Source organism: Bradyrhizobium sp. BRP56, from assembly GCF_020194035.1.
Taxonomy (GTDB): domain Bacteria; phylum Pseudomonadota; class Alphaproteobacteria; order Rhizobiales; family Xanthobacteraceae; genus Bradyrhizobium; species Bradyrhizobium australafricanum.
The window spans coordinates 1-53,539 of the sequence record NZ_JADYVV010000067.1; the positions used below are offsets into that span (position 1 = coordinate 1).

A 53,539-nucleotide genomic window follows, 5' to 3' on the forward strand; every position below is an offset into this window, starting at 1 on the left:
GCCCCCGCCCGGCCAGCATCCATTGCAACCCCATCTTCGCGAGCTCGACAGGATGACGGACCTGGTCATTGAGCGAGATCCGCTCCTTCAGGCGCACGATCAGCCGTGCCTGGTAATGGTCCTGCAGATTGGAGCCGACCTCGGGCGAGTCGGTGACGACGGCAATACCGTGCTTGCGAAGCAGGTCGGCCGGACCGATCCCGGAAAGCTGGAGGATTTGCGGCGATTGCAGCGCGCCGCCCGACAGGATGACCTCGCGATCGGCTGTCGCGCGATGGACCTGCCCCTTGCTGATCCACTCGACGCCGGTCGCGACGCGGCCGTTGAAAGTGACTTTGCTCACCTGTGCGTGCGTGATGATGGTCAGGTTGCGCCGGTCGGCAATCGGTCGAAGAAAGGCGGATGCCGAGCTGGTCCGCCAATGCCGCCCGATGCCAAGCTGATAGGAACCGACTCCGAGCGTCGTCGCGCCGTTGAAGTCGGGATTGCGCGGCAGCCCGAACTGCACGCCCGCCTCCACCCAGGCCCTCGACGCCGGATTGTCGTTCCGGAGGTCGGAGACCTCGAACTCACCGAGGCCGCCGTGAAACTGGCTCTCGCCGCCGCGATAGCGCTCGTAGCGCCGGAAATTGGGCAGGACGTCGCGATAGCTCCAGCCGTCGGCGCCGAGACGTTCCCAGTCGTCAAAATCCTCGTGCTGGCCGCGGATGAAGATCAGGCCGTTGATCGACGACGATCCGCCGAGCACGCGGCCACGCGGCCAGACGATGGCGCGGCCGCCGCTTCCTTCCGACGGTTCGGTCTTGAACAGGCGCGAGAAGCGCTCGTTGTAGATGGTCCGGTAATAGCCGACCGGCAGCTTGAGCCAGAAATTCCGGTCCGATCCGCCGGCTTCGAGCAGCAGCACGCGGCAGGCGGGATCGGCGGACAGTCGGTTTGCGACCACACAGCCCGCCGACCCCGCACCGACGATGATGTAATCGTAGCCAAGCCCCGACATCACGCGGTCCGGTATTGTTCGATCGAGGCAAGATCGGGCGCGATGCCGAGACCCGCCTCGTCGCCGAGCTCGATCATTCCATCGCTGACTTGAAGCACGGGGCCGCAGAATTGATCCCGCAGCGGGTTCTCATTGCTGTCGACCTCCAGCAGTCCCTCGCCGCCGACGCCCGCCAGCAGATGCGCCGACGCCAACAGGCCGATGCCGGCGCCGAGATAGTGCGGACAGAACATCTTGCCTGACGTCAGGATGTCGCGGGCGATGCCGGCGCAAGCCGAAAGCCCGCCCCACTTGGCGATGTCAGGCTGGACGACACCCAGAACCGGCTCGCTCAGCACCTCGGCAAAGCCGGCGTGGCTCGCGATGTTCTCACCGGCCGCGAGCGGAAAACGGATCGTCTCGTGCAGTTGCTTCCATTCCTGCCGCGGACAATCCGCGCGGATGGGCTCCTCGAGCCAGGCAAGGCCGAACGGCTCGAGCTGCGGCGCACGCTCGAGCGCCTGCGCGATGGTCCAACCCTGGTTGACGTCGGCTGCAAGCATGCCATCGCCGACGAGGCGGCGCAGCGCGGCGAGATTGGCCCGGTCGCCTGCGGGATCGAAGCCGATCTTCAGCTTCAAGGCGCGGTAGCCGCGGCCGAGCGCTGCTTCCGCCGCGCGCTCAGATCCGACTGGATTGATGCCGCTGGCATAGACCTTGATCCGGCTCCGCGATCCGCCAAGCAATTTCCACAACGCAACGTTCCGGCGGCGCGCATGGAGATCCCAGACGGCGAGATCGATGCCGGCGATCGACTGCGCGAATGGCCCCGCTTCGCCGGATTGCAACGCGAGCACCGAAGTTCCCTGCGTCAGCCGCTCGAATGCGGCACCAGGTTCGCTTGCCCTGAATCCGACAAGCGCCGGTGCCAGGACCTCGTTGACCAGCCGAACACGATGCTCGGCGCCCGGCGCGGGAAAGTTGCACCAGACCTCGCCCCAGCCCACGTAACCGTCCGTGTCCTCGACCCGAACGAACACGGCAGGCCGGTCCCCCATCCGCCCGAACGAGGTGATGACCGGTGTCGTCAGAGGATAGCGAAAGCCAAAGGCCTGGACGCTCCGGATGGTGAAAGGCGGCGATGTCATGCGCGGAAACCTGCGGCGCCTACGACCAAAGCGGCGCTTGTATGGTCATCCTATTTATAATATGACTTGGGCAAACATCAACTGCAATCTGGGTGGACGCGTCGAATGAACGGAGCTGGCGTGAGACGCTTTGGTCTCGGGTTGATACCGTGGGTCGGTGCGATCCTGCTCTGGTATGCCGTGCGCTGGAGCGGCTTCGTCAACGCATCGCTGATCCCCGCCCCGCACCAGGTCGCCGCGAAGTTCGTCGAGCTTCTCACCAAGGAAGGCCTTTTGATCGACATCTTCGCCTCGACCAGGCGCGTCTTTTTCGGCGTCTCGCTTGGAATTCTGGTCGCGGTGCCAGTCGGCTTTCTGCTCGGATGGTATCGCCCGGCCCGCACCTTCGCCGACCCCATGATCAATTTCTTCCGCGCGCTGCCGCCGATCGCGCTGATCCCGCTCGTCATCGTCTATTTCGGCGTGGACGAGCTCGCAAAGCTCGTCATCCTGTTCTACGCCTCGTTCTTCTCCGGCGTGATCGTCATGTATGAGGGGGTCTCGCAGATCACGCCGCTCTATATCCGCGTGGCGCAGACGCTCGGCGCCAATCAGGCGGAAATCTTCCGCAAGGTCATCATTCCCCTCACCGTTCCGCACATCCTCACCGCGCTGCGGGTCGCGCTTGGGGTAGCCTGGGCGACGCTGGTGGCATCCGAACTGATCGCAGCCCAGCGTGGGCTTGGCGCCATGATCCAGAATGCATCGACCTACTTCCTGCTCGACGTCATCTATGTCGGCATCATCTGCATCGGCCTGATCGCGCTGATTATGGACATGATCCTGCGCAAGATCACGGCCCGGTTGCTGGTCTGGCAGGATCGGGCCATCGCATGACCACGCGTGCACAGTTCGACAAGGTTTCGCTTGCCTTCGAGACCCCGAAGGGACGCCTCAACGTCGTCGAGGATGTCAGCTACGATATCAACGATGGCGATTTCATCGCAGTGATCGGCCCTTCAGGCTGCGGCAAGACCACGATGATGAGCATGCTCGCCGGCTTCCAGAAGCCGACGACCGGAAGCGTGCTGTTCGACGGACAGCCCGTCACGGGTCCCGGTCCCGAGCGCGGCGTCATCTTCCAGGAATATGGCGTCTTCCCGTGGCTGACGGTGAAACAGAACATCGCTTTCGGCCTGACGCTCCGAGCCAATCACGTCGCGGGCGGCGAGCGCGATTCGATCTGCGATCACTATCTCGGCCTGATGGGCCTGTCCGACTTCGCCAACTCCCATCCGAAGCACTTGTCCGGCGGCATGCGTCAGCGGCTCGCAATCGCGCGGGCTTACGCGGTCAAGCCGCAGTTCCTGCTGATGGACGAGCCGTTCGGTGCGCTCGACGCCCAGACCCGCTCCAACATGCAGAACCTGCTGCTGAAGGTGCTCCAGACCGAAGGCAAGACGGTCATGCTGATCACCCACTCCGTGGAGGAGGCGATCTATCTCGCGTCCCGTATCGTGGTGGTGACCGCGCGGCCGGCGCGGATCAGGCAGATCATCGACGTGCCGTTCGCCTATCCGCGCGATGAATCGATCCAGGAGCGGCCGGAATTCGGCGAACTGCGAAGCTATATCAAGCATCTCGTGATGGACGAGTATCGCGCCCAGCAGGCGCAGATGCGTCCGGTCTCATTCTCGGAATAACAACACAGCGGAGGACGACCTATGGATCGGCGACAATTTCTGACCACGACGGCCGGGCTTGCCCTGGGGTCCTTCACCGCCTCAGCGCCTGCGATTGCGCAGGCAAAGACAAAAGTTCGGGTCGGCTATCTGCACACCGTTGCCGTCGACGGCCAGATCTGGACCGGCATGGACCGCGGCTCCTTCGAAAAGCAGGGACTGGATCTCGAGCTGCGGCAGTTCAATACCGGCCTCGAAATCTTCCAGGCGCTGATCGGCGGCAGCCTCGACGTGCTGGCGACGGGCGCCGTGCTCTCGAACTTCCCCGCCCGCGGCCAGGGCAAGGTCTTCCTGATCAACGACATCGAGGTCGCGACCGCACAGCTCTGGGTGCGCGGCGATCAGGGCATCAAGTCATTCGAGGACCTGAAGGGCAAGCGGATCGCAACTGCGACCGGCACCACCGCGCATGTGTTCCTGGACACCGCGCTGCGCGCGAACAAGGTCGATCCCAAACAGGTCGAACTCGTCAACCAGACCATGCCGGCCGCCGTAACCGCCTTCATTTCAGGCGCAGTGCCTGCCGTCGCGCTCTGGGTGCCTTTCAACGTGACGGTTCGCGACAAGGTGCCGGGCGCGGTCAAGCTCGCTGACGCCTCAGCCTATTATCCGAAGGCCGCGATCATCGGCGGCTGGGCCGCGGCCAACGACTATTACGAGCCCAACAAGGAAACGCTGGCGAAGCTGATCCGTGGCTGGGCCGATGCCAATGACTACATCATCGCGAACAGCACCGAAGCGATGGAAAAGCTGCAGAAGGGCCATTACAGCCAGACGCCGATGGCCGACATCGACGAATCGTTCAAGGCGCAGAAGATGTTCTCGTCACGGGACTGGAAGCGGATGTATTCCGACGGCACGGTCACCAACTGGCTGCAGCAATCGACCGACTTCTTCATGGCCAATGCCGGCATCAAGGACTTTACGCCAGCAAGCAAATATTTCGATACGAGCCTGTATTTGAAAACGATTGCGTGACGCACTTGGAGCAAATGGCGTCCTAGAGGTAGCTCTAGCGTCCTAGAGGTAGCTCTCGAACGCGACCCGCTGCGCGGGCGTCAAGTGCAAGCCGTGCTTGGTGCGCCGGTCCAGGAAGTCGGCAGGCCGCCTCGCCCACTCATTCTTGCGGAGATACGCCGCTTCGCATTCATAGAACTCGCCGCCGAAATGACGGCCCAGGTCGGCGGCGCTGCGGACCGGACCCAGCAGTTGGCGCGCGCGCGTCCCATAGAGACGGGCATAGTGATGGACGAGCGTTCGCGGCAAATCGGGATAGTCGCGCGCCAGCCGATTTGCGAATTCATCGAAGCTGCCGCCGATGTCGCCGCCCGGCAGCGGCCGATCCGCGGTCCAGGCCGACGACAGCTTCGGAAACCACGGCGCGAGGCGCTGCAGCGCCTGCTCCGCCAGCCGGCGGTAGGTCGTGATCTTGCCGCCGAAGATCGAGAGCAGCGGCGGCATATCCCGCGCGCCGTGAACCTCGAACACATAGTCGCGCGTCACGGCCGACGGATTGTCGGCGTTGTCGTCGTAGAGCGGCCGGACCCCGGAGAACGCGTGCACGATCTCGCCAGCCTGCGGCGGCGTTCGGAAATAGCGGCGCAAGACCTGCAACAGGTAATCGGTCTCGTTCTCGCCGATCGCGACGTCCTCGGCGCGGCCGTGATAGGGAATGTCCGTGGTGCCGATCAACGCGAGATCGCCCTCATAGGGATTAACGAAGATCACCCGGCGATCGCTGTTCTGCAACAGATAGGCCTGCGGCCCGCTCCAGAATTTCGGCACCACGATATGGCTGCCCTTGACCAGCCGTACGCTCTGGGCCGAGTTCAGGCCCGCCACGCCCTGGATGACATCCTGAACCCACGGCCCGGCGGCGTTGACCAACGCGCGCGACCGCACGACCTGCGTTGTGCCGTCGTCGCCGTGCATGTCGAGCAGCCAGGTCTCGCCGTCGCGGCGCGCGCGCACCGCCCGCGTGCGCGGCAGGATGCAGGCGCCGTTCTGCGCGGCATCGATCAGATTGAGGATCACCAGCCTGCTGTCATCGACCCAGCAGTCCGAATATTCGAAGCCTCGCCGGAACTCCTGACGCAGCGGCGCGCCCTCCGGAGCGCGCGACAGATCCAGGCTACGGCTCGCCGGCAGCTGCTTGCGGCCACCGAGATGGTCGTAGAGCAACAGCCCGGTGCGGACCAGCCACGCCGGCCGCTGCTCCGGCGAATGCGGCAGCACGAAGCGCATCGGCCAGATGATGTGCGGCGCCGACGCGAGCAGCACCTCGCGCTCGATCAGCGCCTCGCGCACCAGGCGGAACTCGTAATATTCGAGATAGCGCAGCCCGCCATGGATCAGCTTGCCCGAGCGCGACGAGGTGCCCTCGGCGAAATCATCCTTCTCGCAGAGCAGCACCTTCAGGCCGCGGCCGGCGGCGTCGCGGGCGATGCCGGCACCGTTGATGCCGCCACCGATCACCGCGATATCGACCAGCCCGTGATCCGTACCTGCGACCGGCGCAGTGCCCGTCATCGCTTGCTGCTGCGCCGTTTCTCGGCGCGGCGCGGCGCCGCCTTTGCGGTCGCGCGGGCCTTGTTCGGCTTCGGCGCCTGCAGACCGTAAGTGGAGAACCCCTTCGCGGTGTCGGCAATCTCCTCGTCGGTCAGGATGACGCGCGAATCGAGCGCCAGCGAGAGGTAGTACTGACGCGCGATGGTCTCGAGCTCGACCGCGAGCCACATCGCCTTGTCGAGATTGGCGCCGAGCGCGATCATGCCGTGATTGGCGAGCAGGCAGCCATTGCGGCCTTCGAGCGCCGCAATCGCATGATCGGACAATTCCTTGGTGCCGTAGCGCGCATAGCCGGCGCAGCGGATTTCGGTGCCGCCGAACGCCGCCATCATGTAATGGCAGGCCGGGATCGGCTTGCGCGCGATCGCGAGCACGGTCGCGTAAGTCGAGTGAGTATGGACGATGGCGCCGACATCGGGCCGGGCGCGCGTGATGTCGAGATGGAAGCGCCATTCGGTGGACGGCTGCAGCGGCCCCTCCCACGCACCATAGTCGCCTTCGAGCGGCATCGAGGCGATCATCTCCGGCTTCATCGAATCGTAGGGCGTCGCCGACGGCGTGATCAGCATCCGGTCCTTGTAGCGGGCGGAGATGTTGCCCGATGTCCCCTGGTTGAGACCCGACGCATTCATCCACCGGCACTTGGCGATGATCGCCTCGCGCAATTGTCGTTCCTCTCGGGTCATACGAACTGCCTTTCTCTTCAGCACGGATTGCGTGGCGGCTCGCCGGCCAGGAAGCGGCGAACCTCTTCGGCCGCCTGCACGGCGGCCACGGTGACGGTACGCACGGAGGCGCCGGCGATGTGCGGCGTCAGCGTGACGTTGGGGAGTTGCAAGAGCGGCCAGTCCGCCGGAACCGGCTCGACCGCGAAGGTGTCGAGCATGGCGCCGCCGAGATGCCCCGATGCCAGCGCATCATGCAGCGCTTCGTAGTCGACCAGCGGACCGCGCGCGGTGTTGATCAGGAACGCGCCCGGCTTGATCCGCGCCAGAGCCTCGCGCCCGATGAAACGGGTGGTCTCCGGCGTCACCCGCGCGTGCAGCGTGACGACGTCGGCGCGGCCGAGCAATTCGCCGAGCGCGACGTGCTCGACGCCGTCATTGCGGTCCTGGGCGCTGAGCTGGACATAGGGGTCGGCGACCAGGATCTTGCAGCCGAAGGCCTTCAGCAGCTTGACTACGCGACTGCCGATCGCGCCATAGCCGACAATGCCGACCGTCATCTCGCCGAGCTCGCGCCCGGTACGGTCGGCGCGATAGAGATCGCCGCGCCATTCCCCGCCTCGCAGCGCCTCGTGACCGCTGCGGATCAGGCGCGTCTCGGCGAGGATCGCGCCGATGGTGAACTCCGCGACCGCACCCGCATTGCGGCCGGGCGTATTGACCACCAGCACGTTGTGGTCGCGCGCCGCCTGCATGTCGATGTTGACCGGGCCGCCGCGCGACACCGCGATGAACTTCAGCTTCGGCAGCCGCTCCAGCATCGACCGCGAGATCGGCGCCAGATGCGTGACGAGCAGCTCGGCATCACCGATGAAGCCGATGATCTCGTCGGGCTGCCCCATGAATTCCTTCAGGCCGTCGAGCTTCGAGCCGGCGTAACCGTGCTCCATCGGCTCGTCCGGCCAGGGCTGCTCCAGGGTGCGGATATCGACGCCATCGCCGCAGGCCGATCGGATGTGCTCGGCGAACACCGAGGGCAGCATGAAGCGGTCGCCGACGATGGCGATGGACTTAGACATGATCGCCTCCGGCGCGCAGCGCGGCGAGTTGCTTCCAGACCGGCCGCGACGCCAGCCTTGCCTCGAGATAGGTCGGGAAGATGCTGGCATAGCGCTTCGCCAGCGCGGCGTCCGGCGATTGCGGCGCACTTAGATGCGGCGCGACCCACTGCTCGGCACAGGCGCGCATGTCGGGATAGGCATCGATCGCGACCGCCGCAATCATCGCAGCGCCTGCGGCGCCGGCCTCGGCGCGGCTGCAGATGCGGACGTCGCAATCCAGTGCGGCCCCGAGGATGGCGCCGAGCGCACGGCTCTTCGCCGCGCCGCCTGTGATCCTGACATCGCGCGGCAGCGACCCCATCGCCGCGTAACAATCCCGTGCGGCGAAGGCCAGGCCCTCCATCACGCCGCGCATCAAGTCGCCATAGCGGTGGCGCGAGCGCAGGCCGAAAAATTGCGCGCTGGCCTCATGCGCGACGAACGGACCGCGCTCGCCGGCATCGGAGATGAACGGATGGAACAGCACCTCGCCGGGCCTCGCCCGCAGCACCTGATCGTCGAGCCGGCGGATCAGCTCGGCGCGCGTGCGCGTCACGCCTTCCGCCGCCAGCATGTCGCAGGCGAGATCGAGCATCCAGTCAATGTTCAGCGTCGCCGCCATGTTGGACTGCATTTGGGCATAATGACCGGGCACGGGGAACGGCATGGTATAGCCGGTTGCCTCCCGGTTCAGCGTCACAGCGTCGGCGCTCGGCACCAGCCGCATATGCATGCCGGTCGAGCCGATGATCGTGCAGCCGACATCGGGTGACGGATCGTAGAGCCCGGCGCCGAGCGCGTTGCAGATCACGTCCACATAGCCGAGGCAGACCGGCACACCTTCCGGCAGGCCGATCTCGATGGCGGCGGCCGCTGTCAGCGGATGCGTCATGACCGCGCCGTCAACAACCGGCGGGAACAGGCGCGTCAGGTCGGCGATACCGATCAACCGCGCGGTCTCCGCATCGAAGGCTCGCTTGCGGAAATCACCGCAGGAGAACGTGGCTTCCGACGGATCGGTTGCGCGTTCACCGGTGAGCAGGAAATAAAGCCAGTCCTTGCAGTGGAAGGCCGTTGCCGCGCTGGCGATCGTGTCGGGCATATGGGCCTGCAGCCACGCCAGTTGCGGCCCCTGCTGGCAGGCATTGAGCCCGGAGCCGGTGCGGCGATAGAGCGATGCGTTGCGCTCGCCGGCCCGAATCTCCTCGACCAGCCGCCCGGCGCGCGAGTCGAGCCACAGCAGCGCCGGCGCAACCGGCCGGCCGTCGTCATCGATCAGCCAGGTGCCGTCGCCCTGCCCGGTCACCGCGATCGCCGCGATCCGCGCCGACAGGTCAGGCACTGACTTCGCCAGCGCACGAATGACCGCGACCGTATCGCTCCAGGTCTGCGCCATGTCCTGCTCGACATGGCCGCTCGCCGGGCTAACGTACGCGTTCGGCCGCGAGACATCGGCAAGCTGCTCGCCGGTCAGCGTGAACGCCACTGCCTTGATCAGGGAGGTGCCGGCGTCAATGCCGATGATGACGTCGCGGCTGGCCGAAGCGGTCATCGTCACGCTCCCTCCGCATGGCGAATGCAGGTCCCGTCGCCGCCGAAGATGTGCAGGTGACGCGGCTCCAGCGCGAACGAGATGATCTCTCCCGGCCGCGCGGCGACGCGGCCCGGCGTGACCGCGATCAGCATGCGGCCGCCGCAATCGCCGGCGACATGCGATTGATCGCCGAGCCACTGGTTGGAGACGACCTTGACCCTGACGTCACCGGTCCCGACCACGATCTTCTGCGGACGAATGCCGATCCGCACCTGCGGCGTGGCCGCGAGCGTCTTCGCCGCCTCAACGTCAAGTCCGGCGCCGGCGATATCGAAACGCATGTCGGTTCCGACCGACAGGCGGAAGCCGCCATCCGACCGCGTCACGCCAGCCTCGAGCAGGTTCATCGGCGGCTCGCCGATGAAGCTTGCAACGAACAGATTGGCTGGCCGGCCCTTCAGCTCCTTCTCGCTTGCGAACTGCTGCAGCACGCCGCCTTCCATGACAGCGATGCGGTCGGCCAGCGCACTCGCTTCGGTCTGGTCGTGGGTGACGAAGATCGCGGTCATGCCGCGCTCGGCAAGCAGGCTCTTGATCCGGCCGCGCAGCACCGCGCGCAGCTGCGGTTCGAGCTGTCCCATCGGCTCATCGAGCAGATAAAGATCGGCGTCGCGTACCAGCGCCCGCGCCAGCGACACGCGCTGCTGCTGGCCGCCTGAGATCGCGCGCGGATAGCTGTCGAGGATGTCCTCGATCTCGACCAGGCGGACGATCTCGTCGACGCGACGCGTTACTTCCGCGCGCGGCAGCTGGGCGGATTTCAGCGCGAAAGCGATGTTCTCGCGGACCGTGAGCGGCGGATAGAGCGAGTAGCCCTCGAACGCCATCGCGACCTTGCGCCGCGCCGGCGGCAGCTCGTGGATCCGCCGCCCGCCGAGCGCGATCGATCCGGCAGAGACGTCCTCGAAGCCTGCGATCATGCGCAATGTCGAGGTCTTGCCGCAGCCCGACGATCCCAACAGTGCGACGATCTCGCCCTTCTCGACCGCCATGTCGAGCGCGCGCACCGCATGCACCGGCTCCTTGCCGCGGCTGCGATAGACCTTGTCGATGCCTCGAAGCTCGAGCATGTCCATGACCATCCGCTCCTATGCCGCTTTGAGCCGGTGCGACGCCCCGATCCGCAGCCCGGTCGCGCGATCGAACAGCATCGCGGCGTCGGGCGCGAAGCGGACGAACACGGCATCGTCAGCCGCGCCTTGCGGTGCATCCGGCGGCAGCGCCGCCAGCCATTCCGTTCCGTCGGCAAGACGAAGCAGCAGCACCGCCTTCTCGTGCATCGGCGTGATCGCAAGAATGCGCGCCGGGATGGCGTCGTCGGTGGATGCCGACGAGACCGCGATATCCTCGGGCCGGACGCCGAGCCAACATGCACCGGCAGGCGCTGCGCCATCGGCCGCACCGAGCCGCATCCGGGCGCCGGCGATGTCAGCCGACAGCATGCCGTGCTCCGCCGCCGGCGAGACCTCGGCGAGGTTGATGGTCGGATCGCCGAACAGGCGCGCGACCGCGACCGATGCGGGCTGGGCGTAGATATCGGCAGGCGTTGCGACCTGCGCGAGCCGGCCGTCGATCAAGACCGCGATGCGGTCGGCGATCGCCATCGCCTCGCGATAGTCCTGGGTGACGTAGAGCACGGCGGCAGTGCCGCGCCGCAGCAGGTTCGGCAGCTCGAGCCGCATCTCGTAGCGCAGCTTGGCGTCGACATTGCGCAGCGGATCATCCAGCAGCAGAACATCCGGATTGCCGATCAGCGCCCGCGCCAGCGCCGTGCGCTGCTTCTGTCCGTTCGACAATTCGCGCGGTGCGTGGCCGAGCACATGCTCGATCTTGAGCAGCCTGCTGATCGCGGCAACGCGGCCGGCGACATCGCCGCCGCCGGCCCTGGCGCGCAGGCCGCTTGCGATATTGTCGCGGGCGGTCATGTGCGGGAACAAGGCAAAGTTCTGGAATGCCATGCCGATCCCACGCCGTTCGGGCGGAGCGCCGACGACCGAGCGGCCGCCGACCAGGATGTCGCCGTCGTCGGGCTCGAACATGCCCGCGATCATGCGCAGCAGCACGGTCTTGCCGCTGCCGGACGGTCCGAACACCGCCACGATCTCGCCGGGCTCGACAGCCAGCGACAATCCGTCGGCGGGCCGTGCCGCACCGAACGCCTTGCTCACCGAATTGATTTCGAGACGCGCCATCGGATCAGCCTTTCACCGCGCCGAGCGAGAGACCCTCGACCAGATAGCGCTGCGCATAGAGCGCAAGCAACAGCGTCGGCGTCACAGACAGCACGATCGCCGCCGCGATCTGGCCGTACTGGATACCGGACGCGGTGACGAAGGCGAGCGCGCCGACCGTCACCGGCTGCTTGTCGGCGGAGGCCAGGATCAGCGCGAAGACGAAATTGTTCCAGCAGAAGATGAACGACAGCAGTCCCGCCGCGGCGATCCCCGGTCCTGCCAGCGGCACCGCGATTCTCGTGAAGGCCTCGCGCCAGGAATGCCCGGCCAGTCGGTAGGCATGCTCGATATCAGGGCTGATATCCTCGAAATAGCCGCGCACGATCCACAGGATCAGCGGCAGCGCGATCAGCTGGTAGACCCAGACGATCCCGAAGTAGGTGTCGTTCAGTCCGAGCTCCTGATAGTACAGCGACAGCGGCAGCAGCACGAGCAGCGGCGGCGCAAAGCGGAATGACAGCAGCGTGAAGGCGATGCTCTCGCCGAGGCGGAATTTGAAGCGCGCAAAGGCATAGGCCGCCGGCACGCCGAGCAGCAGCGCCAGCAGCACCGCCGCGCTCGACAGTACGACGCTGTTGAAGAGGTTGCGCATGAAGGAGATCTGCAGATTGCCGGCCGCGGTGCGCAGCTGGCCGGAGATCAGGGCCTCGTAATTGGCAAGCGTCGGCTCGAACAGGATCCGCGGCGGGATCCGCAGGATCTGCTCGTTGGTCTGGAACGACATCAGGAAGATCCAGACGATCGGAAACATGAAGAAAATCAGGATCAGCGTGAGCGCCACACCGCGGAAGATGCGACCGGCAAGGCTGGAATGTTCCATTGCGCCCCTCCCCGTCACGCGTGACCGTGCGCACGCGCGCGCAACCGCAGCCAGTTCTTGATGAAGATGTTCGACAGGATGTTGGTGATCAGCCAGAGGATCATCAACAGCGCCGCCGATCTGCCGACATTGGTGTACTGGAAGAATTCCAGATAGGCCTGCACCTGGAATACCATCAGCCGGTCACCCGGCCCGCCCTGCGTCATCGCATAGATGATGTCGAACTGCTGGATCGAATCGAGCAGCCGGAACAGCGACGCCGTGATGATGTAGGGCGCCAGCATCGGCAGCGTGATGCGGAAGAACACAAAGCTCGCCGGCACGCCGTCGAGTGCCGCGGCTTCGAACGGCTGCCGCGGCAGCGAGCGCAGCCCCGCCAGCAGCAGGATCATGATGAACGGCGTGTAGACCCAGACATCGACCAGCACGACCGTGAACAGCGCACTCGATGGATCGGAGGCCCATTTGAAATCGGTGACGCCGAACAGGCCGACCAGATAGGACAGGATGCCGAAGCTCGGATTGGTCATCAGCTTCCACATCAGCGCGGCGATCGCCGGCGCCGTCATCAGCGGCAGCAGCAGCATGATCGACACCGCGTTGTGGAAGCGGGTCGGCCGGCGCAGCAGCAGCGCGATGCCAAGACCGAGCAGCAGCTCGAGCACGACCGTGACCACAGTATAGGTGATCGAGACGCGGAACGTATTCCAGAACGCCGGGTCGGACAGGAAGTCGATGTAGTTTCCGGCGCCGATGAAGCCGCGCAGATGAGGCAGGTTCAGCCGGTAGCGCTGCAGCGAGTAGACCGCCGCGGTCACGAACGGAACCAGGATCGCCACGCAGACGAGCAGCGCCGGCAGGCTGAGCAGATAGGGCAAGAGGCGCACACGCGGCCTTGGTTTGGCCGGCGCTGCCTGCGCGTTCGTCTGGAGAAGTTGGACCATGCTCATGATGATAAGAGATCGCGTTCGGCTGGCAAACGCCGCCGGCTCGGATGGGACAAGGGTCCGAGCCGGCGGATGGGTGCGGTGCGGGGGATCAGGCACCGCACAGTTGATCCGTCAGCCGAGACCGGCCTGCTTGAGCTGGCGGTTGATGCTGTCGGCGAGCTTGTCGAGCCCCTCGTCGACGCTGACCTCCTTGGCCACCATCTTCTGCAGCGAGGCGGCCCATTCCGTCGTCAGGTCGAAGAACAGCGGCTGCGCCGTGAAGTAGATCTTGGCGCCGGGCGACGACATGTCGTGCTGCTCGAGATAGCCGGGATAGGATTTCGCGATGCGGTCGCGGAATTCGCTGTCCTTCCACACCGATGCGCGCACCGGATTGACGAAGTCCATCTTGCGCGCCCCGAACAGGTCGTGCTCGACGGATGCCGCCCACTGCATGAACAGCCAGGCCGCCTCCTTCTGCTTGGAGAAGCTCGACATCGCGAGCGACCAGATCCAGACGTTCGGGGTCGGCGCCTTGGCGGCCGGATTGGCCGCGAATGGCGCGTAGCCGAGATGCCCCTTCTCCTTGTTGTCGCCGCCGTTCATGAAGTAGCCGAGGATGTCGGCGTCGAAGATCATGCCCGAGGCGCCGGCGCCGAGATCGGTGCCGACCTGGTACCAGGTGTAGGTCGACCAGTTCTTCGGGCCCGAGGTCTGGATCATCTTGACCCATTTGTCGTGGAAATCCTTCGAGGCCTTGGTGTTCATCGCGGCCTTCAGCTTGCCGCCCTCCATCACGAAATCCTTCTGGCCGAAGTTCGAATAGGCCGACAGGAAACCGGGATGGATGGTCGCCCAGGAGCGCGAGCCGCGCACGCCGACGCCGTAGGGACCGCCGGCGTCCTTGGTGATCTTGGCCGCGACCTCCAGCATCTCGTCGAGGTTCTTCGGCGGTTTGACGCCCACCTTGTCGAAGACGTTGCGGTTGTAGGTGATGTTGTTCAGCTCATAGCCCCAGGGGATGCACCACTGCTTGGCCTTGCCCGAGCCGAGCTCCGAGCCGGCGACGCCGTCCCACGCGGTCGAGGCGCGCAGGCCCGGCAGCACGTCGTCCCAGGCGAAGGCCGGATTGGTCTTGGCGGGATCCTTGATGTAGGTGTTGAGGTCTTCGATCCAGCCCGCCGGACCATAGGTCCAGGTCATGTAGGCGCCGGTCATGAAGGCATCGTACTGGTCCGACTTCGACGACAGCGCCGCCGTCACCTTGTCGAAATAGACGTCCTCCGGGAAGATGTCGTAGGTGACGTTCATGCCGGTGAGCGTCTTGAACGCCTCGATGTCGCCGATCATCGCGTCGACATAGGGGTGCTTGTTGAGCAGCAGCTTGACGCTCTTGCCGCTCTGGGCCTTCCAGTTGAAGTCGGCGGCCATCGCCTTCGACATCGAGGAGGCGAAAGCGGCGTTGGCGGCGATCCCCGCGATGCCGAGCTTGGCGGCGCCGTCCAGGAGATCGCGGCGGCTGATGCGTTTGGCAGCGTAGGAGTCGAACAGATTCTTCTCGCGATCGAACATGTATTTCCTCTCCTTGTTGACGCTTTGTTTTATGTGTCCTTCCGGGTCTTGCTTCTTGTCTTGCCGGATGTGGTCTCCGGCTTGTCGGTGGCGAGCGCCTTTGCGGTCGCTTCGTCGATGATGAGGCCGTGCAGAACGCCGCTGCGCAGCACGCCGCGCAGCGCGGTCACCTTGGCCGGCCCGCCGGCGATGGCGACGATCCGGTGCTTCCTGAGGTCGGGCATGCTCATGGAGGTAGCGCGGGCCGACAGATCGGTGTCCAGCACCGTTCCGTCGGCGCTGAAGAAATGCCCGAGCAGGTCGGCGCAGGCACCGACGCGCTTCAGCTCGACGACCTCGTCGGGCTTGATCATGCCGCTCGACACCAGGAAGCCGTCACGGCTGACCTGGCCGATGCCGACGAACAGCAGCGAGGCCTTGCGCGCCAGCGCGAACACGTCGGCGATTCCGAATTGCTGCATCAGCACGGCGCGGTCGGCGACCGAATTGGCGAACACCGGTACCGGCAGCAGATAGGCTTCCGCGCCGGTGCGCTCGGCGAGCTTGTGAATCACGTCGAACGGATTGGCGGCAAATTTCCGCGTCAGTCCGCCGAGCAGTGATACGAACTGCGCATCGCGCGCCGGCGTCTGCGGCATCTGCTCCACGACCGCCGCGAGCGTGCGGCCATGGCCGAAGCCGATCACCTTGTCCTGGCCGCGCTCGAGGGTCTGGCGCAGGAAGCTCGCGCCTTCCAGCGCCAGCGCCTTCAGCGGCAGATCGCCCTCGCCGAGATCAGGCGCGACGCGGCAGAACGAGAGGCCGAAGCGCTGCGCGATATCGTTCTCCAGCGCGACGCATTCGGCGACCGGTCCCTCGACGAACACGCGGATCATGCCCTCGCGGCTGGCGCGCGCGATCAGGCGATGCGCCTTGGTGCTCTGGATGTTGAGGCGATCGGCGACCTCGGACTGGGTCAGCCCCGCCGCGAAATACAGCCACGCCGCGCGCGTCGCGAGCGACGCCTCGCCGTCGATCACCGGCAGCCTGTCGGGCGGGGGTGCCATATCAGGAAAAGTCCGCTTGCAAATTTCTTCACGTCCTGCAAAAAATTGCAGAGGCCGAACGGGGCGTCAATCCCCCAAACGTGCTGCAGCGCAACCAATGTCGACGCGCGCGCACCAGAGAGCGATGAGGTCGCATGGGAGGTTTGTATCTCGGCATCGATGTCGGAACCGGCGGCGTGCGCGCCTGTGCCATCGATCCGCACGGCGGCATCCGCGGCTTCGCGTCCGTCGCGCTGCCCGCGCCGCGCGTCGACGGCGACGCCATCGACCAGACACCGGAGCTGTGGTGGCAGGCCGCGACGGCGGCCATCCGCAAGCTCGGCGAGACCGTCGCTCTCGGCGACGTCACGCGCATCGTCGTCGACGGCACGTCGGGCACGCTGCTGCTGGTCGACGCCGCCGGCCGCCCCTGCTCGCCGGGGCTGATGTACAATGATGCCCGCGCCACGCGTGAGGCGGCGCGCGTCGCGGCGGTCGCCCCGCGCGAGAGCGGCGCGCATGGGGCGAGCAGCGCGCTGGCCAAGCTGCTCTATCTGCTGAGCCATGACTATATCGGCGATGCGCGCCACGCCGTTCACCAGGCGGACTGGATCGCCGGCCGGCTCGCGAGCCATCATGGCATTAGCGACGAGAACAACGCGCTGAAGCTCGGCTACGACCCGGTCGCGCGTGCCTGGCCATCCTGGCTCGAACAGCTCGGCGTGCGCGACGATCTGCTCCCCGAAGTGCTGGTGCCGGGCACGCCATTTTCCGAGATGGATCCGCAGGTCGCGCTGTCGCTGGGACTGCCGCCCACGGCGCAGGTCGCCGCCGGCACCACCGATGGCGTTGCGGCCTTCATCGCAACGCGCGCCGACCAGCCGGGCGATGCCGTTACCTCGCTCGGTACCACGCTGGTGGTGAAGCAGCTTGCGACCCAGCCGATCTTCGCGGCCGATCAGGGCGTCTATTCGCACCGGCTCGGCGAACGCTGGCTCGCCGGCGGCGCCTCGAACTCCGGCGGCGCCGCGCTGCTGGTGCATTTCACCGCCGCCGAGATGCAGCGGCTGACACCGCAGCTGACGCCGGACCAGCCGACGGGACTCGACTATTATCCACTTCCAAAACCCGGCGAACGCTTTCCGATCGCCGATCCGGCGCTGGCCGCGCGGGTCACGCCGCGTCCGGCGGAAGATTGCCGCTTCTTCCAAGGGCTGCTCGAGGGCATCGCCGCGGTGGAAGCCCTCGCCTACCGCCAGCTGGTGCGGCTCGGTGCGCCGCGCCTGCGCCGCGTCATCGGCATCGGCGGCGGCGCGAAGAACGACGCATGGACCAGGATCCGGCACCGCATTCTCGGCGTTCCCGTCTCGGTCGCCGAGCAGACCGAAGCAAGCTACGGCGCCGCACTGCTCGCGCTGAACGGAGGCCCGCCATGAGGGCCGACGCGACCGCGATCGCCGGCCTTCACGCCATCGCCGACCGCTTCGATCATGTGCTGCTCGACCAGTGGGGCACGCTGCATGAGGGGCTGGCGGTGTTCCCCGCGGCGCTGGAGTGCGTGGCGCGGCTGCGCGAAGCCGGCAAACGGATTCTGATCCTGTCCAATTCCGGCAAGCGCGCCGGCAGCAACCAGCGGCGGCTCGCGACGCTCGGCCTGCCGTCCGACGCCTATGACGGCGTGCTGTCCTCGGGCGAGGTCACCTGGCGCGGCCTGCATGCGCGCGAGCAGGCTCCCTTTGCCGAGCTCGGACGCGCCTGCTTCCTGATCTCGCGCGACGGTGACCGCTCGATCGTCGACGGCACCGACCTAGTGGTGGTCTCCAACATGCGCGAGGCCGATTTCATCCTGCTCGGCGGTCTCGACGATGACGCGGCCAAGCCCGAGCAATGGCGTGGGCTGCTGGCAATCGCTGCCGCGCGCCAACTGCCGATGCTGTGCGCCAATCCCGATCTCGTGATGTTCGGCGTCGCGGGCCTGATCCCCGCGCCGGGCGCGCTCGCCGCATTCTATCATTCGCTCGGCGGCACCGTGCTGTTCGTCGGCAAGCCGCATCCGCCGATGTTTGCCGCCGCGCTCGATCAATTAGGGCATCCGCCGCCGGAACGGATCCTCGTCATCGGCGACTCCCTCGATCACGATATCGCCGGCGGACGCACCGCCGGCATGCTGACCCTGCTGATCGGCTCCGGCGCTCACCGCGCGACGCTTGCCCAAGCGAGCGATCTGCCGCGGGCGATCAAGACCGTGGCCGGCACAGCGGCGCGGATGCCGCACTGGACGATGGACCATCTGACCTGGTGAGAACAGCCCCGATGCGACCGCCTCAAATGCTGGATGAACTGCGCCGCATGTCGGCACGGGTCGGCAGGAATATCCTGCTGGTGCAAGGCGCCGGCGGCAATTCGTCGGTCAAGGATGGCGACGTGCTGTGGGTGAAGGCGTCGGGGACCTGGCTCGCCGATGCCGAGGACAAGGAGATTTTCGTGCCGGTCGCCTTGTCGGCCGCGCGCGCGGCGCTGATGCATGGCGACGAACGCGTGCCGCTGGCGCCGAACGCCGGGACGACGCTGCGCGCCTCGATCGAGACCTCGCTGCATGCGCTGATGCCGCAGCGGATCGTGCTGCACGTCCATTCCGTCAACACCATCGCATGGGCGGTGCGCATCGACGCCCGCGACGAATTTGCCCGGCGCCTGGACGGACTGGCGTGGCGTTACCTCGACTATCACCACCCGGGGCTGCCGCTCGCGCGCGCCGTCAGCGACGCGATCGCCGATGATGCGGTCGACGTCCTGATCCTCGGCAATCACGGCCTGGTGGTCGGTGCGGCCAGCTGCGACGCCGCCGAGGCTTTGGTCGCCGAGGTCGAGCAACGTCTCGCCCTCGCGCAGCGCAGCGCGCCGTCGGCAGATCATGACGCGCTCCGCACGATCTGCGCCGGCAGCAACTATCGCCTGCCGCGGGATCCTCGCGGCCACGACATTGCCACCGACCGCTACAGCCGCGCGATCGCGACCAGCGGCTCGCTGTATCCTGATCACGTCGTCTTCCTCGGCCCGGGCCTGCCGGTCCTGGAGCATCGCGAGAAGCTGAGCGCCATGATCGCGCAGACCACCGCGAACGGACTGCCGCCGCCGGTTGCGCTTCTCGTCCCCGACCTCGGCAGCCTCATCCGCGAGGACGCGAGCGACGGCGCGGAAGCCATGCTGAGCTGTCTCGCATTGGTCACCTGCCGCCTGCCCCTGACCGCACGGGTCAATTATCTGACGGCAGAGAACGAGCGTGCGCTGCTCAATTGGGACGCCGAGCGTTATCGCCAGCAATTGACGGCCGATCGCTGACCGTCGGTCGACGGAAGCGCCCGGTGCTTCATCCCTTCTCGGCGGAAAGAAACAGCCGATAGGCCGGATTTTCGCTCTCGTTCCAGTAGGGATAGCCGAGCGCATCCAGCGCCTGAACGAACCGAGCGCGCTCGTGAGGCTTGACCTCGATCCCCGCCAGGATGCGCCCATAGTCGGCGCCGTGATTGCGATAGTGGAACAGCGAAATATTCCAGTCGGGCGCCAGGCTCTCGAGGAATTTCAGCAGCGCGCCCGGACGCTCCGGAAACTCGAAGCGGTAGATGACCTCGTCCTTGAGCAGCGGAGCGCGACCGCCCACCATGTAGCGCACATGGTCCTTGGCCATCTCGTTCTCGCTCAAATCGAGGATCGGATAGCCTTCGCGCCGAAGCAGCTCCATGACCTCCCGCTTCTCGGCCTCGCCGCGGCTCAGCGCGATGCCGACGAACAGTTGCGCCGGCGCGGTGGTCTCGGCAAAGCGGTAGTTGAATTCCGTGATCGCGCGCGAGCCGAGGATGCGGATGAAGTGCCGATAGCTGCCCGGCTTCTCCGGCACGGTCACCGCAAGCAGCGCCTCGCGATGTTCGCCGACCTCGGCGCGGTCGGCAATGGTGCGCAGCCGGTCGAAATTCAGATTGGCGCCGCTGTTGACGGCAATCAGGCTGCCGTCGCTGAGCGCGCCGCGCTCGGCGTAGGCCTTGAGGCCGGCGAGCGCCAATGCCCCGGAGGGTTCGGCGACCGATCGCACGTCGTCGAAGATGTCTTTGATGGCGGCGCACATGGCATCGGTGTCCACCGTGACGACCTCGTCGAGCAGGTCGCGGCAGAGCCGGAAGGTCTCGGTTCCCACCTTGCGGACGGCGACGCCGTCGGCGAACAGTCCGACCTGATCCAGCGCGACGACATTGCCCTTGGCGAGCGCGGCCGCCATCGACGCGGCATCCGCCGGCTCGACGCCGACGACCTTGATCGACGGGTTGAGGAATTTCACGAAAGCGGCCACGCCGGCCGCCAGCCCGCCGCCGCCGATCGGCACGAAGATCGCTTCGATCGGATCGGGATGCTGGCGCAGGATCTCCATCCCGACCGTTCCCTGGCCGGCGATCACATCGGGATCGTCGAACGGATGCACAAAGGTCAAGCCACGTGCGGCCTCGATCTCCCTGGCCTTGGTTTGCGCGTCGTCGAACGTATCGCCATGCAGGACAACGTCGGCGCCCAAACGCCGGACGGCCTCGACCTTGATGGCGGGCGTCGTCCTCGGCATCACGATCGTCGCCGGAATGCCGAGCTTGCGCGCCGACAGCGCGACGCCCTGGGCATGATTGCCCGCCGAGGCGCAGATGACGCCCAGCCTGCGCTGCGCGTCCGGCAGCCTGACGATCTTGTTGTAGGCGCCGCGCAGCTTGAACGAGAAGATCGGCTGGAAGTCTTCCCGCTTCAGCAACACGTTACGCGACAATCGCTCCGAAAGCCGCGGCATGGGATCGAGCGGCGTCTCGACCGCCACGTCGTAGACACGGGCGGTCAGGATGCTTTGGGCGTAGTCACGGAGTGCGTCGGCGGCAGCGGTCATCGGGTCGCTTCTGTCGATGGGGAGGCAATCGATATCGGTTGCACCTTACCATCGTCGGCGCCGACCCGGCGAGCGGACGGCATGAAGCCGCCGCTGCATCCAGTTCGAAGCATCGCATGAGGGGAGGCTGACGTGAAGCAAAGACCGCCGCTGCCAAAATATCGAAAACAACCCCATGCACAGTAGCCGGCGGCGGCCAGAGTCGACCGAGCCACTTGACACGTCGGGCAACTCAGGGGTACATTTCTAGTATTCCGAATATTGCCAAACGCCTCCTGCGCTGCAGCTGAATCGGTGGCTTAGCCAAAATGCCGCCCTGCACTAACCGCTTCAGGCCATGGGACGGGCCGAATTCCATCCCCTGCCATGGTCACCGGGCGCCTCCCAGCCCACCTCGGAGACGATCAGTGTGTCCTCGAGCTTGATGTAGCCGCGCGTTGGATGCAGCAGCGCGGTCTCGATCGAGATCACCATCCCGCGTTCGACCGGCCGGTCGGCGTCATACGGCGAATAAGGCACCGGACCTGTTGCAGTCAGGCGCGGCGCTTCGTGGCTGACGAGCCCAATGCCGTGTGCGGTGAAGTCGAGCACGGCGCGATGCGGCGAAGCTTTGACGGCCGCCTCGCCCGCCGCGATGATGTCGCCACCCATGGCGCCCGGCCGGATCGCGCGCCGGGCGGCCTGCTGGATGTCCTCGACCTGTTGCAGCAACTCGCGCAGCTCGCTGTCGGGCTCACCCAGGATGCCCATGCGGCTGAGGTCACCGATATAACCCCGGTAGTTTCCGCCGGAATCGATCGAGATCACGTCGCCTTGCTCGAGACGCTGGCTGGAAGGCGCGCGGTTATGGCTCTTGCCCGCGGCAATCAGGCAATATTCGAAGACCAGATCGCGCTCCTGCTCCTCGCGGCGCAGACGCGCGACGATGTCATTCTTTGTCATGCCCGGTGCGCAGCCACTGAAGGTGGCGATCATCGCATCAACGACCTGTTCGGAAGCCTCTCTGATGCGGTCCAGTTCGGTCGGAGACTTTACGGCACGCAGACGTTCCAGCGTGAAATGGGCCTCGCGGAACTCGACGTCGCCAAGGCCGGCATGCAGATGATCCCTGGCGTCGGCCGGCAGGAAGCCAGCCTCGATGCCGACGCGCCTGGCCGAGCCCGCGAGCTTCCTCACATGATCGATCGCGAGGCCGATCGCGTCGATCGTTCCCCACGCCTCCGCCTTGACAACCGGCGTCCATATCCGTCCGAGCGCGTGCACGAATTTTTCCATGCGGTTGCCGATGTAGGCGGAATTTTCCGGGTGCCCCTTCTGATAGACGAACACCGGCAGATAACGGCTCGTGCCAATCGCCTCCATGACGTCGAAGAAGAAGAAACGATATCCACCGAGCAGATACTGCACATTGTGACGCGAGGTGACGATCAGGACATCGAGCCCCGCTTCATCCATCAGCCGATCGAGCTTTGCAGTATCGAACGGCGCCGCCGTTGCGATCGTGTCGAAAGCATTGTCCATGGTATGACCTTTCGTCTTTCACTGTCCCGCGGCCGGTTTTGCGGCCAGCGATTTCGGTACGGCGCTCGCGCCCACATTCTCGCCAAACAGAACCACCGGGCGCCCGTGCGGCTCGACGCCGAGGAACGTAAAGGCAAGGCCGATCAGGAGGCCCGCGCCGGCAAGAAAGCAGAACGCCGGCATCACCGCCGCGGCGGTCGCACTTGGATGCACGAGGTTATCCGCACCGGCGATCAATGCGAGACACAGGGGACCGACGATCTTGCCGATCCCGTTCGAGAGCTGGGCAAGGCCGACCGCGCGCCCCGAGAGCTGAACCGGGAAGATTTCCGCGGGATAGGGCCCGATGTTCGAAAATCCGCCATCGAAGAACACGGCGCCGACGATCAGGAAGACCAGGAACAGCGGCACCGGGCCGGCAAAGTCGTTGTGAAAATAGGCGGCGAGAGCCAGCGACACCGCGGTGCCATAGCCCATCAACTGGCCGCAGGGCTTGCGCCCGATCCGATGGGCGAGGAAGGCGAAGCCGGTCCGGCCGAACACGCCGGCGAGGCTGACATAGATGAACATCTTGGCTGCATCCTGGGGAGAGACGCCAAGCAGCAGTGCCACGATCGTCGGCCCCCACAGGAACACACCGTAATTCGCCGTGCTGGCGCCGAACCAGATCAGGACGGTCAGCCAGAAGCGCCGCTGCTCGGCAAAGAGATCGGCAAATGTCGCCGGGCTCGCCGGCGGCAGCGTGGGCAGAACAAACTCATCGCCGCCGACCCGATAGAGTTTTCGGATGCTCGCCTGCGCCTCGCGGACGCGGCCCTTGCTGATGAGCCAGCGCGGCGATTCCGGCATGATGATCATGGTCAGAATTCCGAGGAGGATCGGCAGGAAGCCGACCGCCGCCAATCCGCGCCAGCCGACCAGCGGCAGCAGGAAGCTCGCCGTCACCGACGCCGACAGCACGCCAAAAGCGACCGGGACGACCACGAGACTCGTGACCAGCGTGCGATGGCGGGTCGGTGCGAATTCGACGATGGCAGGAACCGCCGCCGCCGCGCCGGCGGCAAGGCCGAAGCCGACGAAGAAGCGCAGGATCGCAAACGCAACCCAGCCGTCTTCCGGAATGAACGCGATCGCCCCCGAAGTCAGGCCGCAAAGCAGAACGCCTGATATCGCCAGCGGCTTGCGCCCGAAACGATCCGCGAGGATGCCCGCGACGAACGCCCCCAGCATCGCCCCGATGCCGGCGCTCATCAGCATGATCGAGGTCTGCCCAAACGTCAGGTGCCATTTCGGCGCCAGCACCGAGACCAGGAATCCGACCACAAAGAAATCGAAGAAATCGACCACGCCGGTGACGGCGAAGATGATGATCGATAGCCAATAGCGCGTCGTTACCGGCGCTTCGTCGAACGGCACTGCGCTCGTTTGCTCCGCCATGGTCTCCCCCTGTTGTTGTCAAGCCGCCTTCTTGTTTGAATTCAGAAATGCCGTCACCGCCTCCGCCACCCGTTTGGGGGCCTGGATCGACGCGACATGACCGACGCCTGCGATGATCTTCGTCTCGACGCGCGCAAGATCGCGGGCGAGCGCAAATGTTTCCGCGTTCGGGATCAGCCGGTCATCACCGCCCGCCAGCAAGAGCGTCGGGCGATCAAAGCCGGTCAGATCGGCGGCGACAGGCTGCGCAAGCAAGGCGCCGCGGCGCGCCTTCTGTCCCTCGTCGCGGCTGGAGCCGCGGAAGATCTCGATCAGTTCGGGTCGCGCCCGCAGGTATGCTGGCGGGAAGAAGAACTCGGCAATCTTCGACGCATTGGCGATGGTATCCGCGCGCCAGGAAGCGAGCTTGCGGAACACATCCGCATTGACGTCGAGCGGACTTCTGTTGACCTTCCAGGTGCTGCTCAGGATCAGGCGGTCGATGCGATCGGGATGACGAGCCGCCAGCACCTGCGCGATCTGCCCACCCAGCGAGGTTCCGAAGACATGGGCACGATCGTAACCGAGCCCCGTGATCAGGGCTGCGGCATCGTCAGCTAGGTCGGCCAGCGAATAGGCCGCCGGAGGATTCCTGGTGGCGCCGGAGTCGCGCTGGTCATAAGCGATCACCGTGAAGTTTGCCGCCAGGACAGGCGCGAGGCCGTCAAACATCGCATGATCGGCCTCGCCGCCATGCAGCAGCACGATCGGCTCGCCGCGCCCGGTTTTCTCAAACGCCGTGACGACGCCGTTGGATTTGAACGATTGCATCGGGTCCCCGTCAATGCAGCAGCGTTGAAAGCGCGCCGGCCAGTTCCTTCGCCGGATCCGACGGCAGCCACGGCATCCGCCACGCCACATGTCCATCGGGGCGCACCAGCGCGGCGCCGCGCATGCCGAGCTGGAATCCGTCCGCCGGATCGGCCGACGGCAACTGCTTCAGCGACAGCGGCAAAGCTGTCTTCTCCGACACCTGCTTCCCCGCCTCCAGCCACTCGCTGCCGAGCGGCCCCGTGACGACGGTGAACTCCTTGTCGAACCAGTCGAGCGTCGATTTCTTGCGCGAAGGTTCGAGCCACATGTGCGGAAATCGCGCGCCGGGACGATCCGTCGGCGTGTAGTAGCGGGAGTTCAACGCCTTCGCGACGGTGCCATCGGGGATCACCGCGCCCTCCTCGTAATTGTGGCCGAGGTTCTGCCCGATGCTGTGCAAATGATTGTCCATGTCGTTGATCCAGAACCTGATCCGGTCCGGATTGCGCGATCGCACGGCATCATCGGTCACCCCAAATCGCAATCTGTTGCCGTAGCTGAAATTGGCATTGGATTGCGCGATCGGACGTCGCTCGCTGGAATAGCTGTCGAGCAGCTTTTCGTCCGCAAGGCCCTTCAGCACGAAGGCCAGCTTCCAGGCGAGGTTATGCGCGTCCTGAACGCCGGAGTTCAGGCCGAAGCCGCCGGTGGGCGGAAAGCGATGCGCGCAGTCGCCGACCAGAAACACCCGGCCCTTTCGAAAGGTCTCGGCCACCTGCATGCTGACCCGCCAGATCGAGCGGTTCAAAAGCGTGACATCGAGATCGGGAATGCCGACATGGCCGCGCGCGATCTCGATGAACTCCTGGTCGGTCCAAGGCCGCTCGCGATCGTCCTTGCTCAGGCCGATTTGCGTCACGGTCAGCCAGCGATCCCGACCATTGGTGTTCAGGATGCCGGCGCGCGGCAGGTCGGGCTTGTCCGGGACGATGATGAAGCCTGCGGCCTCGCGCGCGATCGGCAGCCGCGACAGATCGGCACGCCAATACTCGTTCGACATCACCGCCAGCGTCGAGGGCCCGACCATCTCGATCCCGGCGCTGCGCCGCGTCTGGCTGCCTGCACCATCGGCGGCGATCAGGTAAGTCGCCGTCCAATGGGTCACCTCGCCGGTCTTTTCGCAACGTGTCGTGACGTTGACCCCGCTGTTGGTCTCCTCGAATGATTCACAGGCCGTGTTGAACAGAACCATGGCGTGCTTGGACTTTTCGACCACCCGCAGGATTTCCTCCTCGACGGCGTCCTGGGCGACCAGGCTCTTCCAGGCGGGGGTATGCCCGACATTCGGCTCGGGACGGGTGCGGCCGAACTCGTGGCCCGCGATGCTGTCGAGGAACACGAACATGTCGGAATTGTCCTGCAGGCCGCGGTCGCGGATCGCGTGCTCGATCCCCCACTGCCGGAAGATCTCCATGGTGCGGACCCAGCAGCCGCGCGACTTGGGATGATCCGTCGTCGTCGGGCTCTTCTCGACCACCACGCAGTCGATGCCGAAGCGATCGAGCAGCAGCGACATCGCAAGGCCGACCGGCCCGCCGCCGGCAATGAATACGGACGTCTGGCGTGCCTCATCGGTGGCGATGCCCATCCTCGTCTCTCCTCCGTTTGATCGTTGCGAGGAGACTGCGCCTTTTTTGGTATCTCACAAGAATATGTTTGATATGGTATCCATCTCGATTTGAGATGGAGTGCCCGTCATGGACCTGCGGCAGATCCGCTATTTCGTCGCCGTCGCCGAGCGTGGCGGCTTTGCCGCCGCAGCGAGCACGCTGAACGTCGCCCAGTCGGCACTCAGCCGCCACGTCAAGGAACTCGAGGAGGAATTGGGCGGCGCCTTGCTCGAACGCGGCGCGCGCGGTGTCTCGGTCACGGAATCCGGCAAGGTGCTGCTCGCGCGCGGGCGCTGGCTGCTCGGCACAATCGACGACATCAAGGCCGAGGTGCGCACGGAAAATCGAGAGCCGAGCGGTACGGTGCGGATCGGCGCGCCGCCGAGCCTCGGCGATATCCTCTACCCGCCGCTGGCCCAGACCTTCGTCAAGCAATTTCCACGCGTGCGACTCGAACTGAGCGAGGGCCTGACTGAGAACGCGTCCGAACGCCTGCTGCGCGGTGAACTCGATCTGGCGATCGTGACGACGCCATCCCCCAACGACCATCTCGACTATGAGACGCTGGTCGTCGAGCAGGTGTTCCTGATCGGACCGTCGCGCGATCCGCTGCTGAAGCGCGGCCGGCTGACCCGCAATGAATTCGACGCCCTGCCGTCCGCGGTGGCCCCGCTCAGCCGCAACCCATTCCCGTCGACCATGATCTGCGCGGTGCGGGTCGACAACAGCACGCCGATGAAGCGCATGGTGGCATCGGGCCTTGGCTATGCGCTGCTGCCTTTCTCCGGCATTCACCAGGAGGTGGCCGCCGGCGTGCTGTCGGCAGCGCTGTTGCCATGGATGCGCGCCGACCGTGTGCTGGCGCTGCCGCGCGGGCGGCCGGTGAGCCGGGCAACCCGCGAAGCGATTGCCGCCTTGAAGAAGATCTGCCGCGCTTTGATCGATGCGGGAATTATCCTGACCGCGCCGGCGCGCAAGAGCTGAACCCGCCGCTCCACGCCACGCGATCTGCTCATTCCTCGCTGTAGCCCGACGCGCGGGCCGTATCCGTTGCGTCCGGCTCCAGCTTCCGATCGACCAATCCGTCTTGACCATAGTTGTCATGACAACTATAGAGTCATTCCAAGATTGGCGATCAAGCCGGCTGTTCCCGCCGTGAAAGGACGCGAGCCGTGACGCGGCTCTGCGGGCGACTTTTCGCGGCCGGCGGTTAGTCGAAGGGAGGACGTCATGAACGCTGCTTCGCAGACCCATGCGGCAAGGCTGAGCGAGATTTCCCGGCTCATCGACGACCGCCCCGGCGAGCGCATCTTTGAAGTCGATCGCCGGATCTTCACCGATCCGGCGGTGTTCGACGCCGAGCTGCGATATATCTTCGAGGCCACGTGGAATTTCATCGGCTTGGAATCCCAGGTCGCCCGTCCCAACGACTTCGTCACCACCCATATCGGCCGTCATCCCATTCTGGTGATGCGGAGCACTGAGGGCAAAGTCGGCGCCTTCCTCAACACCTGCCGGCATCGCGGAACGATCGTCTGCCCGTTCAAGCAGGGCCGGCAGAAATTCCATGTCTGCCGCTATCACGGCTGGGCCTACGACTCGGGCGGACGCAACATCTCCGTGACGGAGGAAGCGAGCGGCCAGTATCCGCCGTCCTTCTCGAACAGCAATCACGACCTTCTTCCGGTCGCGCGGCTGGGTTCGTATCGCGGATTCCTGTTCGCGAGCCTCTCGGCCGACGTTCCGCCGCTGGAGGAATTTCTCGGCGACACCCGCGCGTTCCTCGACCTCATCATCGATCAGAGCGACAGCGGTGAGGTCGAGTTCGTGCCGGGCGCCAGCACCTACACGTTTGATGGAAACTGGAAGCTGCAGTTCGAGAACGGTCTCGACTACTATCACTTCGCGACCACGCACAGCTCCTACGTCGACATCCTGAAGAAGCGCAATGCAAGCGCCGGACCGGATGCCGGCTTCACTGCGGAGCCGGAAGGCGAGCAGGAAGGGCAAGGCAGCTTCAGCTTCGATTACGGCCACGCCGTCAACTGGTCGATCAAGCGCACGCAGCTCTATGGCCGGCCGCTCGGCATGGATCCGGCGCGTCTCGACGCGGTGCGACAGCGCGTCGGCAGCACCCGCGCCAAATGGATGCTGCGCCAGCGCAACCTCACGATTTTTCCGAACCTGCAGGTCATCGACATCCTGTCGGCGCAGGTGCGAACCTGGCGGCCGCTGGCGCCCGACAAGACCGAGATGGTGTCGCATTGCCTTGCTCCGGTCGGCGAAAGCGCCGCGGCGCGCACGCTTCGCATTCGCAACTACGAAGACTTCTTCAATGCCTCCGGGCTGGCAAGCTCGGACGACAACGTCATGTACGAGTTCTGCCAGACCGGCTACGACGCGACGACCGCCGCGCCGACGCAAGGTTATCTGCGCGGCGTCGCGGAGGTCGGCCATGGCGAGAGCGCGCACACGCGCGAGCTCGGCATCACCCCTTCCGAATGGTCGTTCGGCCCTACCAGCTTCGGCGGCGAGACGAATTTCCATCCCGGATATCGCGAGTGGCGCAGGCTGTTGCAGCATGCCGCCGGGGAGACGGCGTGATGGCTGCCAGCACAATCAAGCAAACCGATGCCCGCGCGGTCGCAGCCGCGGTCATCTTTCGCGAGGCCCGCCTGCTCGACACCGGCGAGTGGGCCGACTGGGTCGCGATGTACAGCGAGGATGCCGTCTATTGGGTGCCGACCTGGCTCGACGAGTACACCACCACCAACGATCCCGACACGCAGGTCTCGTTGCTCTACCACGATGCGCGGCGCGGGCTGGAAGAGCGGATCGCGCGCATCGAGTCGCGCAAATCGATCACCGCGCTGCCGCTGCCGCGCACCGTGCACCAGATCTCGAATCTGGAAGCGTCGGAAACCGGCGCTGATCAGATCACCTGCCACTCGGTGTTCTCGGTCCACGTCTACGACCCGCGCATGGCCAAGGAGCATCTGCGGCACGGGCGCTACGAGCACACACTGCGGCGTGACGGCGAGACCTGGAAGATCGCGCGCAAGGTCATCACGCTGATCAACGACCGCGTCCCGACCGTGCTCGATTTCTACAGCATTTGAGAGGGCACATGACGGACGATCAGGGAACATGGCACGAAGCTGCCGCACTCGGCGCGCTGCACGAGGGCGAGCCGTACGGCATCGAAATCGGCCGTCACCACGTCGCGCTCTATCGCGTCGGCAATGAGTACTACGCCACGAGCAACATCTGCACGCACGCGGAGGCGCTGCTGTCCGACGGCATTCTGGAGGGCTGCGAGATCGAATGCCCGCTGCACATGGGCCGCTTCGATATCCGGACCGGCGAGGCGCTGACCAGCCCGGTCGAGATCGACATCCGGACCTATCCGGTCCGCGTGGCGGGCGACAGGCTCGAAGTCTGCCTGCCCGCATAAGACGACCATCAAAAATCAAGAATCGGGGGAAACAGGGATGACCGAAGTCGTGATGGACAAGGCGGCGATGACGACCGCCGATCCGCAGATCGAACGCACCACAATCCGCAAAGTCGCGCTGCGCCTGATGTGGTTCGTCATGGCGATGTACTTCCTCGCCATTCTCGACCGCGGAAACATCTCCTTTGCCGCGCTGCAGATGAACAAGGAGCTCGGGCTCAATGCCGAGAAGTTCGGCATCGCGGTCGGCATCATGTACTTCACCTATTCGATCTTCGAGATCCCGAGCAATCTGATCCTCAGCAAATACGGCGCGCGCATTACGCTGACGCGGATCGCGATCCTGTGGGGCATCGCCACCGTGCTGATGGCCTTCACCCAGGGCCCGCTCAGCCTCTATGCATTCCGCGGCTTCCTCGGTTTTGCCGAGTCCGGCCTGTTTCCCGGCGTGATGCTGCTGCTGAGCCTCTGGTTTCCGTTCAGCTACCGCGCCCGCTACAATGCGATGTTCAACTATGCGGTGCCGATCTCCTATATCTTCGCCTCGTTGATCTCCGGCGTCATCCTCGAGCTGAACGGGGTGTTCGGCATTTCGGGCTGGAAATGGCTGTTCATCCTCGAGGGCCTGCCGCCGATCATCCTCGGCATCGTCGGCATCTTCTATCTGACCGACCGCCCGCAGCAGGCGAGCTGGCTGTCGACGGCGCAGCGCAACTGGCTGATCGGCGCGCTGGAGCGCGATGCCAAGGCAACCGGCGTGGTGCATGCCGAAGGCGTGCTCAGGACCATCACCAAGCCGATGGTGCTGCTGTTCGGCCTGTGCAATTTCGGCCTGTTCTGTGGCCTGGCTTCGCTGTTTCCCTGGCTGCCACAAATCATCAAGTCGTTCGGGCTGCCGAATTCACAGGTCGGTTTCGTGACCGCGATCCCGCCCGTCGCCGGCCTGATCGGCATGATCGCGTTGTCGCGGCACTCCGACCATATCGGTGAGCGCTTCTATTATGCTGCCATGACCTTCGTGATCGCGGCGGCCGGCTTCGCGATAGCAGCCTTTTCAACATCGCCGGTCTGGATCATCATCGGATTCATGGTTGCCAATGTCGGTGTCTATGGTACGCAGGCCGTGTTCTGGACTATTCCCCAGTCCTACATGTCGCGGCAGAGCGCGCCGGGCGCGATCGGCCTGGTCAGCACCATCGGCAGCATCGGAGGCGCCACCATCCCGATCGTGATCGGACGCGCCAAGGATGCCTCGGGCAGTTTCACCACCGGATTCCTCGTGGTAACAGGCGTTCTCCTCGTCGCGGCGGCCCTGGTCCTGATCGCGCGCACTCAACTCGTGAAAGAATGAAGAGCCGGACTGGCACAAACCGCAACAGAGCCCCTGACCCGCGCCGCGCCGCGCAAGGGAACACGGGCTCGGAGCTGGTGATCGACTTCGAACGTTACGTGCCGACCGTGCTCTCGAGCCTGGTCGCGAAGTTGCGCGCCAACGCCAATGCCTTCTTCCCGCAGGCCTACGGCGTATCGCTCGCGGAATGGCGGGTGCTGTCCTTTCTCAGGGAGCATGAGCCGGCAAGCGCCTACGACATCTGGACCAATGCGCAACTGGACAAGGCCGTCGTCAGCCGCGAGACGACCTCGCTGAAGAAAAAGGGCCTGATCGAGCTGACGCCGGTGCGAGGCAGCGCCCGGAACCGGACCGAGATCCGGCTGACTTCGCAGGGCGTGGCGCTGCTCGACCGCAGTCTGGATGAAATCCTGCGCCGGCACAGCAACCTCACGGCCGGTCTCGACGCCAAGGCGCTGGAGAGTTTCTTCCGGGTCGTGGCGCATATCGAGCACCGCATTCCCCACATGGCCGACCAGACCTCGAATGCCGTGCCGGCCCATGCGCCGGTCAAACGCATTGCGAAGCGGAGGCCGCCGACCGGCGCCTAGCGACACTTGTCCGGTGAGGAACCCCGCGTAATTTATGTTTCAGTAAGCAAGTTGTAGCTAGGATCGATCAGTGAGTTGCGTATGGGAGACTTCCAGTGATCGACTTTGACGAACTTCGTAGTATCGCCGCGGATGTTCGTATCTTTATCGACGCGTCGGAAGACAAGGGTGGCGCCTTGAAGGCCATCATCGAGGCCTACGACGTCGTTCTGGGGATTTTCCCGGCCGGCCAGGGAATGGATCTTCACGTGGTCAAGGGCAACGAGGTCCTCAACCACATCGCGCAGACCCAGGCCTCGTCGGGCTTTACCCACACCGCCATCGCATTCCAGACCCGTGAGCAGGCTGTTGCGCTTCAGCAACTGATGGCCGCCTAGCCACCGGCGTTACGCGCCCCTATTGCGGGGCGTGAGGCGATCGCATCGGCGATCGCGCGATCCCGATCGATGACCGAAGCGGCCCTGGACGATCGAGGGTCGGATCAAAATTCCTCACCCTGCATCTCAGGGCACCGGTAGATCAAGCAACGGTTGCTGAACCGCGTTGCGCAGCCGTTCTGCATGGTATTGCGCGACGCCATCCCAAGGGTATTCGACCAGGAAATCGGCAATGCGCAGCGCCGCCGCGGCGGGCCCAGCGCGCGCAGAACGTCAGCTCCGAATCGCCGCGTTCGCCGCACAGCTCGTAGACCGTGATCGCGTCGGCAAAGCCCTTCGGCCGGATCTGGTCGACGCTGCGGAACGCGAATCTGTGTTCGGCACGCGCCTTCACGGCTGCACTCACCAGGACCTGCGTGCCGTAGTTCTTGTTGAGGCCTTCGAGACGCGAGGCCAGATTGATGGTGGCGCCGAGCGCGGTGTAGCTCATGCGGGCGGCGGAGCCGACATTGCCGACCACGGCATCGCCGAGATGCAGGCCGAACCGCGTGCCATAGGCCGGCCAGCCTTCGCTCCGGAACGCCCGGTTGAGCTCGGCATTGCGCTGAATGCAGTCCAGCACGGCCTCGCAGGCATGAACGACGTGATCGGGATCCTCGTCCGGCGCGTTCCATAGCGCCATCACGGCATCGCCGATGAACTTGTCGATGGTGCCATGGTGTTTCATGATCGCCTCCGACATCGCGGCGAAATAACGCGAGGTGAAGATCATGACCTGCGAGGGGTCCGCCTTCTCCGTCTTCGCGGTGAAGTCGGCGACGTCGGTGAAGAGAACCGTGACCTCGCGCCTGATGCCGCCGAGCTGCAGCGAGGCTCCGGACTGCATCAGCTGACGGACGATCGGCTGCGGAATGAAGCTCGAGAAGTTGCGTACGACGGTGCGCATCGTAAACACCGAGCGGCCCAGTTCATCGATCTCGTCGATGGCCGATTGCATCCGCGGCCGGTCGGCGAGCTGAAAGCGCTGGATCTCGTCGGTCTGCCGCGCCAGCTCGCGCAGCGATCGGGCGAGCAGCGAGCCGAGCCAGAACGCGAAGGGGAGCATCGCGATCACAAAGCCGAGCGCGATGGCGAACAGCGCGCGCCGCTCCGAGATGATCTTGGCGAAGAACTCATCGAGCGGGGCGACCACCGCGAGGTGGATGTTGGCCGCACCGGCCGTCTCGATGCGGTGAAAGGCCGCGACAAGGGTCCGCCCGTCGGCGTCGGTGAAGAATTGCTGGGCGAGCCCGTCGCTGCGCCAGGCCTGGATCGCCGCGGACAGGCCGGGAAGCTTGATGGCGTCGATCCGGGGCAACGCATCGCTGCGTTCCGTCATCAGCTCGCGCATCTCGGGATGGCCGACGATACGGTCGGCGTCGTTGAACAGGAAGGCCAGCCCGGATTTTCCGAGCTTTTGCCGGCTCAGCATCTCCTCGAGGCGATTGAGCAGCAGATCGGCGGCCACCACCCCGCGGCGGCCCTCCCTCAGCGGCGTGCGCAGCGTGTAGCCCGGCTCCCCGGTCGCGTAGAACACATAAGGCCCGGTGAGCAGCGTCTTGTGATCCTTTAAGGCGTCGACATACCAGGGACGCCGCCGCGGGTCGTAGCTGTGCGGCCCCGCCACCTCGGCGACCTTGGTCAGGTTTTCCGACAGGAACAGCGTCACGGGCGACGCGGCGGCCGCCCCGGAGCGGGCAATGACGACGACGCGGTAGACAGCGTCGGGGACGACATTCAGCGCCGTGCGGAATTGCGGCTTGGCGCGATCGATGACGTCCATCTCCAGGAAGGAGCCGTCTTCGTACCCGACATAGAGATTGAAGATCTGCGGATTGTTGCGCAGCATCGAGGCCAGCAGCGCGTAGAGCCTGACATTGTCGGCGAGGTCGGCCTCCTGGATGGCCGGAATGCCCGCCAGGATCTCGAGGTTGTCGCGCACATTCTTGAACTGCGCGTCGATGCGATCGGCGCCGATCTGGCCTACCTTGTCGATGAAGGTGCTCGCAGCCATCTGCGTGATCGACGAGACCCGCCTGAAGCTGAGATAGACCAGCGTCAGTCCGACCACCAGCACCGCGGCGATGACCACCGTGATGATCGAGGTGCGGAAGCCGATACGAACCGGCCCCCGGCCGGTCTCGCGCGCATCACTCATCGAGCTTGTCGTTCGCCTCCGCTAATATTTACGCACGATCGGCTTGGTCGGTGTAGCAGCCGGCGCGGCAGGCGAGAGCTGGAACGTCACCCAGGCCGTCCACCCCTCGGGCCGGTTCTCGGCGGCGAAATCCTTGTAGCCACGAAGGTTCAGATAGCCCTGGTAGCCGTCGGCCACCGGAAAGATGAATCCGACCTGCGGGCCGATGCCGGCGACGCGTCCCTTGAAGTCGCCGAGCTTCGCGCCGGCACCGCTGTCGCCGGTGAGCTGCTGGAAATAGTAGCCGGCGACACCGACATGCACAGTCTTGGCGACGAACTTCGAAAGTCCCCAGTCGACGTGGAAGTCGATGCCGTTCTGGTACTGCAGATCCTTGTTCATTCCATTGTAGGTGACGCCCGCCAGCACCGAGAACTCCTGGCCGGTTTCCGGATTGAGATAGGTATAGGCGCCGCCGACATCGATCGCAGTGAATCCGAAGCTGAGATTGGCGAGGCGGCTGCTGTCATAGGTCCCGCTCGGGATGTTGCCGAAGATGTAGACCATCTCGTTGTTGACACCCTGATTCCATTTCAGCGTGCCCTGGTAGAAGACATCGGAGACCGTGTTGCGGTTGTCGGTTGCGACGCCCGAGACCGTATTGCCCCGCGGCCCCGTCAACGTCGCGTCGACGCCGACGCCGATATTTCCCGGCGCCGTAAGGAAGGTCACGGCGGCCTGGCCCCCGAGGACCGACTGAGCCCAGGTGTAGGTGAACCCTTCGATGAGAACGTCCGCATGCGCGTTGAGACCAGCCACAACCGATCCGGGCACGCGGTTGCCGATCACGAAATTCTTGCCCGCGTTGGCGCTTGTATCGAGATGAATGTAGATCGTCTCGTAGGCCCAACCGGGCATGGCCGGCGCCGCGGTCAGGCTCGCGAACGCGCCGGGGAGCCAGAAGCTCAATCCACCGGCGTCGGCCAACGCCGTGCGCGGCATTGCCGACAGCGCGAGCGCGCCAACAATGCCGAGCACGGCGCGCTGGTGATGTTTGACCTTTGTCATCTGAACCTCCCCACTTCGTTCAGGATATCATAGCGGATTCGCGAGCGTCTCAATTCACCGCCTGCGCCTCCGGGAATTTCCACTTCCCATTCAGGATCTCAGGCCGCGGCCGATAGAGCCGGACAGTGTAATTCCAGCCCTTCATGACCGGCAGGCAGTTTTGGATCTTGCCGTCGCAGCCGCCGAACTGGATCGCGATCGAGCCGTCAGCGGATTTCTTCGCGGTGATATTGTTCAGCGTATACGCATCATAGGGGTTCTTCTCGAAGAATCCCTTGGCATTGTAGATGCTGATCGACCAGAACCCGTCGATAGGCACGTCCCGGACGGTCAGCTTGTAAACTGTCGTGCCATCGTTCCTGGCAGGCGTGACGCTAAGGTAGGTTGCGTCCTTGTCGGGATTGCCGCCCCAACCGGCAGCAGTGCCGATCAGGTGCCGGACGGGATCGACCTGCTCCCTGGAGCCGAACGCGTGCGCGAAGCCGCCGGTATAATCGTTCAGCACCAGCAGCGCGTCACGGATCCGCTTCTGGCTGGCCTGATCCCAGTTCGGCACCTCGAACTTGCCGGAGTTCTTCTGACTGATCTTGATCGCGTCCTGCAACGCGTGCACCGACTCGACATCCTTGGGATCGTTGGGATCAACCAGCGTCCGCAACGCGATCAACGCATATCGCGTGCCGATCTTTTTCCGGTCGTAGGTGTAAGTGCCAGGGCGGTATTCGACCTTGCCGACGACATAGTGATCCTCGTTGATCACCTGCATTGACCTGAAACGCTTGCCGGCGTCGGGCAGTGTCATGGTCACTGGCCCGGCGTCGAAATCGAACACCCCCGCTGAATACAGCGTGTCGCGATTGGACCGGATGACGGTCTGCTTGTCGATCTGTATCGGCTCGCGATGGTGAAGCAGCTTGCCGATGCCACCCGCATCCTTGGCGCCGGCACCGAGATAGAGATCGGACTCGGCACGGGCAAAATTATCCACGGTCACCGGGACCTCAGCAGTCGTAGCTGATGCTCCAACGGTCGGCGACGCACGCCCGCCCCCTTCCGCGACACGCTCAATGTCCGGCAGCACCCAGCTCTTGTCGAACAGCGGCTTCTGCGGGCCGTAGAGGCGGAACAGGACCTCGAACTCTCCACCAGCGCGCGTCGGAATCCAGTTCGCCTCCCTACCCGCGGGAGCCGCGGGACCGAAATAGACATCGACCGAGCCATCGGCATTTTTCTGCAGTTCGGGACTCTGCGACGACCGGCTGAAACGCGGCATATCCCGGATGAAGGCATGCGTGGCACGGTCATAGGCGGTCGCGGACCAATACTGCGCGACCGGTGCATTTGCCGGCACGGTCAAGCGATACTGGCTCGCGCCGGAAAGGGCATTGCCCGTCTTGTCGGCGATCGTCATCAGATAGAATTGTCCTGCGCCCAACCGCTTGATGCCGACAAAGCCGAAGGAATAAGTCAGCCCTCGCGCATCGACCGGGTAGCTGTCGCGCTTGGCGTAGGAATCCGACTGGCCTTCGATGACATCGGGCGCTGCCGGAACGCCCCAACGATGGCCTTCATTGTAAGGCGCGAACGCGGTCTTGTAGTTTTGCTCGAGCCAAGCATGAGCATCACGCGCCCCGGCCTCGAGGCGGTTGCGCGTCGCGGCATCCGGATTGAACGGCTTGCCCTTTTCGAGGCCGATCGAACGCAGTTGATCGATCATGACCCTGTCGCGCTCGAGCCACGGCTCGGACTGAACGATACGGTCGAGAGCCTCGAAGAAACGGATATCGTAGGGGATCGTGGAATCGAACACGATGTCGACCGCATCCACGAACACCGTCTCCGGAGGATTGTCGGCGCGCGAGAGCGGGTACAGCTTGATTTGGCGGCCGTAAGCCACGGCCTTGGCGACGTCGGCGTCGCTGCCGCTTTTCGGCGTGGAGCGCAGCAGCGCGTAGCCGGAGGACATGTCGGATCGCAGGGGAATATAGCTGTCGGGAGGCGTCTGCGAATAGCCGGGCGGCAGAATCAGGTATTTGCCGCCCTTCCCCTTGTCGGCGCCCGAAGGTCCCGCATCTTCGAGCGCGACCTGCCAGACCGTGTCGATGTTGCCGGTGATCGACTCCTCCCCGGCCGGCGGAACCTCCAGCACCATGGGACCGGCCTCGGCGGTGTTGAAGAACGCCATCAGATAGACCGCGTCGGGATTCGGCGTCAGCGTCTGGTTCTTCCAGCTTGGCAGCCGCGACCAGTAGACGATCTGGTTGTCCTTCAGGCCAGCCTTGGCCTTCGCCTGCTGCAGCATCAGATCCGTGTTGACGGCCGGCATGCCCCAGACGACAGCTTCGAAGGCGCGCCGCTGAACGACGTCGCCCGCGAGCGCCGCAGCGGATGCGGCGGGCTCCGCCGCCCTGACGGTGCCGGATGCGAACGCGCCGGACAGCAGGGCGATCGAGAACAGGATCATGGTCCGGTGTGCGATCATCATTTCCCCCTCAAAATGGATTGACGTAATTCAGAATCGCAACCTGCCGCAGGATCACGCGGCGAACAACGTGCGTCGGCTTCATCCGGTCGGTGTAGATCGCCGCCGTCCCGGTCGAGCCGGCCGGCAACCGGCTGGCGAAGGCGACATCGTCGAGCCTGACGCGCACGACGAAGGGCACGGCCTCGATCGCCTTCGGCGCAACGGCCGTGCCCGAGGTCGTGACCTGGCCGGTCGCCACCGCCTGCAGCACGCTTTCGACCTTGCCGGAATAGATCTGCCCCGGCGCGAACTTGAAGGTCACTTCGACCTCCTGACCGGGCGCGACGTAGCGCGCATCGATCTGGTTGATCTCGACACCGATGATCGTATTCGAAGTGTCGATGAACGCCATCACCGGCGACAGCGGCAGGTTCGACACCCGCGCGCCCTTGCGAAGTGCAACGTTGGTGACGTAGCCGTCGGCCGGTGCCCGCACCACCGTCTTATCGCTGTTCCACTGCGCGGCCTCGAGCTGGCCGCTGAGCTGGTCGACCTCGGACTGCCGCTGCTCGACGTCGAAACCACGCCCCGCATCGCGTTCGTAAAGCGTCGTCATCTGCGTCAGCCGCGTCTTCGACAGCTTGAGCTGCGCCGTGATCGCCTTGACCTGCGCATCGTAGGGGGTCGGATCGATCTTGAAGAGAACGTCGCCGGCCTTCAGCGGCGCGTTGGCGACGACGGGCACCTCGGTCACCTCGCCTGCGACGTCCGGCACGATCGACACCGCATTGCGCGCCACCAGCGCCGAACCCTGCGGCGCACCCCATCCCATCGGCACCAGCAGGCCGAACATCACCAGCACCAGCACGATGAACGGCGACAGCTTCCAGAACAAATTGAAGCGCACGATCTTGAAATGCACCAGCAGGAACAGCAGCACCAGATAGGTGTTGATGATCGCGACGCCCATCACACCGCTCCACTCTTGCGTTGGGGCACGTCGACATAGGCCCAGATCAGCGCGATCGGCCACAGCGCGAAGCCGAATAGCAGCGTGATCCAGCCGGCCACCGTCACGGCCTGCGCGTAGGGATGGTTACGCGACTTTGCGATATGCCCGGGCAGCCAGCCCGCGATGCAGAACACACCGATCGCGCTGGCCAGCAGGATGACCAGCACGACCCAGGCAAAGATGTCGTATCCGCTCATGGCTTCGCCTCCTTCGCACCGCCGGTTGCTGCTAAGGGTGGAAAGATCTCCTTCCAGTCCTGCTTCATGTCGACCACGGTCCAGCCGGACGCGGCGGCCGCGTCGAGCGCCTTGTCGAGCTTGCCGACCTTCGATTGACGATCATAGGCGTATTCGCGAACCTCGTCGGTGTGGTGCACGATGCCGGCGAAGCGCGCGCCCGGTCCCGCCACGGTCCATTGCAGCATCTGCAGGTCGCCGTCCGAGTTGCCGAACGCGAAGATCGGGCGGCGGCCGATGAAGCCGTTGATGCCGACCGGCTTGCCCGGGCCGTCATCGATGAACTCAACCTTGGCCTGCTTCATCAGGACCGGCTTGCCGTCGGGGCCGATCTGGAATTTGACCACGCCCGATGAGCCGACCACCTGCTCCGGCGGGATGCCGTAGACCCTCTCCATCCACGGCCGCATGAACTCGACCCCGCCGCCGGAGACGACGAAGGTCTTGAAGCCATTGGCTCTGAGATAGGCCAGCAGCTCCAGCATCGGCTGGTAGACCAGGCTGTCATACGGCCGGTTGAAGCGCGGATGCCTGGCGGTCGCGAGCCAGTCGCGAACGGACTGCGCGAACGCGTCCGTGGTGATGCCGGCATGCGTCGCTGCCACGATCTGCAAAAGGCCCTTCTCGCCGCTCGCGGCCAGCGCCCTGGTGTCCTTCTCGAGAAGCGCCTTGAAGGGTTGCCGCGTCTTCCAGTCCGGGTGCTCCGGCGCCATCGCCTTGACGCGGTCGAACGCGAAGGCGAGCTGGAAATAGAACGGCTGCTCGGTCCACAGCGTGCCGTCATTGTCGAACGTCGCGATCCGCTCGGCCGGCGGCACGAAGTCCCGCCCGCCTTGCGTCGTGACGCGCGCGACGAAATCGACAATCGCCGATTTCGCCGCGCCGTCTTTCCAGGATGGCAAGGGATCCGCCGGCTGCGCCACCGCAACGGAGACGGCCACAAGATACGCAAGCAGCACAGCGGCAAGTCGAACCATCATCGCACTTTCCCTCTTTCCGTCCGTTGCTCTTGCCGCATCACTGCGGCTTCATGCGTTCGAGCTCGTTGAGCCGCTTCAAGGCCGCCTGCTGTCGAAGCAGCCCGTAATTGATGCCGCTTGCGTTCAGCGAACTGCCCCCCTGGTAGGGGAACTGATCGAAGTCGGAGAAGAAGTCCTTGATCTTCCCCTGCACAGGCACGATCAGCCACATGTTCTGGGCGAGGAACTGGATCCGCCGCCTTCCTCCATGCCGCGCTCGTAGGGGTCCATGCGCAGATTGGCGATCAGCGCCCATGAGGGCACTTCGCGGGTGGCGGTCGCAATGTTGCCCTTCGATGCGACGGCAAAGCTCAGCTTCCAGTCGTTCCACCGGAGCGCGTTGAGGTTGCCGCCCTGGTCGAAATAGTAGATCGCATCGCGGGGTGGCTCCTTGGCCTCTCCCTTGAAGAACGGCATGAAGTTGTAGCCGTCGAGATGAACCCTGAAGCTCTTGCCGCTTGCGCCGGCGAATCCGGTCTTCATCTTGTCCTTGATGTCCGGAATCCCTGCCGCGGCGCACAGCGTCGGGAACCAGTCGATCAACGAGATGATCTCGTTGTATTGCGTTCCCGGCTTTACCACGCCCGGCCATCGCACCATCATCGGGATGCGGAAGCCGCCCTCCCACGTCGTGCCCTTCTCGCCGTGGAACGGCGTCATCGCGCCGTCGGGCCAGAGCGCGAGCTCCGCACCATTGTCCGTGGTGTAGAGCACGATCGTGTTCTCGGCGATGCCGAGATCGTCAAGCTGCTTGAGCAATTCGCCGACCATCCCGTCATGCTCCACCATGCCGTCGGCGTGAATGCCCTTGCCGGTCTTGCCGAGGGATGACGGCTTCAGGTGCGTGAAGACGTGCATGCGCGTCGAGTTGAACCAGACGAAGAACGGCCGATCCGCTCTGGCCTGGCGGCCGATGAAATCCTTGGCAGCGCCCAGGAATTCCTCGTCCACTGTCGGCATGCGCGCGGTGTTCAGCGGACCGGTATCCTCGATCTTTCCATCCGCGGACGATTTGATCACGCCGCGAGGACCGAACTGCTTACGGAAGTTCGGGTCCTTCGGATAGAAATAGCCTTCCGGCTCCTCCTCGGCGTTGAGATGATAGAGATTGCCGAAGAACTCGTCGAAGCCGTGCTTGGTCGGCAGATGTTCGTCACGGTCGCCAAGATGGTTCTTGCCGAACTGGCCGGTGGCATAGCCCTGGGTCTTGAGGGCGTCGGCGATGGTCGGCATCCAGTCCTGGATGCCATGGGGATCTCCGGGCATGCCGATGGTGAGCAGGCCGGTACGGAACGGCTCCTGCCCGAGGATGAAGGAGGCGCGGCCGGCGGTGCAGCTTTGCTGACCGTAGGCGTCGGTGAAGATGGCGCCCTCGCGCGCGATCCGGTCGATGTTGGGCGTGCGATACCCCATCATGCCCATGGTGTAGGCACTGATCTGCGGGATGCCGATGTCGTCGCCGAAGATGACGAGGATGTTCGGCTTGCGGCCACCGGCCGGCGCCGCGGCGGGCGCGGCCTTCTGGGCCTGCGCGAGAGCCTGCGACGTCAGCGCCGCCGTGGCAGCAAGCGATGACGTGCCGAGCAGCACGGCCCGGCGATCGATGGTCGAGGCACCGCAAGTGGAATCGGTGCCGGCGTCATGTTTCTTCGTCTCACTCTTCATTCGATACTCCTGAGTTACTCTAGGGTTGCTCGCTCCGGTGATTACGAATCATGCGTTCTGCTCGATCGGTCTCAATGTGCTTCGTTCATCTGGCGGGCTTTGGTCGACCAAACGACGTGGTGGAGGAAGGCCCGACCGGATTCAGGTTCTGAAGTAAGCGCGTGTCCTCGCGGCGTCTCGCGCGCCGACGCAGATTGCGCCGGGCTCCGCCGACCTGGCGTAGCAGCCTGCGCGGTGACCAGCGCGCCGCGCCGGCAGACGGCGCGAACAGCTCGCGCTCGACCGCGCCGATCTCGTCATCGAGCGCGGCATCATGGGCAACGGCCCTGAACGCCTCGACCGTATGCTGCGGCGCGACCGGCTCGAACCGCTGCAGCCAGTCGAGCAGCGCGAAGTAGACCGCCTTGGCGTCGCCACGGCGCGCGGCGCGCCGCAGCTCGCTGAAGGCGAACGCTTCCGAGCGCAGGTAGGCTTCGCGACGCCGGCGAAGACGCTCCACGATCGCCCGCACCATCCGCGGCATCAACCAGCCGAGCCCGGCAAGCGCCAGCAGCGCGGCTGCGGCCGACTTCCAGCGATCGGCGACGACATCGCGCAGCGCGCCCCATGACATGCGTGGGCCGGACGTGCCGACTGAGGACACGCCGCCGGCTGCGGGGTTCGCCTCCACGTGCAGCGTCACCGGGTCGAGATGGGCCACATCGATGCTTTGTGCGCCGGTGTTCCACCAGCGCAGGTCGATCGGCGGCAGCACATAGTCGCCGGCCTTCTCGAGCATGTAGACGCCGCTGTCGGTGCGCGCCGAGGACAGCACATCGGTGCGCCCGTCGGTCTTGTCCTGGAGCGACGGCTGCGCAGGGTAGAGCTTGAGTCCCTCGAACGCGGCGAATTTCACCGGCGGCAGCAGCATCGCCGGAATGCCTTCGGCCTTGATGGTGACGGTCCGCGTCACGGCGTCCCCGGTCTTGAGCTGATCCGACGAACGGTTGACGGTCTGCTCGATCGACAGATTGCGCGCGGCCAGGAACGGCTGCAGGGCGGAGGCCGCGTCCGGGATGAAGGCCTCAAATGCGATCGGCGGCAGCGCGAGCGTGGCCTCGCGCGTCGCCGGCGGCCCGGCGGCGTATCTGATGGTGATCGCCTGACCGGCGATCGCGTAGCTGCCCGGCTCCTGCGGATGGATGGCAAATTCGAACCGAACGCCGGCATAGGTGACGCCGTCCCGCTGCTCGTTCTCGTTGATGCTTCGCAACTGACGGGTCACGGCGTTGCGAACCTGGAAGTCGGGCAGCTCGGGCGGCGCCGTCATGTAGTTCGGTGCCAGCACGTCGATCCGCAGCGCGGCCGCCTGCCCCACCACGACGCGCGGCGGATCGATCGTCACCCGCAGGATCGGCTCCGGCGCGGTTTGCTGGGCCGGCGCCGCGCAGGGTATGAGCAGTCCGAGCATCAGGGCTACGGCGGCGAGCGGGTGCCTCATGGCTTCGCCCCCATCGGCCGCGCCGCGTCCTGGATCGCAAATTTCAGCTTGAGGAAGTCAGCCGGCGTGGTCTGGACCTGACGCATCCAGGCTTCGGCGGCACCGGCCGTGGTGAGATCCGTCGGCTTCACCTCGATCCGCTTGCCGCCCTTCTGTGTCGGGTCGACCCGCATCTCGTCGGCCTTCTCGTCCGGCGGCGCGCTGTCGTCCTGCTCCTGCTTCTTCCGCTTCTCCTCTTTCGCCTTCAGCGCCGCCACCACGATGGCACGGTTGGTCTTCGCGGCGACATGGCCGGGCGCGATCGTCAGAACCTCATCATAGGCGGCGATCGCCTTCTCATAGGCGTGGTTCTGCGCCTGGGCATTAGCCAGCGCGAAGCGTCCCTCGAGCGTATCGACATGCGCGAATTCCTGCGCGGCCGTCAGGAAGTCGAACGCCCGATAGGCGGCGATGCCGCGCCACATCGGATCGGAGAAGCGCTTGGCCGCGGTCGCATAGTCGCCGCGATCGAAGGCGATGCGTCCTTGCTGATCCGGCGTCAGCCACAGGTCGGCAAAACGGCGCGGTTCTTCGGCCCTCGCGGACGACACGTGCGACAGACAGACGAAGGCGACAACCCAGGCCACCGTGGTGCCGCGCCGGAACCAGAGCAGGCTGAGCAATGCAATCGGTAGCAGCAGCCAAAAGCCCTCATCGCGCCATTGCGTACCGAACGCGTCGCCCTGCGCGGCCTGATAGCGGGTTTCGATCCGGCGCTCGAGCGCCGCGACGTCGGCGTCGTCGATGCTGACCTGGACGACGTCCGAACCGAGCGCGAACCTTTCGCCCCTGTTCGGCGTGACGCTCAGCTTGACCAGGCCGTTCCGTCCGGCGGACTGACGAACCGCTCCCTCCTCGTCACCGCCGTCGTCGGCGACAAGCAGGATCGTGCCGGGCACCGTTTCGGTCGCGAGCGCCTCCGCGGCGAGCGCCGCCGCCGCGACCGCGTTCTTCCCGGGCGACGGCATCAGGCCCGGGGCAAGCGCGGCGAGGAAGGGTTCGATGACGGCGCGATCGTCGGTCAGCGGCATCACCAGATGCGCGGTGCCCGCATAGGCGATCAGCCCCGTGCGCGCGCCGGCGCGCGCCGCAAGCAGATCCCTGATCTTCTGCTTGGCGCGTTCGAGCCGCGTCGGCGCGACGTCGCTCTGCCCCATCGTTGCGTCGAGCGACAGCGCGATCATCAGCGGCGCCTTGTCCTCGACGAAGGGCGGCAGCTCACGCCGCCAGGTCGGGCCCGACAACGCGACGATGCCGAGCGACAGCGCGGCGGCGACCAGATAAAGCGGGCTGACGCCGCGTCCCGTCCCCGGCTGCACGATGAGATGGTTGAGCAGATGCGGCGCGATCACCCCGCCCCATTGCGCCTGCGGGCTCTGCCGCCACCGCACCCATGCGAATACGGCAGCGACGGGAATCAGCGCGAGCAGCCACAGCGGCCGCAGCAAATGGAAGGGAATCGCGACGGCGTCATGCATGGCCGATCGCTCCTCTTCGTCCCAGCCCGCTTTCCAGCGAAAGGCCGAGCCACAGCAGCAGCGACAGCATCACGGCGGCGCCGAGCGGCCACTGGAACAGCGGCTGCTTCGGCCGCCATGACAGCGTATCGAGCTTGGCCGGCGCGAGACGGTCGATGTCCGCGTAGATCGCCTGCAACTGCGCACCGTCCTCGGCACGGTAGAAATGGCCGCCCGTCGTGGCGGCGACCGACCGCAGGACGCCGAGATCGACGCGGTTCTCGCCGGTCGCGGCCGGATCGCCGACGCCGATCGTGTCGATCACGACGCCGTTCTGGTGCGCGATGTCGGCGGCATGCTCCGGAGGGACGCGGCTCGCCGTATCGTTGCCATCGGTGAGCAGGACGAGAAGCTTCTCGCGCGCCTTGCTTGTCTCGAAGGTCTTGATCGCAAGCCCGATGGTGTCGCCGATCGCAGTCTGCTGTCCGGCCATGCCGACCTCGGTCTGCGCCAGCAGCGCGGTCGCGGTCTGCAGATCCTGCGTGAACGGCACTTGCACATAGGGCCTGGTGCCGAACAGCACCAGCGCGACGCGGTCGCCGTGCCGATGCGCGATGAAATCCGCGACCACGCGCTTGACGCCGTCGAGCCGCGTCAGCACCGCGCCGTCGCCGCCGCGGAAATCGCGCTGGTCCATCGAGCCGGAGATGTCGATCGCGAGCATCAGATCGCGCGCCGAAACCTCGCGCGTGACGGGATCACCGACCCATTGCGGCCGCGCCAGCGCCGCGACGACGAGCGCCCAGATCAATGCGGCCGTCACCATCTGGATGCGCCGCCGCTGCAGCACGACGGCGCCGCGCTGCGGGGTCTGCCCGGTTGCCGCCGCAAGTCGGTCGAAGAACGGCACCATCACGGAGGCCTGCCGCGCGCGATACGGCGGCAGCAGCCACCACACGAGGATCGGCAGCGGCAGGAGCGCGAGCATCCAGGGCCATGCGAACTCAAACATGGTGCCCCCTGATCCAGCGCCGCACCAGATCCTGCAGCGCCGTGAGATCGCCGGCATCCGCCGTCGTCCGCCCGTAGGGCGCGGTCGCGAGCAGCCGTCCCGCGCCTTGCGAGAATTCGTCCCCGCCATAGCTGCGGTCGAGGAACGCAAGCCAGCCCGCGCCGGCAAGTGGCGCAATGGTTTCACGCGGAAAGGCATCGAGCGCGGTCTGCCGCACCAGCAGCGCGAGGCTCGCGGCCATTCCCTCAGGGGCGCCGCCTTGTGTCTGCAGCAGCCGGTCAAGCTCCGCGAGCGCCGCGCGCCGATAGCGGTTGGCGCGGAAATGCCGCAGCAGGCGCCACGCCGCAACGGCGACCGCCGCGGCAACCAGCACGATCACGATCCGCGACGCCCATGTCGCCGGAAGCAGGCTCACCGACGGTGGCAGCGGGATATCGATCAGGCCCGCGACGGGATCCACAATGACGGGTTGGGTGTCAGCCAAGAGCCGCCTCCGCTCGGGTGTGACCGCCACCGCGTCCGTGCCGGGCCGGCAGCCCGCCCAGGAGCCGTCGGAGTTGCGGCGCCGTTTCCTCGGCTGTGCTCAGCGGCAGCACCGGGATGCCGAGCTCGCGCGTCCACGCGAATACGCCGCGCAGCCGCTCCTGCGACGCCTGCGCGATACTTTTGCGGACGCTCTCGCGGCCGACTTCGAGCTGAATCTGCAGCTCGCCATCGGTGACGGTCATCCGGCTCGAGGCCGGCAAATCGCTTTGCAAGGGATCGTGGACCAGCACCGCGACCACGTTGTTATGCCGGGCGATCGCCCCGATCATCCGGCGCGTTGCGGTATCCGCGCCATCGAAATCGCTGATCAGGATCACCGTGGCGTCGTGCATCGTCCGCCGCTCGGCATGCTCGAGCGCCCGGTTGAGCATGCCTGACGCCGGGACGATGCCGCGGCCGACGCCGAGTGCCTGGTTCTGCGCGACGATGGTCGACAATATCTGCAACACCGTCGCGCGACTGCGCCGCGCCGCCAGCTCGACGACATCGCTGTCATTGAAGACGATGGCGCCGATCCGGTCGCCGACGCCGAGCACACGCCAGGCGCCGATCGCGGCGGTCTCGGCCGCGGTGACCGACTTCATGGCGCGCCGGCTGCCGAAGAACATCGACAGCCGCTGATCGACCACCAGCAGGGCCTGACGGTCGCGCTCCTCGTTGAAGACGCGCACATGCGGCTTCTGCAGCCGCGCCGTGACCTTCCAGTCGATCTCGCGGACATCGTCGCCCGGGCGATAGTCCCTGATCTCCTCGAAGTTCAGCCCGCGGCCACGCATGCGCGAGGCGAACCGGCCCGACAGCAGACTATGCACCGGCTGGCGCGGCAGGAACGAAACCCTGCGATCCCTGAATTCGAGCGCGATCAGATCGTCGAGACTGACGTAGACACCGGGCGTTCTGGCTGATGTCTTCGTCATCGCGGCCCTCACGCTGCAGCGACAAGCTCGGTGATCTTGTCGATCACCTGGTCGGGGCTGATGCCCTGCGATACGGCCTCGTAGCTCAGGATCAGCCGGTGCCGCAGGCAGTCGTGGATGACGGCGCGGATGTGGTCGGGCGTGACGAAATCCTGCCCGTCGAGCCATGCGCGCGCCCGCGCGCAGCGGTCGATGGCAAGGCTGCCGCGCGGGCTGGCGCCGATCTGGATCCATTTGCTAAGGGGTTCGCCGTAGCGGCCGGGAAACCGCGTCGCATAGATCAGGTCGACGATATATTTCTGTGCGAGGTCGGAGACGAAAATGCCGTCGAGCTCGCCGCGCGCATCGAGGATCGCCTGCTGCGGCACCGGCGGCGGCTCGGCAGCTCCGGCTTCCGGCCTCCGCGCATTCTCGGCGCGATTGAGCTTGATGATCTCTCCTTCCGTCGCCTCGTCGGGATAGGTGATCACGACATGCATCAGGAAACGGTCGAGCTGCGCTTCGGGAAGCGGATAGGTACCCTCCTGCTCGATCGGATTCTCGGTCGCGAGTACCATGAACAAGTCAGGCATCTTGTAGGTCTTGCCGGCCACGGTGACCTGACGTTCCTCCATCGCTTCCAGCAGCGCCGACTGCACCTTGGCCGGCGCGCGGTTGATCTCGTCTGCGAGCACGAGGTTGGCGAAGATCGGCCCCTTCTGGAACTGAAACTGGCCGCCCTTCTCGGTCTGCAGGTAGATCTCCGCGCCGGTCACGTCCGACGGCAGCAGGTCCGGCGTGAACTGCACGCGCGACAGGTCGGCGGCAAGATTCTTCGCCAGCGTCTTCACCGCGCGTGTCTTGGCTAGTCCCGGCAGGCTTTCGATCAGAAGGTTGCCGTTGGCCAGCAAGCCGATCAGCATGCTCTCGACCAGATGATCCTGCCCGAGCACCGACTTGCCGATGCGCGCCTTGAGATCGAGCACGGCGTCGCGGGCCGCGGATTTCTTTTGACTGCCTTGCTCGGTCGCGGCTTTTAACTGACTCGATCGAAGATCCGACATGTGGCCTGACCCTGAAAGTATCCGGCCGCCGGCAAGCGGCGGCCGGATCCGCGCATTGCTCGCGCTATTTTGCGCCCGGTTGCTTGTCCAGCGTCTTCATCAGCGCATCGACCATCTGGTCGATGCTGAAGCTCGCCGACCGCTGGCTCGGCGGATACTCCTTGAAGGTCTGCAGGAACGGAGCGACCCGCCAGACGCCGTATTGAATGAGATAGGCGTTCTTGGCCAACCAGTCGTAGTACTGGTCGGAGACCACATCGGCGCGCTCGAAGGGGTCCATGCGCAGGTTGAACACTTTCGGCGCGCGCAGGCAGGTGAACGGATTCGCCCAGACGATGAATCCGCCGGGCTCACGCTGCTCGCAGAACACGATCTTCCAGTCGTTGTAGCGGTACGCGACGACCTGGCCGTCGTCGTTGAAGTAGTAGAAGTCGTTACGCGCGGACTTCGGCTGTTGGCCGGTCAGATACGGCAACTGGTTGTAGCCGTCGAGATGCACCTTGAACGACTTGCCGCCGAGATCAGCGCCCTTGAGCAGCTTGTCCTTGACGTCGGTATCGCCTGCGGCGGCCAGCAGCGTCGGGAACCAGTCGAGCCCCGACATCATTTCATTGGACACTTCACCGGCCTTGATGTGGCCGGGCCAGCGGACCATCGCCGGCACGCGAAATGCACCTTCCCAGTTGGTGTCCTTCTCGCTGCGGAAGGGAGTTGTCGCGGCGTCCGGCCAGGACCACTGATTGGGGCCGTTGTCGGTCGTGTAGACGACGATGGTGTTGTTGGCGATGCCGAGTTCGTCCAGTGCCTTCAGGAGCTTTCCAACATCGCCGTCGTGCTCGATCATGCCGTCGGCATATTCGTTGCCCGGCATGCCGCTCTGCCCTTGCATAGACGCGCGGACATGGGTGAACGCATGCATGCGCGTGGTGTTCATCCAGGTGAAGAACGGCTTGTTCGCCTTCGCCTGACGTTGCATGAAATCGATCGCCGCCGCCGTGGTCTCGTCGTCGACGGTCTCCATCCGCTTCCGGTTCAGCGGGCCCGTATCCTCGATCTTGCCGTCGGCGGACGCCTTCAACACGCCGCGCGGTGTGTTGCTCTTGGTGAATGCGGTGTCGTTCTTCGGATAATACGGCCTCTCCGGCTCTTCCTCGGCGTTGAGGTGATAGAGATTGCCGAAGAACTCATCGAAGCCGTGCTTGGTCGGCAGATATTCGTCGCGGTCGCCGAGATGGTTCTTGCCGAACTGACCGGTCGCGTAGCCGAGCGGCTTCAGCGCCTGTGCGATCGTGACGTCGCGATCCTGCAGGCCGACGGTCGCGCCGGGGATGCCGACCTTGCAGAGGCCGGTGCGCAGGCAAGCCTGCCCGGTGATGAAGGTGGATCGGCCGGCCGTGCAACTGTTCTCGGCGTAATAGTCCGTGAACATCATCCCTTCATTGGCGATTCGATCGATGTTCGGCGTCTTGTAGCCCACCACCCCGCGCGTGTAGGCGCTGATGTTGGACTGGCCGATGTCGTCGCCGAAGATGACGAGGATGTTCGGCTTCGCCGTACTCGGCTGCTGCGCTTGCGCGGGCGACCTGGCCAATGGTGACAGGCTTGTCGCGACCAACGCTGCCGCGAACAAGCTGCGAAGTAACGAACCGCGACTGTTACCGTTGAGTTTGGCCGCCCCACTGTTCTTCAATTTGGCTTCATCATCACTCATTCGTCGCTCCCTACTCCTTAAAAGGCTCTTGCACCGGAAAAGGCTCTTGCGCCGGCTGAGACGTCCGCGACCGCACCACACATCTGAACCCGACATGGCTGGTCGACGTATCGACCGGTTCGGCATGCCGCGCGGCGGGGCGATAGCGGCGGCAATAGTTGGGGGCACAGAGATGCGAGCCGCCCTTCAGCACCTTCCGCGGAATCTTGATCGCGGGTTGGGCGGGGTCGTAGCTCGCCTCCTCGCGACCGCCGCGCGGATTCTGGGGGATGCAGCAGGGCTTCCCGGCGTCGGCCTCATGACCGGCGGACCACCAGTCGGCGGTCCACTCCCAGACATTGCCGATCATGTCGTGGACGCCGTAGCCATTGGGCGGAAACGCGGTCACCGGCGAGGTGCGGTCGAAGCCGTCCTCGCAGAGGTTCTGAATCGGGAAATTGCCCTGCCACGTGTTGGCCATGTGCTTGCCGCCGGGCGTCAAGGCATTGCCCCAGGCGAACTCCTCGGCCTCGAGCCCGCCGCGCGCCGCGAACTCCCACTCGGCTTCGGTCGGAAGTTCCTTGCCGGCCCATTTGGCGTAGGCGAGCGCATCGGCATAGGCGACGTGGACCACCGGATGGCTGCCGAGCACGTTGATGTTGCTGCGCGGGCCGTAGGGGCGGCGCCAGTTCGCGCCCTTCATCAAGGTCCACCATTGGCTCCAGTCGCGCAGGGTGGTGACCCGGCGCGGCGGCTGAAACACCAGCGAGCCGGCGTAGAGCATATGCGGCAGCGCACCCGGATATTGCGCGGGATCCGGCGGCCGCTCGGCAACCGTGATGTGCCCGGTCTCCCGCACGAATTCGCGGAATTGAGCGTTGGTCACCGGGGTGCGGTCGATCCAGAAGCCGTCGACCGACGCGCGATGCGCCGGCGCCTCCTCGGGATAGTGATGGTCGGAGCCCATGCGGAACGTGCCGCCGGGAATCCAGACCATGTCGTCGGTCTGGACGCGGTCCTCACGCTCTCGTTCAGTGGGGGCGATCTCTACCCGGGACATGGCGATGCACCTCTTTGCGCATTACCGCGAGCAATAGTCCCAGAAGCCCTGTGTTCGCGACGGGTCGGTGTAGTACCAACACATGCCCGCCGCCGGCGGCGGTCCCGCCCAGGCGGCTGCGCTCGCCGCGCTGACGAAACCGATCGCTGCGCCGGCCGCGACCGCGCCCCCGATCGGCCAGCCGTACCAGCCGGGCCGCGCCCAACCTCCCGGCCGTGGTCCGACCCAGCGCGTGCCGCCGCCGTGCCAGCCGGGCCTCACTCCTGGGCGCACAACCGTCCGGCTACGATAAGCAACCGCACCGCCGCGCGGTCCCACCGCAACCCCGCCCCGGCGCGCAACAGCGCGCACCTGCACAACGTTACCGCTGCCTTCTTGCTGTTTGATGATCGGCAGTGAAGCGGAAGAGCCGATGCTGACCGCCGACGCCGGGCCGGCTTGCGCGACGATCGCGGCTGCTCCAATGAGCGCCAGACGGAAAATCCTGTTGAAGATCGCAGCCTTACGATCCCGGTGACCGAACGTCGTCCATGATTGCGTCGTGCCTGAGTGCATTGTCGCGCCCTTCCATTTTTCTGTGCTGCACTTTTCGGCAGCGTTGATCAGTCAGGCCTTCTTCCCTTTTTTCCTCCGTTGCCAATCCATGTGCACACTTGCGTGCACAGGATTCTCCATCGTGACCCGTTCCACTGGACGTTGTCACGAGCGAATTCTGCTGTCAGTTCAAACGATAGCGGAACGCACTATACAAGTGATGTGCACTTTGTGCCAATCTCAACCCCGAGGCGTGCAGGCTTAACGAAAGATGCTCCAATTCGATCAATCCGATCCGGTCGGCCTTATTGCTTTCTCGGAAAAACAAGCGAAAATCTGCACGTTAGCAAATCCACCACCACGATCTCGCCATGCGAATCAAACCAATTTAGGCACATTGTCGCGGCCGCACTTTTTGTACCGACTTCAAGCATTTGGTTTTAGTAGATTAATCGCGCTGCAGTTGTGAACGTGGATATGGGCCAACACCTGACGGTCAGCACCGGCGAGCTTGACGGCTTCGAGGGTCTCCACGATGCCGTCAAAGGCTCGCATGTCGAAGTCATGCAGCTTGAGCGCGGCAAGTTGCGCGGCACATTGTCTCACGTCGGGATCGGTGACTTTTCGCTCAGCATCGGCGCGTTCAATGTCGGGGTCCGCACCCAGCGCATCTCGACCGATCCCAAGCTGATCATCGGAATGCTGCTGAACGCGACCGACCGTGTCACGCATTGGGCGTTCGACATGCAGCCGGCCGATGTGCTGGTGATTCCTCCGTCGGTCGAGCATGACGGGGTCTTTCACAGCGCTTCGTCCTACGCCGCCATCCGCTTCGACCTGGCTGATCTGCCCGACATATTCGGCGGCGAGCCGCGGCTCGCCGACGCCGAAACCTGGCAGGCCAAGAACCACTTTCGCGCCGACCCCACGATCGGCATGGGCGCGGCGGACAAACTGCCGCGGATCGTCGCGCATCTCGCGCGCTATCCGGACGCCTTGACGGACGCGTCGGCCGACTTCTGGAAGCGCGCGATCGTCGACTGCGTGACCGCGACCGTCGTGACATCGCTGCCGCCCGACGGAACGAGCTATCTGCCGTCGGCGATGCGCTTGGTGCGCCACGTCGAGGACTATCTGCACGCCGCGGGCACGCGCCCGGTCCATGTCTCGGAAATCTGCACCGAGCTTCGGCTGTCGCGACGCAGCCTGCACCGCGCCTTCCACGAGGTGTTCGGGGTCGGCCCGGTGACTTTCCTGCGCTACAAGCGGCTCTGCATGATCCGTTCGATCCTGCGCGAAAGCACCCCGGACCAGACCACCGTCTCCAAGGTTGCAATCGAACAGGGCTTCATCGAGCTCGGGCGTTTCTCGCAATATTACCGCGCGATGTTCGGGGAATATCCGTCGCAGACGCTCGGTTACGCCGGGTAGAGCGTTTTCGAGCGAAGTGGATACCGGTTCGCGTGAAGAAAACGCGTCAAAATGAGAATCTAGAGCCCCGTTCCGATTCAATCGGAACGGAAATGGCTCTAGCACTACTTTGGCAGAATGCGTTTACGCCACTGTTTTTCAAGGATTTGCTTTCGGCAACATGGGCACTGCTGGGACGGCGGCCGAAGGATGAGATCGACGATGGCGTGACGTACGGCGGGCATG

The 53,539-nt window shown here is 65.1% G+C and carries 47 protein-coding genes and 2 pseudogenes; 15 read left to right on the forward strand and 34 right to left on the reverse strand.

Translation table 11 applies throughout. The features are described 5' to 3' along the window. Both I6F38_RS34105 and I6F38_RS34110 read right to left on the reverse strand, forming a co-directional pair. Window positions 1–1,000: GMC family oxidoreductase N-terminal domain-containing protein (locus I6F38_RS34105; RefSeq protein WP_225163504.1), on the reverse strand; the 1,000-nt coding region annotated here is incomplete at its 3' end. Beyond that, window positions 1,000–2,127, reverse strand: coding sequence for a mandelate racemase/muconate lactonizing enzyme family protein (locus tag I6F38_RS34110; RefSeq protein WP_225163505.1), 1,128 nt, complete (start codon window positions 2,125–2,127; stop codon window positions 1,000–1,002). The genes I6F38_RS34110 and I6F38_RS34105, both read right to left, overlap by 1 nt. A 105-nt stretch (window positions 2,128–2,232) precedes the next feature. Here I6F38_RS34110 and I6F38_RS34115 point away from each other — a divergent pair, with 105 nt between their 5' ends. The 3 genes from I6F38_RS34115 to I6F38_RS34125 are packed head-to-tail and all read left to right on the forward strand — an operon-like array spanning window position 2,233 to window position 4,826. Further along, on the forward strand, window positions 2,233–3,003 hold the full coding sequence (locus I6F38_RS34115) for an ABC transporter permease (RefSeq protein WP_249794393.1): 771 nt from the start codon (window positions 2,233–2,235) through the stop codon (window positions 3,001–3,003). Continuing rightward, complete coding sequence (locus tag I6F38_RS34120; RefSeq protein ID WP_225163507.1) at window positions 3,000–3,809, forward strand: ABC transporter ATP-binding protein; 810 nt, start codon at window positions 3,000–3,002, stop codon at window positions 3,807–3,809. Before I6F38_RS34115 ends, I6F38_RS34120 begins: the two co-directional genes overlap by 4 nt. 21 nt (window positions 3,810–3,830) lie before the next feature. After that, window positions 3,831–4,826, forward strand: a complete 996-nt coding sequence (locus I6F38_RS34125) for an ABC transporter substrate-binding protein (RefSeq protein ID WP_225163508.1) — start codon at window positions 3,831–3,833, stop codon at window positions 4,824–4,826. 42 nt (window positions 4,827–4,868) lie between these two features. On the opposite strand, the gene I6F38_RS34130 is transcribed toward I6F38_RS34125, so the two are convergent. The 10 genes from I6F38_RS34130 to I6F38_RS34175 form a co-directional block, all read right to left on the reverse strand. Then, window positions 4,869–6,377: a glycerol-3-phosphate dehydrogenase gene (locus I6F38_RS34130; protein ID WP_225163509.1), complete on the reverse strand. Its 1,509-nt coding sequence runs from the start codon at window positions 6,375–6,377 to the stop codon at window positions 4,869–4,871. Beyond that, window positions 6,374–7,102 carry a class II aldolase/adducin family protein gene (locus I6F38_RS34135; RefSeq protein WP_172647311.1) on the reverse strand — a complete coding sequence of 243 codons (729 nt, stop codon included), beginning with the start codon at window positions 7,100–7,102 and terminating at the stop codon, window positions 6,374–6,376. The genes I6F38_RS34130 and I6F38_RS34135 overlap by 4 nt, the downstream gene beginning before the upstream one ends. 17 nt (window positions 7,103–7,119) lie before the next feature. Further along, window positions 7,120–8,160 carry a 2-hydroxyacid dehydrogenase gene (locus I6F38_RS34140; protein WP_050383698.1) on the reverse strand — a complete coding sequence of 347 codons (1,041 nt, stop codon included), beginning with the start codon at window positions 8,158–8,160 and terminating at the stop codon, window positions 7,120–7,122. Next, a complete protein-coding gene (locus I6F38_RS34145; RefSeq protein WP_225163510.1) occupies window positions 8,153–9,733 on the reverse strand; it encodes an FGGY-family carbohydrate kinase in 1,581 nt (526 codons plus the stop codon). Before I6F38_RS34145 ends, I6F38_RS34140 begins: the two co-directional genes overlap by 8 nt. Before the next feature lie 2 nt (window positions 9,734–9,735). Next, a complete protein-coding gene (locus I6F38_RS34150) occupies window positions 9,736–10,845 on the reverse strand; it encodes an ABC transporter ATP-binding protein (RefSeq protein WP_225163540.1) in 1,110 nt (369 codons plus the stop codon). A gap of 18 nt (window positions 10,846–10,863) precedes the next feature. Then, window positions 10,864–11,967: an ABC transporter ATP-binding protein gene (locus I6F38_RS34155; protein WP_225163511.1), complete on the reverse strand. Its 1,104-nt coding sequence runs from the start codon at window positions 11,965–11,967 to the stop codon at window positions 10,864–10,866. Between the two features lie 4 nt (window positions 11,968–11,971). Then, window positions 11,972–12,829: a carbohydrate ABC transporter permease gene (locus I6F38_RS34160; protein WP_018273209.1), complete on the reverse strand. Its 858-nt coding sequence runs from the start codon at window positions 12,827–12,829 to the stop codon at window positions 11,972–11,974. Window positions 12,830–12,843: 14 nt separating this feature from the next. Further along, on the reverse strand, window positions 12,844–13,773 hold the full coding sequence (locus I6F38_RS34165) for a sugar ABC transporter permease (protein ID WP_210262648.1): 930 nt from the start codon (window positions 13,771–13,773) through the stop codon (window positions 12,844–12,846). Between the two features lie 117 nt (window positions 13,774–13,890). Beyond that, window positions 13,891–15,330 carry an extracellular solute-binding protein gene (locus tag I6F38_RS34170; RefSeq protein WP_028335671.1) on the reverse strand — a complete coding sequence of 480 codons (1,440 nt, stop codon included), beginning with the start codon at window positions 15,328–15,330 and terminating at the stop codon, window positions 13,891–13,893. A 29-nt stretch (window positions 15,331–15,359) separates the two neighbouring features. Continuing rightward, entirely contained in the window at window positions 15,360–16,376 is a 1,017-nt protein-coding gene (locus I6F38_RS34175) for a sugar-binding transcriptional regulator (protein ID WP_225163512.1), read from the reverse strand. A 134-nt stretch (window positions 16,377–16,510) separates the two neighbouring features. Between I6F38_RS34175 and I6F38_RS34180 the strand changes: the two genes are divergently transcribed. From I6F38_RS34180 to I6F38_RS34190, 3 genes are read left to right on the forward strand one after another with little or no spacing between them, the layout of a single operon-like run. Then, complete coding sequence (locus I6F38_RS34180) at window positions 16,511–17,791, forward strand: FGGY-family carbohydrate kinase (RefSeq protein WP_225163513.1); 1,281 nt, start codon at window positions 16,511–16,513, stop codon at window positions 17,789–17,791. Beyond that, window positions 17,788–18,657, forward strand: a complete 870-nt coding sequence (locus I6F38_RS34185; RefSeq protein WP_225163514.1) for a TIGR01459 family HAD-type hydrolase — start codon at window positions 17,788–17,790, stop codon at window positions 18,655–18,657. Before I6F38_RS34180 ends, I6F38_RS34185 begins: the two co-directional genes overlap by 4 nt. 26 nt (window positions 18,658–18,683) lie before the next feature. Beyond that, on the forward strand, window positions 18,684–19,697 hold the full coding sequence (locus tag I6F38_RS34190; protein WP_225163515.1) for a class II aldolase/adducin family protein: 1,014 nt from the start codon (window positions 18,684–18,686) through the stop codon (window positions 19,695–19,697). 28 nt (window positions 19,698–19,725) lie between these two features. Here the strand turns inward: I6F38_RS34190 and ilvA are convergent, their stop codons facing one another. The 5 genes from ilvA to I6F38_RS34215 form a co-directional block, all read right to left on the reverse strand. After that, a complete protein-coding gene (ilvA, locus tag I6F38_RS34195; protein WP_225163516.1) occupies window positions 19,726–21,273 on the reverse strand; it encodes a threonine ammonia-lyase, biosynthetic in 1,548 nt (515 codons plus the stop codon). A 330-nt stretch (window positions 21,274–21,603) separates the two neighbouring features. After that, window positions 21,604–22,794 carry a Xaa-Pro peptidase family protein gene (locus tag I6F38_RS34200; protein WP_225163517.1) on the reverse strand — a complete coding sequence of 397 codons (1,191 nt, stop codon included), beginning with the start codon at window positions 22,792–22,794 and terminating at the stop codon, window positions 21,604–21,606. 18 nt (window positions 22,795–22,812) lie between these two features. Then, entirely contained in the window at window positions 22,813–24,231 is a 1,419-nt protein-coding gene (locus I6F38_RS34205) for an MFS transporter (protein ID WP_225163518.1), read from the reverse strand. Window positions 24,232–24,249: 18 nt separating this feature from the next. Beyond that, on the reverse strand, window positions 24,250–25,041 hold the full coding sequence (locus I6F38_RS34210; protein ID WP_225163519.1) for an alpha/beta hydrolase: 792 nt from the start codon (window positions 25,039–25,041) through the stop codon (window positions 24,250–24,252). Between the two features lie 10 nt (window positions 25,042–25,051). Further along, window positions 25,052–26,671: an FAD-dependent monooxygenase gene (locus tag I6F38_RS34215; RefSeq protein ID WP_225163520.1), complete on the reverse strand. Its 1,620-nt coding sequence runs from the start codon at window positions 26,669–26,671 to the stop codon at window positions 25,052–25,054. Between the two features lie 109 nt (window positions 26,672–26,780). Here I6F38_RS34215 and I6F38_RS34220 point away from each other — a divergent pair, with 109 nt between their 5' ends. The 7 genes from I6F38_RS34220 to I6F38_RS34250 all read left to right on the forward strand — a co-directional run bounded on the left by I6F38_RS34220 (window position 26,781) and on the right by I6F38_RS34250 (window position 32,465). Further along, complete coding sequence (locus tag I6F38_RS34220) at window positions 26,781–27,677, forward strand: LysR family transcriptional regulator (protein WP_225163521.1); 897 nt, start codon at window positions 26,781–26,783, stop codon at window positions 27,675–27,677. Window positions 27,678–27,923: 246 nt separating this feature from the next. After that, on the forward strand, window positions 27,924–29,297 hold the full coding sequence (locus tag I6F38_RS34225; protein WP_225163522.1) for an aromatic ring-hydroxylating dioxygenase subunit alpha: 1,374 nt from the start codon (window positions 27,924–27,926) through the stop codon (window positions 29,295–29,297). Further along, entirely contained in the window at window positions 29,297–29,812 is a 516-nt protein-coding gene (locus tag I6F38_RS34230; RefSeq protein WP_225163523.1) for an aromatic-ring-hydroxylating dioxygenase subunit beta, read from the forward strand. The genes I6F38_RS34225 and I6F38_RS34230 overlap by 1 nt, the downstream gene beginning before the upstream one ends. Before the next feature lie 8 nt (window positions 29,813–29,820). Further along, window positions 29,821–30,147, forward strand: a complete 327-nt coding sequence (locus tag I6F38_RS34235) for a non-heme iron oxygenase ferredoxin subunit (RefSeq protein ID WP_225163524.1) — start codon at window positions 29,821–29,823, stop codon at window positions 30,145–30,147. 37 nt (window positions 30,148–30,184) lie between these two features. Continuing rightward, window positions 30,185–31,498 (forward strand): MFS transporter, encoded by a 1,314-nt coding sequence (locus tag I6F38_RS34240; protein ID WP_225163525.1) that lies wholly within the window; start codon window positions 30,185–30,187, stop codon window positions 31,496–31,498. Between the two features lie 77 nt (window positions 31,499–31,575). Next, complete coding sequence (locus tag I6F38_RS34245) at window positions 31,576–32,088, forward strand: MarR family transcriptional regulator (RefSeq protein ID WP_157347696.1); 513 nt, start codon at window positions 31,576–31,578, stop codon at window positions 32,086–32,088. Between the two features lie 95 nt (window positions 32,089–32,183). After that, window positions 32,184–32,465, forward strand: coding sequence for a hypothetical protein (locus tag I6F38_RS34250; protein WP_057021052.1), 282 nt, complete (start codon window positions 32,184–32,186; stop codon window positions 32,463–32,465). A 142-nt stretch (window positions 32,466–32,607) separates the two neighbouring features. On the opposite strand, the gene I6F38_RS34255 is transcribed toward I6F38_RS34250, so the two are convergent. From I6F38_RS34255 to I6F38_RS34335, 17 genes and pseudogenes are all read right to left on the reverse strand, one after another. Beyond that, the gene (locus I6F38_RS34255; protein WP_225163526.1) at window positions 32,608–34,662 is read right to left on the reverse strand and encodes an adenylate/guanylate cyclase domain-containing protein; all 2,055 of its coding nucleotides are present in this window, start codon (window positions 34,660–34,662) and stop codon (window positions 32,608–32,610) included. Between the two features lie 21 nt (window positions 34,663–34,683). After that, entirely contained in the window at window positions 34,684–35,709 is a 1,026-nt protein-coding gene (locus tag I6F38_RS34260; protein WP_225163527.1) for a transporter, read from the reverse strand. A 49-nt stretch (window positions 35,710–35,758) separates the two neighbouring features. Further along, window positions 35,759–36,790 (reverse strand): DUF1254 domain-containing protein, encoded by a 1,032-nt coding sequence (locus tag I6F38_RS34265; RefSeq protein WP_225163541.1) that lies wholly within the window; start codon window positions 36,788–36,790, stop codon window positions 35,759–35,761. A gap of 33 nt (window positions 36,791–36,823) precedes the next feature. After that, window positions 36,824–38,194 (reverse strand): annotated as a pseudogene (locus I6F38_RS34270) (DUF1254 domain-containing protein); the annotation flags it as partial. A 7-nt stretch (window positions 38,195–38,201) separates the two neighbouring features. Continuing rightward, window positions 38,202–39,143, reverse strand: coding sequence for an efflux RND transporter periplasmic adaptor subunit (locus tag I6F38_RS34275; protein ID WP_225163528.1), 942 nt, complete (start codon window positions 39,141–39,143; stop codon window positions 38,202–38,204). Next, a complete protein-coding gene (locus I6F38_RS34280; RefSeq protein ID WP_225163529.1) occupies window positions 39,143–39,382 on the reverse strand; it encodes a DUF3302 domain-containing protein in 240 nt (79 codons plus the stop codon). Before I6F38_RS34280 ends, I6F38_RS34275 begins: the two co-directional genes overlap by 1 nt. After that, window positions 39,379–40,401: an HAD family hydrolase gene (locus tag I6F38_RS34285; protein WP_225163530.1), complete on the reverse strand. Its 1,023-nt coding sequence runs from the start codon at window positions 40,399–40,401 to the stop codon at window positions 39,379–39,381. Before I6F38_RS34285 ends, I6F38_RS34280 begins: the two co-directional genes overlap by 4 nt. Window positions 40,402–40,438: 37 nt before the next feature. After that, window positions 40,439–42,105: pseudogene (locus I6F38_RS34290) on the reverse strand (arylsulfatase). An 85-nt stretch (window positions 42,106–42,190) separates the two neighbouring features. Continuing rightward, window positions 42,191–43,585 (reverse strand): BatD family protein, encoded by a 1,395-nt coding sequence (locus I6F38_RS34295; protein ID WP_225163531.1) that lies wholly within the window; start codon window positions 43,583–43,585, stop codon window positions 42,191–42,193. Then, complete coding sequence (locus I6F38_RS34300) at window positions 43,582–45,102, reverse strand: VWA domain-containing protein (RefSeq protein ID WP_225163532.1); 1,521 nt, start codon at window positions 45,100–45,102, stop codon at window positions 43,582–43,584. Before I6F38_RS34300 ends, I6F38_RS34295 begins: the two co-directional genes overlap by 4 nt. Then, on the reverse strand, window positions 45,095–46,093 hold the full coding sequence (locus I6F38_RS34305) for a VWA domain-containing protein (RefSeq protein ID WP_225163533.1): 999 nt from the start codon (window positions 46,091–46,093) through the stop codon (window positions 45,095–45,097). Before I6F38_RS34305 ends, I6F38_RS34300 begins: the two co-directional genes overlap by 8 nt. Beyond that, window positions 46,086–46,577, reverse strand: a complete 492-nt coding sequence (locus I6F38_RS34310) for a DUF4381 domain-containing protein (protein WP_225163534.1) — start codon at window positions 46,575–46,577, stop codon at window positions 46,086–46,088. The genes I6F38_RS34305 and I6F38_RS34310 overlap by 8 nt, the downstream gene beginning before the upstream one ends. Beyond that, entirely contained in the window at window positions 46,570–47,556 is a 987-nt protein-coding gene (locus I6F38_RS34315; RefSeq protein WP_225163535.1) for a DUF58 domain-containing protein, read from the reverse strand. Before I6F38_RS34315 ends, I6F38_RS34310 begins: the two co-directional genes overlap by 8 nt. An 8-nt stretch (window positions 47,557–47,564) precedes the next feature. Next, window positions 47,565–48,599, reverse strand: a complete 1,035-nt coding sequence (locus I6F38_RS34320; RefSeq protein ID WP_225163536.1) for an AAA family ATPase — start codon at window positions 48,597–48,599, stop codon at window positions 47,565–47,567. A gap of 64 nt (window positions 48,600–48,663) precedes the next feature. Beyond that, window positions 48,664–50,310, reverse strand: coding sequence for an arylsulfatase (locus tag I6F38_RS34325; protein ID WP_225163537.1), 1,647 nt, complete (start codon window positions 50,308–50,310; stop codon window positions 48,664–48,666). A 10-nt stretch (window positions 50,311–50,320) separates the two neighbouring features. Continuing rightward, on the reverse strand, window positions 50,321–51,349 hold the full coding sequence (locus I6F38_RS34330; protein ID WP_225163538.1) for a formylglycine-generating enzyme family protein: 1,029 nt from the start codon (window positions 51,347–51,349) through the stop codon (window positions 50,321–50,323). Between the two features lie 21 nt (window positions 51,350–51,370). Beyond that, window positions 51,371–51,904, reverse strand: a complete 534-nt coding sequence (locus I6F38_RS34335; RefSeq protein ID WP_092086157.1) for a hypothetical protein — start codon at window positions 51,902–51,904, stop codon at window positions 51,371–51,373. A 456-nt stretch (window positions 51,905–52,360) separates the two neighbouring features. On the opposite strand from I6F38_RS34335, the gene I6F38_RS34340 reads away from it, so the two are divergent. Together I6F38_RS34340 and I6F38_RS34345 are read left to right on the forward strand one after the other, a co-directional pair. Then, window positions 52,361–53,314 carry a helix-turn-helix domain-containing protein gene (locus I6F38_RS34340; RefSeq protein ID WP_092086160.1) on the forward strand — a complete coding sequence of 318 codons (954 nt, stop codon included), beginning with the start codon at window positions 52,361–52,363 and terminating at the stop codon, window positions 53,312–53,314. A 32-nt stretch (window positions 53,315–53,346) separates the two neighbouring features. Beyond that, the coding region (locus I6F38_RS34345) for a hypothetical protein (RefSeq protein ID WP_225163539.1) at window positions 53,347–53,539 on the forward strand (193 nt) is incomplete at its 3' end.

Bases quoted from the DNA above. Each gene is read 5' to 3' on its own strand.
- I6F38_RS34110 (WP_225163505.1), bottom strand. From the start codon at position 2,127: ATGACATCGCCGCCTTTCACCATCCGGAGCGTCCAGGCCTTTGGCTTT.
- I6F38_RS34115 (WP_249794393.1), top strand. From the start codon at position 2,233: ATGAACGGAGCTGGCGTGAGACGCTTTGGTCTCGGGTTGATACCGTGG.
- I6F38_RS34120 (WP_225163507.1), top strand. From the start codon at position 3,000: ATGACCACGCGTGCACAGTTCGACAAGGTTTCGCTTGCCTTCGAGACC.
- I6F38_RS34125 (WP_225163508.1), top strand. From the start codon at position 3,831: ATGGATCGGCGACAATTTCTGACCACGACGGCCGGGCTTGCCCTGGGG.
- I6F38_RS34130 (WP_225163509.1), bottom strand. From the start codon at position 6,377: ATGACGGGCACTGCGCCGGTCGCAGGTACGGATCACGGGCTGGTCGAT.
- I6F38_RS34135 (WP_172647311.1), bottom strand. From the start codon at position 7,102: ATGACCCGAGAGGAACGACAATTGCGCGAGGCGATCATCGCCAAGTGC.
- I6F38_RS34140 (WP_050383698.1), bottom strand. From the start codon at position 8,160: ATGTCTAAGTCCATCGCCATCGTCGGCGACCGCTTCATGCTGCCCTCG.
- I6F38_RS34145 (WP_225163510.1), bottom strand. From the start codon at position 9,733: ATGACCGCTTCGGCCAGCCGCGACGTCATCATCGGCATTGACGCCGGC.
- I6F38_RS34150 (WP_225163540.1), bottom strand. From the start codon at position 10,845: ATGCTCGAGCTTCGAGGCATCGACAAGGTCTATCGCAGCCGCGGCAAG.
- I6F38_RS34155 (WP_225163511.1), bottom strand. From the start codon at position 11,967: ATGGCGCGTCTCGAAATCAATTCGGTGAGCAAGGCGTTCGGTGCGGCA.
- I6F38_RS34160 (WP_018273209.1), bottom strand. From the start codon at position 12,829: ATGGAACATTCCAGCCTTGCCGGTCGCATCTTCCGCGGTGTGGCGCTC.
- I6F38_RS34165 (WP_210262648.1), bottom strand. From the start codon at position 13,773: ATGGTCCAACTTCTCCAGACGAACGCGCAGGCAGCGCCGGCCAAACCA.
- I6F38_RS34170 (WP_028335671.1), bottom strand. From the start codon at position 15,330: ATGTTCGATCGCGAGAAGAATCTGTTCGACTCCTACGCTGCCAAACGC.
- I6F38_RS34175 (WP_225163512.1), bottom strand. From the start codon at position 16,376: ATGGCACCCCCGCCCGACAGGCTGCCGGTGATCGACGGCGAGGCGTCG.
- I6F38_RS34180 (WP_225163513.1), top strand. From the start codon at position 16,511: ATGGGAGGTTTGTATCTCGGCATCGATGTCGGAACCGGCGGCGTGCGC.
- I6F38_RS34185 (WP_225163514.1), top strand. From the start codon at position 17,788: ATGAGGGCCGACGCGACCGCGATCGCCGGCCTTCACGCCATCGCCGAC.
- I6F38_RS34190 (WP_225163515.1), top strand. From the start codon at position 18,684: ATGCTGGATGAACTGCGCCGCATGTCGGCACGGGTCGGCAGGAATATC.
- ilvA (WP_225163516.1), bottom strand. From the start codon at position 21,273: ATGACCGCTGCCGCCGACGCACTCCGTGACTACGCCCAAAGCATCCTG.
- I6F38_RS34200 (WP_225163517.1), bottom strand. From the start codon at position 22,794: ATGGACAATGCTTTCGACACGATCGCAACGGCGGCGCCGTTCGATACT.
- I6F38_RS34205 (WP_225163518.1), bottom strand. From the start codon at position 24,231: ATGGCGGAGCAAACGAGCGCAGTGCCGTTCGACGAAGCGCCGGTAACG.
- I6F38_RS34210 (WP_225163519.1), bottom strand. From the start codon at position 25,041: ATGCAATCGTTCAAATCCAACGGCGTCGTCACGGCGTTTGAGAAAACC.
- I6F38_RS34215 (WP_225163520.1), bottom strand. From the start codon at position 26,671: ATGGGCATCGCCACCGATGAGGCACGCCAGACGTCCGTATTCATTGCC.
- I6F38_RS34220 (WP_225163521.1), top strand. From the start codon at position 26,781: ATGGACCTGCGGCAGATCCGCTATTTCGTCGCCGTCGCCGAGCGTGGC.
- I6F38_RS34225 (WP_225163522.1), top strand. From the start codon at position 27,924: ATGAACGCTGCTTCGCAGACCCATGCGGCAAGGCTGAGCGAGATTTCC.
- I6F38_RS34230 (WP_225163523.1), top strand. From the start codon at position 29,297: ATGGCTGCCAGCACAATCAAGCAAACCGATGCCCGCGCGGTCGCAGCC.
- I6F38_RS34235 (WP_225163524.1), top strand. From the start codon at position 29,821: ATGACGGACGATCAGGGAACATGGCACGAAGCTGCCGCACTCGGCGCG.
- I6F38_RS34240 (WP_225163525.1), top strand. From the start codon at position 30,185: ATGACCGAAGTCGTGATGGACAAGGCGGCGATGACGACCGCCGATCCG.
- I6F38_RS34255 (WP_225163526.1), bottom strand. From the start codon at position 34,662: ATGAGTGATGCGCGCGAGACCGGCCGGGGGCCGGTTCGTATCGGCTTC.
- I6F38_RS34260 (WP_225163527.1), bottom strand. From the start codon at position 35,709: ATGACAAAGGTCAAACATCACCAGCGCGCCGTGCTCGGCATTGTTGGC.
- I6F38_RS34275 (WP_225163528.1), bottom strand. From the start codon at position 39,143: ATGGGCGTCGCGATCATCAACACCTATCTGGTGCTGCTGTTCCTGCTG.
- I6F38_RS34280 (WP_225163529.1), bottom strand. From the start codon at position 39,382: ATGAGCGGATACGACATCTTTGCCTGGGTCGTGCTGGTCATCCTGCTG.
- I6F38_RS34285 (WP_225163530.1), bottom strand. From the start codon at position 40,401: ATGATGGTTCGACTTGCCGCTGTGCTGCTTGCGTATCTTGTGGCCGTC.
- I6F38_RS34295 (WP_225163531.1), bottom strand. From the start codon at position 43,585: ATGAGGCACCCGCTCGCCGCCGTAGCCCTGATGCTCGGACTGCTCATA.
- I6F38_RS34300 (WP_225163532.1), bottom strand. From the start codon at position 45,102: ATGCATGACGCCGTCGCGATTCCCTTCCATTTGCTGCGGCCGCTGTGG.
- I6F38_RS34305 (WP_225163533.1), bottom strand. From the start codon at position 46,093: ATGTTTGAGTTCGCATGGCCCTGGATGCTCGCGCTCCTGCCGCTGCCG.
- I6F38_RS34315 (WP_225163535.1), bottom strand. From the start codon at position 47,556: ATGACGAAGACATCAGCCAGAACGCCCGGTGTCTACGTCAGTCTCGAC.
- I6F38_RS34320 (WP_225163536.1), bottom strand. From the start codon at position 48,599: ATGTCGGATCTTCGATCGAGTCAGTTAAAAGCCGCGACCGAGCAAGGC.
- I6F38_RS34325 (WP_225163537.1), bottom strand. From the start codon at position 50,310: ATGAGTGATGATGAAGCCAAATTGAAGAACAGTGGGGCGGCCAAACTC.
- I6F38_RS34330 (WP_225163538.1), bottom strand. From the start codon at position 51,349: ATGTCCCGGGTAGAGATCGCCCCCACTGAACGAGAGCGTGAGGACCGC.
- I6F38_RS34335 (WP_092086157.1), bottom strand. From the start codon at position 51,904: ATGCACTCAGGCACGACGCAATCATGGACGACGTTCGGTCACCGGGAT.
- I6F38_RS34340 (WP_092086160.1), top strand. From the start codon at position 52,361: ATGGGCCAACACCTGACGGTCAGCACCGGCGAGCTTGACGGCTTCGAG.